Raw genomic sequence first — 57,671 nt, forward strand, 5'->3', positions numbered from 1 at the left:
GCGGTCGGACGACCGCACCCGAAGGACTCGCGCTCGGACACGAGATCACCGGTGAGGTCATCGAGGTCGGCCGCGACGTCGAGTTCGTCGAGGTCGGCGACCTGGTCTCGGTTCCGTTCAACATCGCGTGCGGCCGGTGCCGCAACTGCAAGGAAGGCAAGACAGGTGTCTGCCTGAACGTCAACCCGGACCGGCCCGGGTCGGCCTACGGGTACGTGGACATGGGCGGTTGGGTCGGCGGCCAGGCGGAGTACGCCGTGGTTCCCTACGCCGACTGGAACCTCCTGAAGTTCCCCGACAGGGACCAGGCCATGGACAAGATCCGTGATCTGGCCATGCTCGCGGACATCTTCCCCACCGGGTTCCACGGCGCGGTCACGGCCGGCGTCGGTCCCGGCTCGACGGTCTACATCGCGGGTGCCGGGCCGGTCGGCCTCGCGGCGGCCACCTCGGCGTTCCTGCTGGGCGCGGCCGTCGTCATCGTGGCCGACCTGCAGAAGGAGCGCTTGGAACAGGCCCGCAGCTTCGGCTGCGAGACCATCGACGTCGCACAAGGTGATCCGGCGGACCAGATCGAACAGATCCTCGGCGAGCCGGAAGTCGACTGCGCTGTCGACGCGGTCGGTTTCGAAGCACGAGGACATGGCGGGGAGGCACAGACCGAACGCCCCGCGACGGTCCTCAACACGGTCATGAGCGTCACCCGGGCCGGTGGCGGCGTCGGCATCCCCGGCCTGTACGTAACCGGGGACCCGGGCGCCGTCGACGACGCGGCCAAGGTCGGTTCGCTTTCGATCCGTCTCGGACTGGGCTGGGCCAAGTCGCTCTCGTTCACGACTGGACAGTGCCCCGTCATGCGCTACAACCGGCAGCTCATGAACGCGATCCTGCACGACCGCACCCAGATCGCGAAGAACGTCAACGCGACTGTCCTCCCTCTCGACCGCGCGCCGGAAGGGTACGCGGAGTTCGACAGTGGCGCCGCACGCAAGTACATCCTCGACCCGCACGGTCTGATCCGGTAGCGGAACGCCTCTCTCCACGTAGAGAGGGCCCGGTGGGGTCGGTTCGAACCGGCCCTACCGGTTGCCCGGTGTCAGAATGGAAGGGTCCGCATCGTCGCGGGCGGCTCCATCGCCCTCGCGAAGGTGGTGCTCCGATGAGCTTCGACGAACGCCTGGACCTCGAGTTCGCCTACACCAGCTATCCGGACTCGTGCCGCGACATCTACTCGCCCGCTTACCGTTGCCGGCGCCCTCTTGGCCACCACGGTGCGCACGCTGCCGGCTTCGGCGCCCATCGTGTGCGGTGGGAGCACCACCCGGACCACGGTCCGGACGCCCCGCCGATCTCCTGATCGAGCCGTTCAGCCGACCGTGCGTACATCGTAGGTGAGGTTGGCGACCTGCCCGACCCAGCGAGCCACCGGCGACGAATCCGTCGATGCTGCTGAAGACGTAGTAGGTCGTGGTCGTCATGCCGCTGACACTCCCACACCGAGCCGTTCAGGTCAGCGGATGTCGCCGCCACTGGTCGTCCGGTGGCTCGAACGTCAAGCCGTTCTCGTCCAGCGCGTTGTAGAGCGTCAGCCCGCCACGTTCGAACGCGAAGTGCACGGCGAGCGTGCCGCTCGCCAGGTCGCGTTGGTCGGCCGGGCGCCACTCGAGCAGCTCGACCGTGCGCAGGAGCTGCCCCCGCAGGGCCGCCAGCTCCGGCGGTACGTCGTCCCGCCACGCGAGCTGGAGGCCGGCGTCCGCCGCCCAGGCGATCGGTGCCGCGGGGTCGCCGGTGTTCCAGGTGATGGAGAGCTCGTCGAACTTCTGGTGGTTGAGCTCGACCTGCTCTCCGCCGAAGTCGAGGAAGACGGGGGCGTCCGCGAACCATTCGTCGGCGTCGAGGTCCCACACCACTCCGCTGCGCGTCAACCTCTGCCCGGCCAGCTTTCCCAGCCGAGCCCCACACGCTGCTCGTACCGCGGCGAGTCCTGTCATCCAGCGCGGCCGGTAACCGGCGATCCCGAAGTCGAACGCGTCCATCTCCACCACGACATCATGCGCCCCCGGTGCGGTGTGGTGCGATGACTTTTCACTCGCCGGCCGGTCTGTTGTGCGAACCTCGATCGAACGCTGACCTGAAGGGAACCACCGATGAAGTTTCGTGCGGAGCTGGAGGGCACCGGTAAGAACACGACCGGCATCGAGGTGCCCGAGTCGGTCGTCGAAGGGCTCGGCGGCGGGAAGCACCCCAAGGTGAGCGTCACGATCAAGGGCTTCACGTTCGGTACCTCGATCGCGCGGATGGGCGGGCGGTTCCTGCTCGGCGTCAGTGCGCAGCGGCGGGACGAGGCCGACGTCGCCGCCGGCGATGTGCTGGACGTCGAGGTCGAGCTGGACACCTCGAAGCGGGAGGTGGAGATGCCCGACGACTTCGCCGCCGCGCTGGCCGCCGACCCGGCAGCGAAGGCGTTCTGGGACACGCTCTCCTACAGCAAGCAGTCCTGGCACGTCCTGCAGATCACCGGTGCCAAGAAAGCCGAGACCCGCGCCGGCCGGGTCGCCAAGTCGGTCGGCATGCTGCACGAACACAAGGCGAGATAGTCGCGCCCAGCGTTCGCCGGATCGCACCTGGTAGCGCCCGTCCGTACGGCACGGATTCGTCATCCCGCATTGCCTCGCCAGATGTCCCGGCGCGGTCTCGCCGACACCGGTAGGTTCAAATCTGATCGGCGGGCTGGGATTCTCCGGGGGCGGGAGCCAGCCGATCCTTTTGGGGTTTCTGCGATAGCTAGGGAGGGCTGTCGTGTTCGCAGGCCGGATCGGCCGGGCCGCAGGGCTTGGCGTTGTCGTGGCGAGTGTCGCCGCAGTGGGTTTGACCACCTTGGGAGGTCCGTCGGCGGCTGCGTCGCCGGATGTCGTGATCAGTCAGGTGTACGGCGGAGGCGGCAACAGCGGCGCGACCTACACCAACGACTACATCCAGCTCACCAACCGCGGGTCCGCCGCGGTCGACCTGTCGGCCTGGAGCGTGCAGTACGCCTCGGCGTCCGGCACCACCTGGCTGCGTACAGACCTGACCGGCAGCATCGCCGCCGGTGGCAGCTACCTCATCCAGGAGGCCGCCGGCTCGGGCGGCACCACCGCACTGCCGGCGCCGGACGTCACGGGCACGATCGCGATGTCGGCGAGCTCCGGCAAGGTCGCGCTGGTCACCAGCCAGGCGACGCTGGCCTGCGGCGGCAGCTGCCATGCGGCAGCGGGGGTACGCGACTTCGTCGGCTACGGAGCCGCCAGCGACTTCGAGGGCAGCGGCCCGGCGCCGGGACTGTCGAACACCACGGCCGGGCTGCGCGGCGGCGCGGGCAGCACCGACACCGACGACAACGCGGCCGACTTCACGCCCGGCCAGCCCGACCCGGGCAGCGGGCAGCCGGAACCGCCGGCCGAGGTCGCGATCGCCGGCATCCAGGGCACCGGCGACGTTTCGCCGTACGCCGGCCGGACCGTACGCACCGCCGGCGTGGTGACCGCTGCGTACTCGAGCGGCGGGTTCAACGGCTACTACCTGCAGACCCCGGGCACCGGTGGCGACACCGACCCGGCCGCTCGTACCGCGTCCGACGCGGTGTTCGTCTTCTCGTCGGCGACCGTCGGCCAGGTCCGGATCGGCGATCACGTCGAGGTGACCGGCACGGTGTCGGAGTTCTTCGGCCTCACCGAGATCAGCGTCGGCGCGGGTGCCGCGCGGGTGCTGTCCGACCCGGCCGAAGCCGTCAAGCCGGTGCCGTTCGCGCTGCCGCGCGACACCGCGATGCGGGAGCGGTACGAGGGCATGCTCGTGCAGCCGGCCGGCTCGTACGTCGTCTCCGACACCTTCAACCTCGGCGGTTTCGGCAACAACGCGTTCGGCGAGATCGTGCTGGCATCCGGCGACCAGCCGCTGATCCAGCCGACGGACGTCGCCCGTCCCGGCGCCGCCGCCGACGCGGTGGCCGCCGACAACGCCGCTCGCCGGGTCGTGCTGGACGACGGCCAGTCCATCCGTACGCCGAGCAGCGGCCAGGTGCCGTACCTCACCACGCAGACGCCGGTGCGTACCGGTGCGCGCGTGACGTTCGGCCGGCCGGTGATCTTCGACTTCCGCAACGACAGCTGGAAGTTCCAGCCCACCCAGCAGCTGACGGGTGGCGCGTCGGCGGACGTGTCGTTCCAGGACACCCGGACGGCGGCGCCGCAGGACACCGGAGGCGCCGCGCGGCTCGCGAGCTTCAACGTCCTGAACTACTTCACGACGCTCGGCGTCGACGTGGCCGGCTGCGAGCCCTTCACCGACCGCGAAGGCAACCCGATCTCGGTCAGCGGCGGCTGCGACGCGCGCGGCGCCTGGGACTCGGTCAACCTCGCCCGCCAGCAAGGCAAGATCGTCGCCGCCGTCAACCAGCTGGACGCCGATGTCGTAGCGCTGGAGGAGATCGAGAACTCCGCGAAGTTCGGCAAGAACCGCGACGACGCGCTCAGCAACCTGGTCGGTGCCCTCAACGCGGCCGCCGGCGCGGGCACGTGGGACTACGTTCGCTCGCCGTCCCTGCAGCCCGCGCTGGACGAGCAGGACGTCATCCGTACGGCGTTCATCTACCGCCCGGCCGCCGTCCGTCCGGTCGGCTCCTCGACGATCCTGACCGACTCGCCGGCGTTCGCGAACGCCCGGGAGCCGCTCGCGCAGGAGTTCGCGCTGGCCGACGGTGGCAAGCGGTTCCTCGTCATCGCCAACCACTTCAAGTCCAAGGGCTGCGGTGACAGTCCGGACCCGGGCGACGGCCAGGGCTGCTTCAACCAGGAGCGGCAGGCGCAGGCCTCGGCGCTCGCCGCGTTCGCCGACCGGATGGTCGCCCAGACCGGCACCGCCGCGGTGTTCCTGATCGGAGACTTCAACTCCTACACGCGGGAAGACCCGTTGCAGGTCCTGTACCAGGCGGGATACGCCGACCTGAACGCGACGTTCGCGCACAAGAACACCTACGTGTTCGACGAGACGGTCGGCTCGCTCGACCACATCCTCGCCAGCCCGGCAGCGGTGGCCTCGGTCACCGGCGTCGACGTCTGGAACATCAACTCCGTCGAGTCGGTGCTGGGGGAGTACTCCCGCTACAACTACTTCGCGGGCAACCTCTTCTCGGCCGGTACGCCCTACCGCTCCAGCGACCACGACCCGATCCTCGTCGGCCTGAGCGCCACGCCGTCGTGCAGTCGTACGATCTCCGGCCGCTACACCCAGCCGCTGACCGTCCCGTCCGGGGTCACGTGCCTGACCAACGCCACCGTGCTGGGCCCGATCCGGGTGGAGCGGGGCGCCGAACTGTACGCGTCGGGCTCGCAGGTGGTCGGCGCGGTGACCGCCGTGGGCGCGTCGTCAGTGACCCTTCGCGACTCCACCCTGATCGGCCCGGCGACCATCTCCGCCACGACCCGGCAGGTCTGGCTCGCCGGCTCGACCGTGCTGGGCCCGGTGACCGTACGCCAGACCAGCTCCGCCACGGCACCGGTCATCGCCGGCAACCACATCATCGGATCGCTGGCCTGCACGGGCAACTCGCCGGCCCCCACCAACAACGGTGACCGCAACGTCGTCGTCGGCCCGGCCACCGGACAGTGCGCCAAGCTGTGAGCTGAGCCGGCTCGGAACCAGAAGACGCCGGAGCAGAACCTCGCGTTCTGCTCCGGCGTTTTCGTCGAACCCCTTCACAGCCGCAGCCTGAGAGGTAATATTTTTCACAGAGGTCCCTGGACAGGTGAGTTTTGTCCAGGTTTGATTCGCGATTCCGCATGGCTGTGGCGTTCCATTTGGGGGGTGGGAGATCCCCTGCCCTCCTTCAGGGTTCGTTCAGGGGAGGGAATCCGTCATGTTCTCCGCGCATCGCCGTCGCCCCGCCGGCTTCTGGCCGGCTTTCCGAATCTCCACGACAGCCGTCGCCCTGGCGACCGCGACGGCGATGGTCACCACCCTCTGGGGGCCGGCGGCCGATGCGGCACCGAAGCCGGACGATCCGCTCTGGAAGGCCAAGCAGGAGAAGTCCGTTCCAGGTAAGAACTTCACACCGCTGCCCGAGCCCAAGGATCCTGCCGAGAACAAGGCGATCCGCGAAGCACCCAAGAACCTACGCTGGCCGGCGTCCGGCACGGCCGAAGTGGCAGTGCCGCGCGCCACAGGCGCGTACACCCTCCTGGAACAGGTGCCCACACCGAAAGCCCGCGCCGGCACCCTCCCGATCGCGGTCGGACCGGCGCAGGCGATGTCCGCGCGTGCCGCCGCCCCCACGACCGTGCGGGTCGGCCTGTCAAGACGCGGATCCGACGGCCTGCTCCTCCAGTTGAGCCGCACCGACGGCGTGAACGAACCGGCTCCGGCATCCCTGCGGCTGGACTATCGCGCGTTCCGCGACAGGTACGGCGGCGACTGGGCGCTGCGGCTGCGGCTGCTGAAGCTCCCCGCCTGCGCACTGACCAGGCCCGGTACACCCGAGTGCGCCGGAATCCCTGTGGAGACACAGAACAACGGCAGCGGCACGCTGACCGGCGACGTGACCGCCGGCACCAAGACGGAGCCGGCGCTCTACGCGGTCCAAGCCGCCGCGTCCTCCGGCACCGGTGACTTCGGCGCCTCCAAGCTGTCGCCCACCGCGACCTGGCAGGTGGGTGGCTCCTCCGGCGACTTCAGCTGGAACTACCCGATGGCGGTTCCGCCGAGCAACGGCGGTCCGGCTCCGCAGCTCGCACTCGGCTACACCTCCGGCGGCGTCGACGGCCGTACCTCGTCGACCAACAACCAGCCGAGCTGGGTCGGCCAGGGCTTCGACCTGGAGCCAGGCGGCTCGATCGAACGCCGGTACGCCTCGTGCGCCTCGAAGACGGAGAAGACCGGCAACAACGGCACGCGCATCACCGGCGACCTGTGCTGGGCGACCGACAACGCGATGTTCACGTTGAACGGCAAGGGCGGCGAGCTGGTCAAGGACGACGCGACCGGCAAGTGGCATCCGCGCGCCGACGACGGATCGACGATCGAGCGGCTGTCCGGCGCCGACAACGGCGACGACGGCGGAACGGCAAGCGAGAAAGGCGAGTACTGGGTCCTCACGACCAAGGACGGGACGAAGTACTACTTCGGCCTGAACAAGGTGCCGAGCGCCACCGAGGCGTCCAACTCCAGCTGGACCGTTCCGGTGTTCGGCAACCACTCCGGCGAGCAGTGCCACGCCACCGCGTTCGCCGACTCGTGGTGCCAGCAGACCTACAAGTGGAACCTCGACTACGTCGTCGACCGGCACGGCAACACGATGAGCCTGTACTACGACACCGAGAAGAACTACTACGGCCGCAACGCCACCGCGACCGCCGTCACGCCGTACGTGAGAGCCGGCAACATCAAGCGCATCGAGTACGGCCAGCGGGAGAACGCGCTCGGCACCGGCAGGCTGGGCCGGGTCTCGTTCACCACGAGCGAGCGGTGCATGGAGAGCACCGCCTGTGCCACCGCCGACTATCCCGACGTCCCGATGGACCAGCGGTGCATCAACGCCGACGGCACCGCGCCGGCCAAGTGCGACAACAAGTTCAACCCGACGTTCTTCACCACGAAGAAGCTGAGCAAGGTCACCACCGAGCTGTGGCGGGGCAGCGCGTACGAGCCGGTGAGCTCGTGGACGTTGCGCTACCTGTTCCCGGACAACGGCGACGGCACCAAGCCGGGCCTGTGGCTGGAGGCGGTCACGAACGCCGGGCACGTCGGAAACACCGGTGGGGTGGCGATTCCCGAGGTGAACTTCGACGGCATCCAGCTGGCCAACCGAGTCGACGCCACGGGCGACAACCTGCCGGAGATGAACTGGTGGCGGATGAGCCGGATCGCCTACGGCACCGGCGGCGACCTGGTCGTCGACTACTACCCGAAGGACTGCGGCCCGGGCGACGTGCCCGCGCCCGACACCAACGGCCGGCGCTGCCACCCGATGAAGTGGACGCCACCGGGCGGCACGACCGAACGTACCGACTGGTTCCACAAGTACGTCGTGAAGTCGGTGACGGAGACCGACCGGGTGTCCGGCACCGAGCCGGTCGTCACCAGCCTGGAGTACCCCCGACCGCCGGCCTGGCGGCACGACGACGAGGACGGCCTGGTCGAGATCGGGCAGAAGACCTGGTCGCAGTGGCGCGGCTACGACGTCGTCATCGTCAGGAAGGGCAACGGTTCCGGCCCGCAGATCGTGACCGAGAACCGCTACTTCCGCGGCATGGACGGCGACCAGCTCGCGAGCGGCGGCGTGAAGGACGTCAAGGTCGAGGACTCCACCGGCGGCCAGGTCGATGACGTGTTGCCGCTGGCCGGCCAGCCGCGCGAGGTGCGGACGTTCAACGGCTCAGGCGTGCTGGTCGAGCGGACCATCACCGACCAGTGGGTGTCACAGCCGACCGCGACGCGCGTGCGGTCCTGGGGCACGACGAGCAGCTACGACATCGAGGAGAAGGGCAACCGGCAGGCCGAGACGATCGCCGGCGGCGCCCTGCGCCAGAGCGCCGCGAACAACGTGTACGACGCGAACGGCCTGCTGCTGAAGAGCAACGACCAGAACGACCTCAGCACGACAGCCGACGACACCTGCACGTACTTCGAGTACACCAGGAACGACAGCCTGAAGCTGCAGGAGATGCCCAAGCGGGAGCTGACCGTCTCGGCCGCCTGCGACCAGCCGTACACCAAGGACCAGGTCGTCTCCGACGAGCGCACCTACTACGACAACGCCACCACGCTGGACGCGGCCCCGACCAAGGGCGATGTGACCAAGACCGAGCGCCTGAAGGGATTCGGGACCGACGGCACACCGCAGTACCAGACCGTCAGCACCATCAAGTACGACGCGCTGGGCCGCTCGCTGGAGTTCACCGACGCGCTGAACCACAAGAGCTCGACGGCCTACACGCCGTCCGGGTCCGGCCCGGTCACCAAGCTCGTGTCGACCAAGGCCAACGGGCAGACCACGACCGTCGAGCTCGAGCCCGCCTGGGGCGAGGAGGTGGCGATCACCGACGAGTCCGGCAAGCGCACCGAGGCGACCTACGACCCGCTCGGCCGTACCGACAAGGTGTGGTACCCCGGCCGGTCCGGCGCCGTCGCCGGCGTGCGGGGCGCCAACGTCGCGGGCAGGTCCGCGGCCGGTGACAACGCGGCGATCCCGGACGTCGACTACGACTACGGCATCCTGGCCAACGCGCCGAGCGTGGTGACCACGAAGTCGTTGCAGACCGACGGCAGCATCGAGACGTCGTACGAGTTGTACGACGGCCTGCTGCGCCCGCGGCAGAGCCAGGAGGCCGCGCAGGGTGGCGGCCGGGTCGTGAACGACGTGATCTACGACAGCCGCGGCCTGGAGGTGAAGGAGAACGGGCCGTACTACAACGACGCTCCGCCCGTACCCGACGAGGTGCTGATCCCCAACGAGACCGAGCTGCCGACGCAGAAGGTCACGGAGTACGACCTGGCGGGCCGTCCGGCCAAGGAGATCTTCAAGTCGGAGAACGCCGTGCAGTGGGAGACCACGCACAGCTACGCAGGCGACCGCGAGACGGTCGACCCGCCCCGGGGCGAGACGCCGACCACCCGGATCACCGATGTGCAGGGCCGCCTGCTGGAGCTGCGGCAGTACACCGGGGAGTCCGCGAGCGGCACCTACGACTCGACGAAGTACACCTACGAGCCCGACGGTCAGCTGAAGTCGATGACCGATCCCGCCGGCAACACCTGGAGCTACGACTACGACGAGCGGGGTCGCAAGGTCAGCGAGTCCGATCCGGACAAGGGCACGACGACCTACACCTACGACGATCTCGACCAGCTGCTGACGAAGCGGGACGCCCGGGGCGAGACGCTCGCCTACGTCTACGACAACGTGGGCCGTGCCACCGAGGTCCACGAAGGGTCGCTGCAGGGACGCAAGCTGGCCGAGTGGGTCTTCGACACGATCCTGCCCGGCATGCCCACGTCCTCCACGCGGTACGACGCGAACGGCAACGCGTACACGAACCGCATCACGGGCTACGACGCAGCCGGTCGCGCGACCGCGTCGGAGTACGTCATCCCCGCGTCCGAGGGGGCGCTGGCCGGCACGTACCGGTTCGAGTCGACCTACCGGCCCGACGGTCAGCTCGACACCGAGAAGCTGCCGGGCGTCGGCGGCCTCCCGGTCGAGACCCTGACCTACGGCTACGACGAGAAGGATCAGCCGAGCACGCTGGCCTCCTCCGACACCACGTACGTCCGCGGCACGACGTACACGCCGTTCGGTGAGGTGGAGAAGGTGACACTGGGCGCCACCGGCGGCAAGTGGGTGGAGCTCGGCTACGAGTACGAGACCGGCACGCGCCGGCTCTCCCGGGTCGTCACGCAACGCGAGACGTTGCCGCGCCGGATCTCCGACGTGGCCTACGCCTACGACGACTCCGGCAACATCACCAAGGTCACCGACGCGCCCTCGTCGACCAGCACGGAGCAGACCGACACGCAGTGCTTCGGCTACGACTACCTGCGGCGCATGACGTCGGCCTGGACGCCCAAGCCTGGAACGGGAAACACGGCCGGCGACTGCACGGCGGCACCGACGGCGGCGGGCCTCGGCGGGCCGGCACCGTACTGGAACAGCTGGACGTTCGACAAGACGGGCAACCGCAAGACCGAGACGAAGACCTGGTCCGGCGGCTCGACGACGGCGACCTACACCTACCCGGCCGCGGGTTCGGCGCAGCCGCACAGCCTGCGCAGCGTCGTCACCACGGGCACGGGAATGCCGAGCGGTGGCAGGACCGACAGCTACGCCTACGACGAGACCGGGGACCTCGAGACCCGCAACGTCGCCGGCACCGGCGAGACGTACACCTGGCACCCCGAGGGCGACCTTTCGAAGGTCACCAAGAACGGCCAGGAGACGTCGTACGTCTACGACGCCAACGGTGAGCGGCTGATCCGCCGCGATCCGAGCGGCACCACGTTGTACCTCGGCGGCACCGAGCTGACGTTGAAGAACGGCGCCGTGTCGGGTACCCGCTACTACGAGCACGGAGACCAGACGGTCGCGGTCCGGCTCGCCACTGCCGGCGGCACCGGCGGCGGCACGCTGACCTGGCTCGGCGCCGACCACCACGGCACGGCCACGACGGCGATCGACAACACCGCCGCGCAGAACGTCCAGCGGCGGCGACAGGACCCCTACGGCAACAACCGCGGCACCGAGCCCGTCGCGTGGCCCGGACAGCGCGGCTTCGTCGGCGGGACCAGCGATCCGTCCACGGGGTTGGTGCATCTGGGTGCGCGGGAGTACGACCCGGCGACCGGAAGGTTCATCTCGGTCGATCCGCAGCTGGAGATCGACGATCCACAGACGCTGAACGGCTATTCGTACGGCAACAACAACCCCATCACGTTCAGCGACCCGGACGGCATGTCGTGGTTCACCAGCATCGTCTCCAGCATCAAGAACGTGGCGCAGGTGGTGACCAACCGGGTCGTGGAGACGGTGAAGGAGGCCATCCACGTCGTCACGCCGGTGGTGAACTGGGTCCGCGACCGCGTGACGCACACCATCGAGGCGATCAAATCCGTTGTCCACAAGACGGTCGAGGTCGTCAAGAAGGTCGCGAAGACGGTCAAGAAGGTGATCAAGAAGGCCATCAAGACCGTCCGGAAGGTGGTCAGGAAGGTCGCCCAGGTCGCCAAGAAGGCGGTCGCGAAGGTCAAGCAGGTGGCCAGAGCCGTGGGTAAGGCGGCCAGAGCCGTTGCCCACAAGGTCGCGGCTGTCGCCAAGAAGGCCGCGAGATGGGTGTACGAGCATCGGGCGGCGATCCTGAAGGTGGCGGCGGAGATCGCCCTGACGGTCGCGATCGGCGCGGTCACCGGTGGAGTGGGTGCGCTGGCCGTCCGCGGTCTCATCATGGGCATCCGGGTGGCGGCCGCGGCCAAACGCGCGCAGGCGGTCGCCAGGGTGGCGCAGGTGGCGGTCCGCGCGGAACGGTCGGCCAGTGCCGCGTCGAAGGCGAACTCCGCGGCGGGCAACGCCAGGACGCTGGTCATGAGGGACTCGACCAACGTCTTCAAGGGCGACCTGAAGGGCAACCTCGTCCAGGTCGGCCAGCGCAACGTCGTCGAAGGAAACGTGCGTGGCAACGTGGTCCAGATCGGAACACACAACACCATCAACGGGAACGTCAGCGGCGCCGCGGTTCAGGCCAGATCGGTCAGCGGCGGGATTCGAATCGGGGGAGAACGTGTCCTCTAGGACTCTGGTGCTGGTGGCCGCAGCCGCCCTGACGGTGTTTACGTTGACGGCGGCCGCGGTGCCCGCCTCGCCGGGCCACGTAGGGGCGCAGGTCGAGCGAACGCCTGGCGCCACAGCCGCCGGGCAACTCACTCCGTTCGTGGCGGCAGGCCTGCGAGCCAGGCAGACGGGACGTCGCGTCGAGCTCGCGGCGTTTCGTACCGAGACCTCGGAGGTCTACGTCAATCCCGACGGCACCAAGACGATGGAGCAACACTCCGAGCCCGTCCGCGTACATCAGGGGACCCGCTGGGTCGCGCCGGACCCGGCGCTGCGCGAGCAGCCCGACGGCAGCATCCGTCCGGTCGCGACCGTCACGCCGATCGCCTTGTCCGGTGGAGGATCCGGCAGGCTGCTCACGATCGGCCGGCCGGGCGAGCAGATCAGCGTCGGCTGGCCAGGCACGCTGCCGGCACCGACGCTGCGCGGCTCGACGGCGGTCTACCCCGAGGTGCTGCCCGGTGTCGACCTGCGGATCGACGTCGGCGTCACCGGCTTCAGCCACCTGCTCGTGGTGAAGAACCGGCGAGCGGCGTCGAACCCCGCCCTGCGGACGCTGCGCTATCCCGTGGCCAGCGACTCGCTGCGGCTGAACGTCAGACCTGACGGCACGACCGTCGCGAGCAAGGCCGGCAGGACGGTCTTCACCGCTCCACCGCCGACGATGTGGGACGCCGACGGCAAGCCCGCGCGGCTCGGTATCGCCATGTCCGGCAAGGCGATGACGCTGACACCGGACGCCCGGATGCTGACCGGTCCGAACACCAGGTTCCCGGTCGCCATCGACCCGTCGATCGGCGGCAGCCTGGTCAACTGGTTGCACGTGAACGTTCGGATGGGTGCCCAGAACGCCTGGAACTACGACCGGAACGACGGCGGCGCCAAGGTCGGCCGGGCCTACGGCTCGACCGCGAACCTCTACCGTTCGATGTTCCTGCTGAACACCACCAGCGGGGCGCAGGCCATCGCCGGCAGCACGATCGTGTCCACCACGTTCCGGATCACGATCGACCACACCCCGAGCGGCACCAAGAAGCCCGTTCAGCTGTGGTTGCTGACCGACCTGGCGACCAGCACCTACATCGACTGGGACAACAGCGGCGGCTACTGGCGGCAGAACCTCGCCACGGCGTCCGGCGCTGCGTACCCGCCTCCCACGGACAGCCCGATCGAGTTCTCCAACGACACGTTGAAGGGCATCGTGCAGGGCGTCGCCGACGCGCGGCGCCCGCAGATCTCGCTCGGGCTGCGTGCTCCGGACGAGGGCACCGGCAGCGAGGCCCAGCTGCAGTGGAAGAAGTTCCGCCCGAACACCGCCGTGCTCTCGGTCACCTACAACACCAAGCCGCTGGTGCCCAAAAGCATGAACTTCACCCGGTCGCGTCCTTGCGGTACTGCCACCGCACCGACCGCGATCGCCACCACGCAGCCGCAGTTCTCCGCGATCGCCAACGACCCCGACGCCGGCGACACTGTGACGACGACGTTGCAGATCCTCGACCAGGCAGGGTCTGTCGTCCACACCGCCGACGTCGGCCCGACCGTGAGTGGCGCGGCGTTCGCCTGGCCGGAGGTACCGGCGGGCACGCTCGTCCAGAACACGGTCTACCGCTACCGCTCGTTCACCAAGGACAGCCTGACCTCCGGGCCGGCGACGCCGGACTGCTACTTCGTGATCGACACCGTGAAGCCGTCGGTGCCGCAGGTCCAGTCCGCGGACTATCCCGACGGCGAGCCCACGCTGCCGGCGCGGACGGTGGGCACTGTCACGTTCCGGCCGGGCTCGGCCGCGGACGCCGACGTGGCGGAGTACGCCTACGGCTTCCAGCAGGACAAGGTGACCATGCGGGTGAAGGCCGGCGCCGACGGCAGCGCGACGATCCCTGTCACCGTCTGGCCCGACCCGACCAGCGGCGTGCCGGCCAAACGCCTGTACGTGAAGGCGGTCGACCGCGCCGGCAACGTCAGCTCGACACGAGCGGCCTGGGACCTGCAGGCGCTGGACAATCCCGCGCCGGTGCCGCACGTACGCGGCGACACCAACGGCGACGGCCGGGCCGACGTGACCGCCGTCTTCGACCACGGCTACGGCCGGACCGCGGTCTGGAACGTCGAGTCCGGTGGCGCGAGTGCCTTCTACACGGGCTTCATCGGCTGGGACAGCGGCGAAGCCGGCGGGTTCAACCTCTACCGCACGCGGCCGGTGCAGGGCGACTTGGACGGCGACGGGCGTACCGACCTCGCGCTGTTCCGGGAGGGAGCCGGCCGCCAGGTGTCGCTGTACAAGCTCGTCTCCGACGGCAACCGCTACGACGCCCCACCGGCGTTGTGGACGAGCGGAGCCAACGGCTGGCCGCTGAGCACCGCGCGAGTGATCGGTGGCGACGTCGACGGAGACGGCAGGAGCGACATCGTCGTGCAGAACGCCGGCACCGGCGACAACTGGTCCGCGCTGGTGTTCCGCGCCGCCGACAACTTCGCCGCGCCGACGACGTGGGCGACCGCGGCGAGCGGCAACCCGTGGTCGCGGAGCGCGCCGCTCCTGGCCGACGTCGACGGCGACGGCCGGGCCGACCTGCTCAGCATGCGCAACCTGACCGGCTGCCGGACGGCCGTGGACCTCTACAAGTCGACGGGAACCGGCTTCGCCGCGGCGCAGACGATCTACGACAGTGGCGCCGGGGCGTACTGCTGGGAGAAGAGCCGGCCCGCCGTGACCGACGCCAACGGCGACGGCAAGGACGACATCGTCGCGCTGTACGAGCACGGAGTGGGCGACGCCGGCCTGTACGTCTTCACCGCGACGGGCACCACGGGCACCGCGCTGACCGCCTCGTCGTGGTGGCGCGGCACCTCGCTCGACCTGGCCAAGGCGACGCTCGCGGCGGGCGACTTCGACGGCGACCGGAAGGGCGACGCCGCGATCGTGTACGCCGGCGGCCCGAACAGCGGCGACCGGCAGGTCTACACGTTCCGCTCCAGCGGGACGGCGTTCGGCGACAAGGTGCTCGGCTGGGGTGGCCCGACCGGTGCGGTGACCGGCCCGACGTTCGACATCGAGCAGCGGACGTACGAGCTGGTCAACCGCAACAGCGGCAAATGCCTGAACCTCAAGGGCAACAGCACGGCCAACGAGGCGCTGTTCGTCCAGTACACCTGTGTCACGGCCGCCCTGAACGCGCGCTTCCACATCGATGCCGTGGCGGGCTCGGACCAGTACGCGCTGAAGCCCGTGCACACCGCGACCGGCGCGGGCCCGTTGAAATGCGCCGACCTGAGCGACTGGAGCATGATCGACGGCGGGCAGCTGGTCCAGTGGCCGTGCGGCAACGGCAGTGGCGATCCGACGGCCAACCAGCAGTTCCTGCTGGAGTACGTCGACGGCGCGAGCTACGACACCGTCATCCAGCTGAAGCTCGCGCACAGTGGCAAGTGCCTGAGCATCATCGGCGGCACGCTGAACGACAGCGATCCGGTGCAGCAGGAGACCTGTGGCCAGGGTGCCAACCAGCAATGGATCCTGCGGCCCGCGTACAACGCGACCCAGCTCGGCGAGAACGGGGCCGCGCGCTATCGGACCGAGGCGGCGACCAGCACCACGCAGGTGCTGGACATCACCGACTGCCACACCGAGGACGGCTCGGACGTACGCATGTGGGCGTGGGTGGCCGGAAGCCCCTGCCAGGGCTGGAAGCTCGAGAGCCTCGGCGACGACGTCTACAAGCTCGTCGACCCGCACTCGTCGAAGGTGCTCGACATCGACGGGTGCTCCCAGCTGCCGCTCGGCACGGTCCAGACCTGGACGAGTAACGAGAGCGAGTGCCAGCGCTGGCGGATCGAGCCCAGCCCGGGCGGCAGCTACAGCGTGCTCCAGGTGGGCTCCGGCCTCTCCCTGGACGTCGCCGGCTGCAGTTCGGCGCAGGGCGCCAACGTGATCACGTGGTTCTACCACGGCGGTCCGTGCCAGCGGTGGTTCTTCAAGCGCCTCTGACACTCGAACCTGTGGGGGAGCAGATCAGCTCGCCGCCTCCGGCTCCCTGTTGGGAGAGGACCCGGAAGCCGTGGGCTTCGAGCTCGGCTCGGAGCGCCTCGGGCCGCAGATGCCTGCGATGCGGAACCCCGCCACTGAGGACGATCCCGGTGGCGGGGTCGTACTCGTCGCCGGCCTCGTAGGCTCGGGCGGGATCGTACGTCGCCGTTGTGATCAGGTAGTGGCCGTCGTCGTCGAGCGCGGATCGTACAGCCGCGAAGAGCTTCGCCCGATCGTCGTCGGTGACGATGCTCTGCAGGCAGAAGCCGTCGACGACCAGGGCGTAGGAGGTGTCGAAGGTGGTCCGGCAGATGTCACGCACTTCGAAGTCGATCTCGAACCCACCCTCGGCGGCGAACCGGCGCGCCAGCTCGATCGCCTCCGGGATCAGGTCGACGGCATGCACCCGGAACCCCGCGGCGGCGAGGAACCGGGCGGCCCGGCCGGTGCCACAGCCGTACTCCAGCACGCGCGCACCGGGAGGGACGGCGAGCTTGGCCAGAGCGCTCTCCAGAAACGCCCGCTGCGAAAACCCGGCCTCGCCGAACAACTCGTCCCACTCCGACTTGCCTTCGCGAGCGAGCCGTTCGTACGCGGCATGGTGCTCACCGTAGTAGTAGGCGGGGTGGTAGGTCAGGCGGAAGTCCTGCTCGGACTCGGCGGTCTGCTCGAAACCCAGGCGCTCGTAAAGGCTGCGCGCCCGCAGGTTGTCCCTGTCGACGTCGAGCGTCAACGGCTTGCCGGTGGATCGGCACTCCTCGATCAGCGCGGTGATGAGCTGGGTGCCGATTCCCCTGCCCTGGAAGGCCGGATGGATCTGAATGCCGCCGAGGAAGATGCGGTCCGCGAACCGCACGACCCTGAACCGACCTGCGGCCACCCCGTCGACCTCGATGATCGAGAGGACGCTCTCCGGCTCGTCGCGGCCGAATCCGTCCTCGATCCACGCGGCGATCTCCGTCCGACGCTCCCCGACCTCGATCGCCGGATCATCCTGTGCCTGCACGTTCGCCAGCACATCGGCGAGGACGGGAATGTCGTCCCTGGTAGCGGTGCGGAGTGAGATCATGCCGACCACACTGGCAAGGCCTCCGGCCTGTCACAACCGGTTTGTGGACAGCCGTGCAGTGAGCAGGCGCACGCCGTCCATCAGTCCGGCGTGGGACCGAGGTCGTCGTCGCGGCCGGCGTGAACCCGCGACCACTGAGCAGCCGGTCGTCCGTTCCAGCGGAACTGGCCGCCCCTAGAGCCCCACCGCTGCGGCCAGCCCTCCGGCGAGTCCTCCCACAACTCCTGCCGGCCGTAGACAGTCTGATCCAGCAGGCCGTACGACGGTGCCATGATCTCGTTGCCGCGGGAAGTGTTCCAGTAGGTCTCGAAGACCTGGTCACCGTCTCGGAGATAGCACGCCAGGATGCCGAAGTGCCGGCCTGCGATCAGCCGGTCCACAGAGTCCGGCGGCACGGAGTACCACGGAACGGGATAACCCATGAACTCGCGATACCGCGAGGTCTCCTCGTACGCTCCCTCGGAGAGGACGGCGTAGCTGACATCGCGCGAGTGCAGGTAGCCCAGCTCGGTGACCTGAGACGTGCTGAACGTGCAGCCCTCGCACTGCTCGGCGGCGGGCCGGCCGTGGTGCCACATGTGGAAGTAGGCGATCAGCTGCGACCGGCCCTCGAAGACGTCGATCAGCGGAACCGCCCCGTCCGCTCCGATCAGCGGAGTCTTCGAGTCGACCTCGACCATCGGCAGCCGCCGCCGCGCGGCGGCGATCGCGTCGCCTGCACGCGTGTGAGCCTTCTCCCGGACCCGAAGCTGGTCCAGTTCGGCCTGGAACGCCGCTCGATCCGCGACCGCGGGCTTGGGCACGCCGCGGACAGCTGACACGTCGGGTTCGGTGGTGTGATCTGTCATGGTGGGACTCCTCTTTCTTCAGACCGTGGTCCTGCCGTCAACTCAGCGATCGTCTAGACAACCTCCGGAGGGAGAACTCATCGCTGGACAGTCGCGTCGCGTTCCCTTTCGAGGTCCGGGGCAGCCCGGCCGGAGTCGCTGGGTTCCCGGCGAATCAACAGCAAGGCGGGCAGCATCAGACCCGCCACCAGCAGGAACGCGACCGGATACCCGATCCGCCCGACGAGCAGCCCGACCCCGAGCGCGCCCACCGCCATCCCGACGTCGTACGCCGCGTTCCAGATCGCGCTCACCGGCCCGTAGCCGGCGATCGTCACCCGGGAGTACATCAGCGTCAGCGTCGCGTTCTGCAGCAACCCGAAGCCGAGCCCGAACGTCGTCGCGCCCACCAGCACAGCCACTGGCGACGCCGTCAACGCAAGCAGGGCCATCCCGCCCGCCGACGCGATCAGCCCGGGCGCGAGGAGCCCTACGTGCCCGCGCGCGTCGCCCAGCCGGCCGGCGATCCACTTGCTCGCGGCCGCCGAGTGCGCGAACAACGCCGCCGGCGCCACCCAGGCGGCCGCGCCGCCGACAGCGAGCGGCAGGAACGTCGTCAGCGCGCCCACGGCCACCGTCGAGGCGGCGAACACCAGCGCCGGCCGGTTGAGTTCGGCGGTACGCAGCCAGGTCAGCATCCCGTGCGGCCGCTCGGCGTTGGCCGACAGGCTGGGCAGGAACGGCACGGTCACCAGCGCGAGCACCGGCGCGGCAGCAGTCGCGGCGAAGACCACCCCGAATCCGTACTACCCGGCCAGCCAGACCCCCGCCGGCAGTGCGACCAGCGTCGTGACGCCGTTGACCAGTCCGACCACGGCGAGGCCTTCGCCCCGGCGCTCGGCCGGTACGAGCATCGCGGTCAGCGCCCCGCCGGCGACCACCACGACCGCGAAGCCGGCTCCCCGCAGCACGCTGGCGGCGAGGAGCACCAACGGTGCCGGCGACACCAGGAGCAGCAGCGTCGGCACGCCGAGAAGCAGCAGGCCGCAGCCGAGGGCCCACCGGTGTCCGAAGCGGCGGATGATCCGCGGGCTGAGCAGCTCGCAGGCGACGGTGGTGAGAAGCAGCGCCGCGGTGGCGAGACCGCCCATCGCCGCCGTCCCGGCCTGGGCGGCGTACAGCGGAACCACACCCAGCGGCAGGAAGAACCCGATCGACGCCGCCGCCACGGAGACGAACCGCACGACGAGCGGCCAGGTGAGGATCCGCGGCCGCGCGGGATCCGGCGGAGCCGTCGCGTACGTCACGGCTGATCCACCAGCGTGTAGACGTGCTCGACGGACCCGTCAGGGAAGGTCCGCGATGTGATGAGCTGCAGCGGCTGTCGCCCGCTCTTCTCGGGCGTGAACCGCATCCCGTCGCCCAGCAGGATCGGCATGACGACCACACCGAGCTCGTCGAGCGCGCCGATGTCGCGGAACGCCTGGATGGTGCGCTGCCCGCCGACCAGGTGGACGTCGCCCTCGAAGCCGGCGTCGCGCATCAGCTGCAGCAGCGTCGCCGGATCGCCGGCCGCCACCACGTGGTCGGGCGTCCCCTCCGGGAGCGGCTGGCTGGTGAGGACGAACACCCGCAGGTTCGGCCACGGCCAGTGCGGCGAGCCGACTGCCGGCAGGAACGTGTTGCGCCCCATGACCGCCGCACCGCAGTCCGCGATGAACTCGGGCAGTCCGTGCGAGACACCCGATTCGAAGTCCGGCGCGGTCAGGATGACGGGCCAGCCGTCGGGTGTGGCGATGTAGCCGTCCAGGCTCACTGCGATGTGGGTGCGGATACGCATGTGGATCCTCCGATGCCGGATCGTCGTTGGTCGGTTGTCGTGGGAGGTCACAGCGTCAGTTCCGGAGATCGCTTCTGCGGTAGGTGAGTAGGAGGCAGTCGCCGGAGCGATCGTCACCGATGAGGTCGAAACGCTGCAGCTCACCGGAGTTGTCGAACAGCCGGCGCCCGCGCCCGGCCAGGCTGGGTGAGACGACCAGACGTAGCTCGTCGACGAGTTGCTCACGCAGCAACGACTGCGCCAGGGTCAGGCTGCCGTGGATCCCGATGTCGCCTCCATCCTGGCGCTTCAGGTCGGCGACGTAGGGCGCGGCGGGCCCGGCGACGTGGGCGGTCGCGGGCCAGGCATCGCCGGGACTGCTCGACGAGAACACCGTCGGCACCGACGAACCACTCACCCTCCCCCGGTTCCTCCGCTACGCCATCGAGCGAGATCAGCTCGTACAGCACCACGTTGCGCATCTCATCGTTCCTTCCGGTAGTTGACGCCGGTTTGCTGCCGTGCTCAGCCTGTCCGCTCACACCGCCCGCCCACATCGGGCAGATGCCTTAGGTCCGGTGCGACCACCTCTTCAGATTCGGTACGCGTGCGATCATCTGCTGGTGTCCGGTCGGTTGACGAGTCCTGTGCTGGTGGGGCGGGAGCGCGAACGCGAGGCGCTGGCCGCTGCCCAGGTCGCAGCCGGGTCGGCCGCCACCGTGGCCCTGGTGGGCGGCGAGGCCGGGATGGGCAAGACCCGGCTCGTACGCGAGTTCACCGCCGGCCTCGGTACCTCCGCCCGGGTCGTCACCGGAGGGTGCACCGACCTCGGCATCGACGGGTTGCCGTTCGGCCCGTTCGTCACGGCACTGCGCCGGCTGGTCCGTACCCTCGACGCGCCACCGGCTGCCGACCTGCTGCCCGGCGGCGGCCGCCGCGGCCTCGCGCGCCTGCTGCCGGAGCTGGGCGTGGCCGACGACGAGCCGGAGCCCGACCTCGGCCGCGCCCGGCTGTTCGAGGAAGTGCTGCTCCTCCTCGAGGGCGCGGCGCGGCAGCGGCCGATCGTGCTCGTCCTCGAGGACCTGCACTGGGCGGACCGGTCGACGGGGGAGCTGCTGCTGTTCCTCGCCACCAATCTGGGCGAGCCCGGCGTGCTGGTCGTCGGCACGTACCGGCCGGACGAGATCGGCGGCACGCACCCGTTGCGTCCGCTGGTGTCTCGCGTCGACGGCGTACACGCCATCACTCTCGGTGGGCTGGGTCGGAACGAGGTGGCCGAACAGCTCGGCGAGCTCCTGCCGGAGCCGCCGGACGCGGAGCTCGCCAGGCAGGTGTTCGTCCGCAGCGGTGGAAATCCGCTGTTCGTCGAGGCGCTCGCGACCGCCGGCGGGCCCGGCGCCGGAGCTGGCGCCGTTCCCGCCGCGTCGCTGTCCGACCTGCTGCTGGCCGACGTCGACCGGCTACCTGACCCGAGCCGCCGGGTGCTCCACGCCGCGGCCGTCGCCGCCAGCCCGGTCGGGCACGCGCTGCTGGCGATCCTCGTCGAGCTGGCCGACCTGGCGTTCGAGGACGCGCTCCGGCCGCTGGTCCGCCGGCGGTTTCTCGATGTCGTCGAGGACGGGTACGCGTTCCGGCGTGACCTCATCCGCGAAGCGGTCTACGGCAGCCTGCTGCCCGGCGAGCGGGTACGGCTGCACCGCGCCTGCGCCGAAGCCATCACCGCCGACCCGGCGCTGGTCTCCGGCGATCGGGCCCTCGTCGAGGTGGCGCTGCATTGGCACGCGGCGGGCGCGGACGTTCGCGCCGCGGAGTCCGCGTGGCACGCCGCCCAAGCCGCCCGGCGGTCCTACGCGTACGCCGAGCAGCACCGCATGCTCGACCGGGTGCTGCGGGCGTGGCCTCGCGTACCGGACCTGGCCGCCCGGCTCGGCGTGGACCGCGGGTCCGTGGCCGGGCTGGCCGCCGAGGCGGCGTTGAACGCCGGTGAGCTGGACGCCGGTGTCGCATCGGTGACCGCGGCGCTCGCGGAGCAGCCCGAACCCGAGGTCGCCGCGCTCCTGCTCCGTACCCGCGCGGCGATGCACGACCGGGCCGGGCGGGACCCGCTGCCCGACCTGCACGCGGCCGTCCGGCTGCTCCCGTCCGGCGCTGAGACTTCCCTGCGTGGCGAGATCCTGGCCGACCTGGCGATCGCGCAGCGGCACCACCAGCAGCCCGCGGAGGCGCGGGCGACGGCGGAGGAAGCGTTACGGATCGGCCGGTCCGGCGGCGACCGCGGCGTGCAGGCGCGGGCGCTCATCACGCTCGCCGCGGCCGAGCCGGACTTGCGGGCGGTGGTCGAGCTGCTCGAGCAGGCACGTACGGCCGCGCGGGAGGCCGGCGCCGCCGACACCCAGCTCGCCGTGGCCGTGACCGAATCGGACCGCCTGGAGGCCGCCGGCGAGCACGTCAGGGCGGCCGAAGTCGCGCGGGACGGGATGACCCTGGCCCGCGAGCTGGGGCTGACACGTACGCGCGGCACGCTCCTGGCGCCGAACCTGGCGGAGTCGCTGCTCTCACTCGGGCGCTGGGACGAGTCCGAAGCGGTGTACCGGGAGGCGCTCGCCCAGTCGCCGCCGCCGCTCTACCGCGCGTACCTCGAGATCATCCAGGCGACCGTCGACGTCAGGCGCGGCTTGCTGGACGCCGCGACCGCCGCCGTCGCCGAGGCGCGGACGTTGATGCGCGAACCCAACCGGGGCGAGGAGTCCTGCCTCGAACCCGACCTGCTGGACTGCCGGATCGCGCAGGCCAGGAACGACGCCGGCGCCGTGACGGCGATCCTCGACCACGTACTCGCCGACCATGACCCGGCACGGAGCCCGCGCTACGGCTGGCCGCTGCTGGCGACGGGAGCGCTGGGCCTGGCCGGCCACCACGGGACGGGCGCCGCCGTGCTCGCCCGGATGAGCGAGCGCGCTCGGGCTCTGACTGTCACCGGCGGGCTGCAGGAGGCGTACCGGCTGACCTTCCTCGCCGCTTCCCGCCGCGACGACGCCGAGGCCTGGGCCGCGGCGGTGACGGCCTGGCGTGACCTGGAACAGCCGTACCTGCTGGCCGAAACCCTGCTGCACTCGGCCCGCAGCGCACTGACGGCCCAGCACCGTTCGGCCGCGACCGGCCTGCTGACGGAGGCGGCCTCGATCGCCGACCGCCTCGGCGCCGATCCGCTGCGGCGTTCGCTGCAGGAGCTCGCCGCCCGCGCCCGCATCACGACCGAGGCTCCCGGCCGGCCCGAGAACCCGGCCGGCCTGACCGCCCGTGAGCTGGAGGTGCTCGAGCTGGTGGTGGCCGGCCTGAGCAACCGGCAGATCGGCGAGCACCTGTTCATCTCCGCCAAGACCGCCGGAGTGCACGTCTCGAACATCCTCGCCAAGCTCGGGGTCGCCACCCGGCTCGAGGCCGCGGCCTGGGCGCACCGGAACGAGCTGTTCAGTACCCGCCGCTGAAGAAGCCCAGGAGCCCGCGCGCCGGGTCGGCGGTGTTGGTCGCGTTCGCCAGAGCGAGAACGACCATGGCCAACTCCAGCAATGCCGAGAAGACGGCGTACGACGCCAGTACGCGTCTCGCCCGCCGGTCGGACGGCTCCGTCCTTCTGTACCGCTGCAACAGCATCACCAGGATGCCGATGCAGACGACCGCCAGCGTCGTGGCCAGCACGGCGACGACCAGGTGATAGCGAGCGTTGTCGCCGATCATCAGTTCGAGGGCGGGCGTGGGCAGGTGACCCGCGCTCAGGTGGTCGGCCAGCCGCTGCCTGACCTGATCGAGCGTCGCGGCGAGCTCTCCGTGCGCCGCGCCGACGGGGAGCAGCGTCAACAGGGAGGTGAGCGGTGCGACCGCGCCCTGGACGTTGGCGATCACGATCACCAGCGACAACAGCGCGAGCATCGTGACCAGAACCCCGCCCGACGCGAGGGCGACCCTCCTGCCCGCCTTCGAGTCGCCGGCTCGCAGGCACGCCTTCCAGGCCAGCACGCCGAGCCTGACCAGAACGACCAGCAGGACCGCGGCGATCACGGCCTTGACCACGTGGAACCGGAACCAGTAGTCGACGAGCCTCGCCAGATTCGGGGTGAGCTCCCGGCGGCCTGAGTTCCAGTACTCGACGAACGCCGCACTGACCGCCCCGATCAGGTTGCGCTGATCGGCCAGGCCGCGCTCGGACCCGTTCGCCGCCAGCAAGTGTGGGCCGAAGGCGAGCGCGGGCACGAGAACCGTCGCGAGGGCGATGAGCACAACCGGTCCTCGACCGGAGGCGCCTGCGGATCGGGCTGGAGCTGCGAGACTGGACACGGACCTTCCTTCGGGGTTCGTTCAGCGTTGTCAGGGCAACTCACCATGCCGCGGCAACGGCTGCCCAGTCAGGCATGCAGACGCGAGACCTGGCGGTGGAGCTGGCGACACCCTGGTCGCCGCTGTCTCAGGTCGTGAAGACGAGCACGGACCGGCCGGACGTCAGCCGGCCCGCGGCGCCCAGCCAGTCCAGCCGGGCCGCATAGCTGCCGGACTGCCGATCGCACAGCGCGCGGCACACCCGGGTGGGCCGGACGACACCGGTCCCGTCCAGGGCGAACACGCCCCGGACGACCAGGAAGCGAACGACCCGGGCAACGACGTCGGGGTCGACGCCGAGCCGTTCGTTGACCGCGCCCGTGCACCGGGTCGGCGAGAACTCGCCAATCTGCGAGCGGCTGGATCGGCCGGGGACAATGACCGGATGACCCGCGGACTCGACCAGCCGCCGCACGCCCACGGCCGGATCGGGGTTGACCCCGCGACGGCGCTGGCGGACGCGCTCGACCGGTCGGCGTACCGCACGCGGGTCGGGCTCGCCGCACCGGCGCGGGTCGTCCAGGGCTCGCGCACCTCGCTGTGGGACGTGATCAGCCGGCTGCGACGGCAGGTGCGGAACGAGGTGTTGAGCCTCGACGACACGAACTACCTCCTCGCGCGGGGTGTGCCGGAGGAAATCCAGCAGCGCGGGCCGGCGACTCTGCGCGCCGCCCTCGACCGGGGCGCCGTCGTCCACCAGGTGACCTCACGGGCGGGGCTGCTCGCCGACCACGAGCTCGGCGCGATCGTCTACCGGGCCGGCGGAAAGGCCCGCGTCGTACCCAACGTCCCGTTCAAGATGTCGGTGCTCGACCGCAGGCTGGCCGTGCTGGCGATCGACTCCACCGTCCTGGCCGACGGCTTCCAGGTCGTCCGCGACCCAGGGCTGGTCACGGCGCTGGTCCGGATCCATCGCGACCTGTGGACGGCCGGTGCCGACCCGGACGGTGCCGACGGGCACGGCCTGCCGCCGCAGCTGGCCGCGCTGCTGCCCACGCTCGCCTCCGGCGAACCCGACGACAGCGCGGCCCGCCGGCTCGGCATCTCGCCCCGTACGTACAGCCGCCGGGTCGCGGACCTGCTGACGCTGCTCGGCGTCCGCAGCAGGTTCCAGGCCGGCGCGGAAGCCGCCCGCCGCGGCTGGCTCTGAGCGCATCCCCCATACCTCCGAGGGCCGCGGCGGACGGGGTCAGCCGAGCTACTCGCAGACCGAGGACAGCGAACGGACGAGCGCGTGGGTGTGGAGCCCGTCCAACTGGTCGTGGTGCCGGACATGGACCTCGGCCACGATCCGGAAGCCGGGGCACACGGGGGAGCGGCGGACCTCGCCGGTGCTGCGCAGATCGCCGAGCAGTTGAGTGGTGATGGCGTCCAGCTTCACGCGGATCTCGCCGAGGTCGGGACGCTGCGTGGGCGCGGACTCCGGATGTGCTGTCCAGTAAGCGAACAAGGCGCGCTGGACGTCCTTGCTCGCCTCGATGTGGTCGCGGAACACCTGCACAGCCACGTCCGGGTCGATCCCCAGCGCGATGGCCCGGGCCCGGACGTCGGCAAGGATCTGCTGCTCACGCGCCGGGTCCTCGATCGGCGAGTCGGTGCCGAACTTGGCGGCCGCCACGTCGTCGGCGATCAGCGCGCGCTGCGCGGACACCTCGGCCAACGCGTCCAGCGGCCCACCGTGGGACTGGTGCGCGGGCGCGGAGGTCGGCGTCAGGCCACCAAGCGCGAACAGCGCCGCTGCGGCGCCTGCCGCCAGACTGGTCAGGGGCATGGATTCCTCCCGTTGAGATCCGGACGATTACGACACACCGTACGGCCCGAACCGCGCCGCCGCTGTGCCGCTGGCGACAACTCGCCAGCGGTGCCCACAGCCGCCGCGCAGGTGATGGGGTCGAGGAACAGCGCATGGATGACGAGGGGATTCGGCATGCCGCAACACGACGCGGTTCCGCGACGACTATCTCGACGATCTGGAGAATGCCCTGGAGTATCAGTACCAATACGCAGTCGCCTTGCGAGGGCTGATCGACCTGCAGGCGGGGTTGATCAGGGCCACGCGTGAGGGCATCGTCGAGGTCTGCCGGCAGACTGCCGCACGCATCAACGCTGAGCAGGCCGAGGCTGAGCGACGGGACCGTGACCTGCTCAACTCGGCCGTCAGCGCGGTCTTCGCGACCGTCGCCGGAGCCGTGACGGGGGCGTCCTGGGCATGGTCGCAGGCGCTCTGTCTGAACGAGCGTGAACGCCTCTACTTGTACTTGGCTTCGTAGGCGTCCTGGTAGGCCTTGAGGTAGTTCGCCAGCCCCATCTGGTCGATGGCGTCGGTGTACTTCTTCCAGGCCGCGTCGTCGTTGATGTCGAGCTTGCCGATCGTGAAGTTCGCCAGGTGTTGCGTGACGTGGTTCTCCAAGGCGGTGGCGAGCTCGCCGGTCAGCGCTGCCTGTTCTTCGTTCAGATAGAGGGGCGGCAGCTGCTCCGCCTTGTCCTCCCGATGCTCGTAGTACTTCTTCGACTCCTCGTACAGCGGCTTCTCGAACGTCGGCGCCTTCGGGTCGACGACCTCGCCGAGCCGGAAGTCGTTCGACCGGTAGTTGACGCCCTGCTGGTTCCACCACTTGCCGTTGGCCGGCGGCCAGGTGCCGAGCGTCGTCCACAACGCCTGCTTGCCGTTGATGCCGAGCTCGCCTTGCTTGGCGTAGCGCCAGCCCTTGTCCTTCTCGCCGGAGTACGCGGTCAGCTGCGCCTCCAGCTCGTACTGTCCGTCGGCCCAGGCCACCGCGACCGCGGGGTTCTTGCACGCCTTGGTGACGACGAAGCCGCCGCTGTTGCCGACTGCGCCGTAGTGGTTCCAGTACGAGGTACGGACTCCGCCGGGCCCTTCGAGCGTGGGCACCGTGACGTACCCGCGCCAGCGGGCCTTCGGGTCGTCGTCGTTGATGGTGAGGAAGCCGCCCCAGTCCCAGGCCCGCACGACACCCAGGATGGGCTGGCCCTTCCGGTCGCCGAGCCGGGCCAGCTGGTCACGGGTCTGGGTGAACGACGCCTTGTCCAGCAGGCCCTTGCCGTACAGGCGGTTGAGGTAGCGCAACCCTTCCCGCCAGCCTGGCTTGTTGGCCACGAAGTCCACTCGGCCGTCGTTGAGGACGAGCCACGGGTTGCCCGGGTTGAACAGGAACGACCCCATGATGAAGGTGTCCAGTGAGTTGTCCACGTTCGCGGTCAGACCCACCTCGTCTGCCTTGCCGTTGCCGTTGGGGTCCTTGGTCTTGAACGCCTCGAGCGCAGCCTCGAACTCCTCGAGCGTCTCGGGTACCTTCAGCCCGAGCTTGTCCAGCCAGGGCTTGTAGATCCAGACCCGCTGGATTCCGCAGTTGCAGTGGTAGCAGTCGTTGAGGTACGGCATCGTGTAGATGTTGCCGTCGGTCGCGGTGATGATGTCCTTGACGTGTGGGTAGTCCTTGAACATCCGCTTGGTCTCCACGCCGTAGCCGTCGATGAGCTTGTTCAGCGGGGTGAACAGGCCCTGCTGGCCGTAGAGCATCTGCTGGGCGGGCGTGAAGTTGATGTTCATGAACGCGTCGGGAAGCTCTCCGGAGGACAGCATCGCGTTCACCTTGGTCATCAGCTCCGGAGAGCCGGCGCCACCGGCGACGGCCTGGAACTCCACCTTGACGCCGGTGCGCTTCTCGTACCACGAGGTGAACGCGTTCTTGTTCCAGTCACCCACCAACGGGTCCTGCGGGACGACGATCTTCAGCGTCGCGCTCTTGCCCTGCACCACGACCAGGCCCTTGTCGGACGCGATCGGGCCGACGTAGCCGTCGGGGTAGACAACGTCCTTGCGTGGCGTGGTTTTCGGGCCGCCCTTCACCGCGAGGTCGTCGCTGACGGCGCCGCCTCCGCCCTCGGGGTCGCCGCTGCCGCTGCAGGCCGCCAGCCCGGACATCGACGTGGCTGCCACGCCCAGGCCGAGTGCCCCAGTGACGAAGCCGCGGCGAGTCATCCCTTCACGCATGGCCTTCTCCTTCTCACGCGAGATCGATGGCGACGCAGTTGACGCCTGCAACGGGTTTCCGGTCGGGGAGCCGGGCCACGAGCACGCCCTCGGCCACCTGGTGTGGAATCTCGCCGACGCCGAGCAGCCGGACTGCCCGCACCCGCTCATCCGGTGCGAGGCTGCGGATCACCGTGCGCCCGTCCTCCGGCCAGCGCAGCTGGAACGCGTAGATCGTGTTGTCCTTACGGGTGAAACGCAGGTCGGCGCTGGTCCACTCGACCGGCTTCTCGGTGAACTTGTGGATGACGACCCGGCTGCCGCCTTCGCCGGACACTCGGTACGGCCGGGTGCCGTAGATGCCTTCACCGCAGACCTCGAGCCAGTCGCCGACCTCCTCGAGCAGGTGGACGCATTCCTCGTCGAGCGTGCCGTCGGGCCGCTGCGGAACGTTCAGCAGGAGGTTGCCGTTCTTGGCGGCAATGTCCACGAGCATCTCGATCACGTGCGCCGGTGTCTTGTAGACGTCGCGGACGTTGTAGAACCAGTCGCCGACCGAGGTGTCGGTCTGCCAGGGATACGGCCTGATGTCGGGCTCCTGGCTGCGCTCGATGTCCAGCACGCCGACGGAGAAGATCTCCTGGCTGCGGTCCTTCTGGTTGTAGACCGCGCGGTTGACGCCGCCGTTGTTGGAGGCCGAGACGTTGTAGAGATGGGCCACTGCGAGCAGCCCGGCCTCGTAGCTGCTCCCGCCCCCAGCTCGACCGAACGGCAGTGGGCCGTCGGAGTAGAGCAGGTCCGGCTGGTAGAGATCGATGACTTCCTTGATGACGTCCAGCCAGTGCTGGTGCCACCGCTGGCTGCCGGTGTACCAAGGCTCGAGCGAGCCTGGGTCGGCCGGATCGTGGTGCTCGCGGTTGGGCAGGTAAAGGTCCTCATACGCCGGATCGGTGCCGTCGTAGAGGACGCCGGCGTACGGTCCGTCCCGGTCGCTGCCCTTGTTCACACTCGACCAGCTGAACGTCGCGCCCAGATGCTCGGTCAGCCCGAACGGCAAGCCGCGGGCGGCCGCCGCGTCCCGCCACAGGCCGGTGATGTCCTTGCCCGGGCCGAGCCGGACGCTGTTCCAGCGGTGGATGTGCGAGTCGTAGTTGAAGAAGTTGTCGTGGTGCATCGCCTGACCGACGAAGTACTTCGCGCCCGCCCTGACGAACAGGTCCATCAGGCCCTCGGGGTCGAACTTCTCCGCCCGCCACAGCCGCACCAGATCCTTGTAGCCGACCTGGGACGGGTGCCCGTAGGTCCGCAGGTGGTGGCGGTACTGGTCGGAGCCCTCGATGTACAGGTTGCGGGCGTACCAGTCGCCGTACATCGGAACCGACTGCGCGCCCCAATGCGACCAGATGCCGAACTTGGCGTCTCGGAACCAGTCCGGGCACTCGAAGCCCCGCAACGACTCGAAGCTCGGATCGAACGGGCCGGGCCTGATGTTCGCGCTCACCATGACGACGAAGCACTCCTGTTCCGCACATACGCCGTCCCAGGCACGACGCCGTTGGCTCACGTGCTCATCAAAGATCGGCTTATTAATACTAAAAGGTCGGATGTTTGTTTACGACAAATTAGCACCGCGGCGGGATCTGTCAACCCTCTGAGGCTCAGGCGCTGCCGGTGCTGACCGGCTCGTCGTCGGTCATCGGCTCGGGTGCCTCCGACTCCAGAACCTTCCGGAGCCAGGTCTCGGTCGAGCTCACATGCAGCAGGGCCGCGGCGTGGGCGGAGTGCCCGTCCCGCAACTGCAGTGCCTGGTAGATCCGTTCATGTTCGGCGATCGTGCGCCGCGACACCCCGGCCTCGAGAATGTCGCGCCAGACCCGGGTACGCATCGAACGGCTGGAGATTCCCCGCAGCATCGACGCCAGGGACTCGTTGCCCGACGCCAGGTGCACCAGGTCGTGGAACTCCGCGTCGTACCGGACGAACTCCTCGTGGTCCTTGGCGGTGCGCATCCGGCCGAGGCAGGCGCCGATCGCGTGCAGTTGCTGGGGAGCTGCCCGCTGCGCGGCCAGCTCGGTGGCGGCCGGTTCGAGCAGCCGGCGAATCTCGATCAGTTCCAGGGCCGACTCGTCGCGCATCAGCTCCACCGCGAAGCCGATGCCCTCCAGCAGCAGCTGCGGCCGCAGGCTCGTGACGTACGTTCCGTCGCCACGCCGGACGTCCAGGACTCGCGCGGTCACCAGGCCCCGGATGGCCTCCCGGGCGCTGCTGCGAGACAGGCCGAGCCGCTCGGCCAGGACACTCTCGGGCGGCAGGCGGGAACCCGGCCCGAGCTCTCCGTCGATGATCAGCCGACGGATCTTCTCGATTGCCGCTTCCGTCAAGGGAGCCGCCACGACCCTGCCTCTCCTGCGTGCCAGTGGGCACTCAAACATCAAACAAACCTGACCCTAACACCGACGGCAGCAGCCCGCCGCTCACGCGAGCCGAGACATCCGCGCCGGCCGCCGGGTACTGCGTAAGCTCGTCGGCGACGGATCGCTTGGCCGAGCCTGCGCAGGGGAGGGGTGGACGTGAGCGATCCACCTGAGGACTGGCACCGCCGGGGGACTGTGACGATGACCGACGTCGCCCGGCATGCGGGCGTGTCCACGATGACCGTCTCGAACGTCATCAACCAGCGGACCGATCGGGTCGGTGAGCCGACCAGGCAGCGAGTGCTCGCGGCGATCGCCGAGTTGGGCTACCAGGTCAACGTGACGGCGAGGGGCCTGCGGACGGGGAGAACCGGCGTGGTGGGGTTGGCGGTCCCCACCTTCGAGTCCGGCTACTTCGCCGAGCTCGCCGGGCGGCTGGCCGATCGGTTCGCCGGGCACGGTCTCCGGCTGGTGATGGAACGCACCAGAGGGGAACGGACCGCCGAACTGGCCGCGCTGGCGGCATCGCACCTCCGCCGGTACGACGGCTTCGTGCTCAGCGTGGTCTCCGGGCAGACATCCGATCTGGAACGGCTCGGCATCGGCGCCCCGGTCGTCGTGATCGGTGAGCGGGCCGCGCCGGCCGGATTCGACCACGCGCTGATGGACAACGTGGGCGGTGCGCGGCTCGCGACCGAGCTGCTCCTGGCGACCGGCTCACGCCGGATCGCCTTGCTGGGCGGGCCTCCCGTTCGTTCCGGTGCCCTCGCGGACGGCGAGCCGGGTGCAGCGCAGTCGATGCCGGAGTTGCGCACCCGCGGCTATCACGCGGCGCTCGAGGCCGCTGGTCTGCCACTCATGGACGAGCTGCTCGTGCCCTCGTACCTCGGGACTGCCGATGGTTACCAGTCGACGCTGGGGCTGATCGCCGACGGCGTTGCCTTCGACGCCGTCTTCGCGCTGACGGACTCGGCCGCCATCGGCGCGTTGCGTGCGCTCGCGGAGGCCGGGCTGCGGGTTCCCGCGGACGTGCAGGTGATCGGCTTCGACAACCTCGAGGCAGGCCGCTTCGCCGTGCCCGCGCTGAGCACCATCGAGCCCGACAACGACGCGATGGCCGATGCCATCTGCTCGCTGCTCGTGGAGCGGATGCACCAGGGCGAAGCGCGGGCGCCCGGACAGATCGTGATGCCCGAGGCGAGGCTCGTCGAACGAGCTTCGACCCGCAGCCGTTGAGAGCCGCCCGGCTGGACTCCGGCGACGCCGCCGGAGTTTCCTGCGTTCTGAGGCAGAGCCGGGCAAAGCCTCGTTCCATCGGGTTTCCACGATGTTTCGAAAGGGGCTTCACATCCGAGGTTTGACGTTATAGCTTGGTCGCAACACGGTTTGGGAGCGCTCCCAAACCTACAGTGCCGTTCCTGCTCTGACCAGCCGGCGGGCAGCGGCCGGTGCGTGCCGTGCATGCTTCGACGGCCGCACGCCTGGCCGGCAGGTCGGCTCGACTCTTGAACAGGTGGACGCACCATGCCCACCTGCTGACTCGATCGGCGGCGATCGACAGTCCGCACGAACGTCCGCCTGGACCCGCCCGCATCCCGCGGGAGACTCCGCGGGATGCGTCGGCGGTCAGGCCTGGCGCCGGAGGGCCAACGATGCACACTCGACAACGCACACGGCTCGGTTACCTGTTCGCGGCGGCAACAGTTTCGTTCGCACTGCTGTCCGCGGCGCCCGTCCAGTCGCCGGCCGGCGCCGCGCCCGGAAGCCCGGCCCTGACTCCACCGCTGGGGTGGAACTCCTGGAACAGCTTCGGCTGCAACGTCAACGAGACTGTCGTTCGCCAGGCAGCCGACGCGATGGTGAGCTCGGGGATGCGGGACGCCGGCTACCAGTACGTCGTTGTGGACGACTGCTGGTTCGATCCCCAGCGCGACGCCCAGGGCAACCTGCGGGCCCATCCGGCGAAGTTCCCCAGTGGGATGCAGGCACTCGGCGACTACATCCACGGCCGCGGACTGAAGTTCGGCCTGTACGAGGTTCCCACCGAACGTACGTGTGCGCAGCGGGTCGGCACCCATCCCGGTTCCACCGGAAGCCTGGGGCACGAACAACAGGACGCGCGGACATTTGCCGGCTGGGGCGTGGACTACGTCAAGTACGACTGGTGTTCGCCCAACGGGACCCGTGACGAGCAGGTCGCGAGGTTCACGGTGATGCGGGACGCGCTGCGCGGCACCGGCCGGCCGATCGTCTACAGCATCAACCCCAACAGCTTCCACGCCATCACGGGCGACAAATACAACTGGGGCGAGGTCGCCGACCTGTGGCGTACCACCGAGGACCTGCTGGACATCTGGCAGAACGGCAACGTCAACAGCTACCCGATGGGCGTCGGCAACGTCGTCGACGTCAACGCGCCGCTGGCCGCCCAGGCCGGGCCTGGTCACTGGAACGACCCGGACATGCTGGTGGTCGGCAGGCCTGGGTTGACGCTCACCGAGTCCCGCTCGCACTTCACGTTGTGGGCGTTGATGGCGGCGCCTCTGATGGCGGGCAACGACATCCGCACCATGTCCGCCGACGTCAGCGCGATCCTGCGCAACCCAAGGCTGATCGCCGTCGACCAGGACGGGCTCGGTGCCGGCGGGCGACGGGTGCGCGACGACGGCAGCATCGAGGTGTTCGCCAAACCGCTGTCGGGCGGTTCGGTCGCCGTCGGGCTGTTCAACCGCGGCAACGCCACGGCGTCGGTCACGACGTCTGCCGCTCAGATTGGTTTGACCGGCAGCTCGTTCACGCTGACCGACCTGTGGTCGGGCGCGACGTCCACCACCGGTGGGCAGATCACGGCGAGCGTGCCGCCGCACGGCGTCGTGGCGTACCGGGTTGTCGGCGGAACGCCCTTGGCCGGCACGACCTCCCGCCTGCGTGGCGAGGGTGCGGGCCGCTGCCTGGATGTCGACAACGCCTCGACAGCGGCCGGAACGACCGTGCTGATCTGGGACTGCCACACCGCCGCCAACCAGCTGTGGACCAGTTGGGCGGGCGGCGAGATCCGCGTGTTCGGCGACAAGTGCCTCGACGCGGCGAACCAGGGCACCGCCAACGGCACGCGGGTCGTCATCTGGCCCTGCAACGGCCAGAACAACCAGAAGTGGACGCTCAACGCCGACGGATCCATCACCAACACCGGCTCCGGACGCTGCCTGGACGTCAACCAGGCAGGCACCGCGAACGGATCCGCGGTCATCCTGTGGACCTGCAACAGCCAGTCCAACCAGCGGTGGCAGCGCCTGTAATCCCTGTCCCTGAAGAAGAAACGAGGTATCGCGATGACAAGTCCACCAGTGCGGTCACGGCTGCACCTCCGATCGGTTGTCACGGCCGCGGCGATCGCGGGCCTGACAGCGACCGCGCTCGCAGTGGCGGCCGGCCCGGCGACCGCCGCGAGCACGCTTGGCGCTGCGGCGGCCCAGAGCGGGCGTTACTTCGGTGCGGCGATCGCCCAGGGCCACCTCGGCGATGGGCAGTACGTGAACACCTGGACCACGGAGTTCAACGGCGTCACGCCGGAGAACGAGATGAAGTGGGACGCGACCGAGCCGAACCGCGGTCAGTTCAGCTTCGGTGCGGCCGACCAGATCGTCAGCCAGGCCCGCAGCCGCGGCATGACGATCCGGGGCCACACGCTGGTCTGGCACGCGCAGTATCCCGGTTGGGTCGGCAACCTCTCCGGCAGCGACCTGCGCTCGGCCATGGTCAACCACATCAACGGCGTCGCCGGTCACTGGCGTGGCCAGATCTATGCGTGGGACGTGGTCAACGAGGCGTTCGAGGAGAACGGCAGCCGCCGCCAGTCGATCTTTCAGCAGCGGATCGGCAACAGCTACATCGAGGAGGCGTTCCGCGCTGCCAGGGCAGCCGATCCGAACGCCAAGCTCTGCTACAACGACTACAACACCGACGGCATCAACGCCAAGAGCACCGGGATCTACAACATGGTTGTGGACTTCCGCAACCGCGGCGTGCCGATCGACTGCGTGGGCATGCAGAGCCATCTCGGCTCCAACTCCAACCTCAGCAGCTATCAGGCCAACCTGCAACGCTTCTCCGACCTCGGTGTCGAGGTCCAGATCACCGAGCTCGATGTCGGCGGCTCCGGCTCCGCGCAGGCGAACGTGTACCGGCAGGTCGCCCAGGCCTGCATGAACGTCGCCCGCTGCAAGGGCATCACCACCTGGGGCGTGACCGACAAGTACTCCTGGCGTTCCGGCGACACTCCTTTGCTGTTCGACGGCAACTTCTCCAAGAAGCAGGCCTACACGGCCGTCCTCGACGTCCTGAACGGCGGCGGTGGAGGCGGCGGCGGCACCGGCGGCGCGTTGCGTGCGGCGGGAGCGAACAAGTGCCTCGACGTTCCGAACCAGTCACAGACCAACGGCACCCGGCTGCAGATCTACGACTGCTGGGGCGGGACCAACCAGCAATGGACCTACACCTCCGGCAAACAGCTCACGGTGTACGGCAGCAAGTGCCTGGACGCCTCCGGGCAGGGGACGAGCAACGGCACCGCTGTCGTCATCTGGGACTGCAACGGACAAGCCAACCAGCAATGGAACGTCAACTCCAACGGCACCGTCACCGGAGTCCAGTCCGGACTCTGCCTGGATGTGACCGGCGCCTCCACCGCCAACGGTGCACTGGTGCAGCTGTGGAGCTGCTCCGGCGGATCCAACCAGCGATGGACGCTCGGATGAGACGGAGGTGAGTCGAGCCGCCTTGCCCGGCGGCTCGAACCTCGGCTCCGGCGGGAGCACGACGAATTCGAACGACAGAAGGAGTTGTGTGATGTCGAAGCACAGACACAGCGTTTCGCCACGGGGTTCAGCTACGACGGCGGGATGAGCTACGCACTGGCGTGCGGGCGTGCGAACGTCTTCCGTGCGGTCGCGGTCTTCTCCGGCGCGCAGCTCAGCGGGTGCGGCGGTGGCACGCAACCCATCGCGTACCTCGGAATCCACGGCATCGGAGACTCGGTCCTCAACATCTCGCAGGGACGTTCGCTGCGCGACAGGTTCGTTGCGAACAACGGCTGCACGCCCCAGAACCCTCGCGAACCGGCGTCCGGCAGCCTGACGCACATCACCACCGCCTACTCGGGCTGTCGAGCGGGGTATCCAGTCGTATGGGCCGCGTTCGACGGAGGTCACCTGCCGGGCCCGGTCGACGGATGCGCCTGTGAGAGCGGCGTCCGCACCTGGACCAAGGGCGAGGTGGTTTCGTACAACGCCGAGATCGCGCCCAACGCCTCGGTCAGCATCGGCTTCCAGGCCAACCACACCGGCAACACCGCCGCGCCGGCCGCGTTAGCCCTCAACGGCGCGACCTGCGCCACCACCTGACCGAACCCGAGCACCGGGGGCGGATCCCGTGCGGACTCCGCCCCCGGGCCCTGACCTCGAGGCCTACGTGCGACGGCCCGGGCGAGCGCCTGAACCAGCCGGCTTTAGGGTTCTGGTATGGCAGAGATTGTCCTGCGTATTCGGCTGATTGGCGGAGATCGCCTCGATGTCTCCTATCAGGATCCGGAAGCCGGTGATGTGTCGAGCCTGATCGACGGCGTGGCCGCGATACTGTCCGAGGACGACGGCGTTCTTCGCTGCAAACACGGCGATCGCCTCATCGTGATCTACGGTCGCGGCGTTGCCAGCTTCGAGGTCTCGCCGCGCGGTGCCATCTTGTGAGTGGTGGTGCTCTCCGCGGCACTCGCGGGCCAGCAGGAGGCCGGAACCCGGCCCACCACTGACCCAGCCGAACAGCGGGTCGTTCCCGAAGGACCAGGGCGGCCCAGGTGATCTCCCGCTACCGGCTTCAGCCACGATAGCTCCGCGCATCGCCGGTGCCCGCGCTGTTGCCCGACGAACCCAGCTTTCGCGGCCAATTCGCGTCATCCGCGGGGTACAGTTGGGCTGTTCGGAAATCGACGACATTCCCCAGCAGAGAGCGCCCGCCACGTCGGCTACCGCAAAGGGGAGATGTCAGGTCGAATCTCCATCACGGTAGGCCCTCGGTCATAGCCAACAGAACCGAAAGGGCAACAGCCATGCGCGATACCGTCGAACCCGCGGTGCCGGATCATTCACCACCGGCGGCTCGGCTCCGCCTCCTGCCCACCGATTCGGCTCCTAGCCTGCTCGATGGCGGCTGGTGGCCCTGCTCCTACGACCCGAGCGCCGAACTCCGCCAGCTCATCCTGGCCATCGACGACCGGCATCTTCCCATCGCGCGGGTGATTCTCGGCACGGCCGACTGGGGCAACCTCCGGCCACGGATGCTGCGCATCGACGGGCCGGCGGCCACGCGCGTCATCCGGCTTCGATGGTTCGACGCCATGCCGGCCGGGCTGCTCATCGCGATCTGTTCCGACGGACGGCGCATCAACCTGCTCACCGTCCCGCCCTACACCAACGCCAGTGCCGCCTGGTCTGCGATGGAACGCTCCGCGCGAGCTGACAACCAGCTCGACACCCCCGGCATCCTCTACTCCCTCGCCGAGGCCGGACCGACCGCCCAGATCGCCCAGGCGGTAGCCCTGCCGGTGCCTACACCAGAAGACGAGGGCGGGTTCTAGGCAGCGTTGCGGCGGCGGACCCTTCGCCGGCCGGTCGCGCCGGCGTCGTACGAAGACGGGTGGATCGCGGCCGGCTCATCTGCCTCGGCGGCCAGTGTTCCGGGTGCGAAGGCCGGCTCGCAGAAGAGGTCTCCCGGCGCGGTTTCGTGCCGGGTGACGAGATTGTCCTGCGGCTCTTCTGCGTACGGGTGGCTGAACTGTACGCCTGCCGGCGGATTCTTGATGATGATGAGTGTCCTTCGTGACAGAAGATCGTGGGCTGCTGAGCAGGTGCCGCGCAGCGCGAAAATCGCGAGTGCGCCTCGTGCTGTCTGGTTCGACGGCGATCCGCGGTCCGCGGTCGGCGCGTCGAGGAGTCTCAGCTATCCAGTCAGCGTACACGGCGATTGCGTGTTTTGGATGGCAATCGGACCTGGAGGTGTAGTGTAAAGCTGTCGATGGCACCTCGTATACCGGCACCAGAGCCGGCTTCGTCCTCGGCTCGCCCAGTTCGGTCACGTCACTGGCCGACCGGAGGATCATGACATCGACTCAGCACCGCGACGACATCGGTTCCGTCTTCTTCGAAGCGCGTACACGGGCGGCGCGAGAGTGGTCCGACCAACAACAGCGAGCCATTCGGATGGTCGCCGGCCAGGCCCGTGACGTCACCGACTACGCCAGCCTGCTGTCGATGCTCGATCTGGACGACCCCGCGATCCATCCGACCACGCTCAGCCGCCGGCTGGCCGCCTACATCGGTCAAGTGGCGGTTGCGATCGGCGTCCCGGCCGATGCGACGGAGTACGAAGTCGGCGACACGGCCAAGGCCTACCTCCACCTCGACCAGCGGAGCGCCGTGCGATCCGGCCACGACCTGATACTCGCGTGGGACGAGCGGCTCGGCTGGTACCTCGCCTCGGCAGCCACCCCCACCACCAAGGCACCCGTCGTCATGGCCTACCTCGACGGTGACATCGTGCCCCCGCCCGCCGCCGTCGCGAGGTTCGTCGCCGGCGTGGTCGCCGGCCGAGGTGGGTCGCGGATCCGCCCCGTCCAGCCCTCGACCAAGCGCGACGTCCTGGCCGCGAAGCTGACCGCCGCGTGCCCGAGCCCGTCACCCGACCATGCCAGCGACGCGAGCAGATGATCTGGTCCCGGGCGAGTCGCTGAAGCACCACGACGACAGGTTGCGGCAAAACTGGCCCCTCCGAGCGGGAATTCTGGCGGGCGTTCTATACTTGTAGCCGGTAGTCGTCAGTTATGTGTGTACGTGCTTGAGCCACGCTCACGGATCTCTGAGAAGATACCGTGGGCGTTCTTTTCTGTTCGTACCTGCTCAGGGGAGATCGGTAACGCCTGCCACGAAGACGGCGGCTCGACCCGGCACAGTGCGGGGTCGTACCGGACCATGAGGAGAAATGCATGGCACAGGGAACAGTGAAGTGGTTCAACGCCGACAAGGGTTTCGGCTTCATCGCGGTTGACGGTGGTGGCGACGACGTCTTCGTCCACTTCTCGGAGATCCAGGGCGATGGCTACCGCAGCCTCGAGGACGACCAGCGCGTGGAGTTCGAGATCGTGCAGGGCGCCAAGGGCCCGCAGGCCTCCGCCGTCCGCGTTGCGTGAACCACTCACGAGTCTCTCGCCACTAGGTGGCAGCAGGCCCCCGCACCCTTTCGGGTGCGGGGGCCTGTCGCATGTCTGAGTGAACGACAGCCGGGATCGCCACCGGCATCGCTGATCAACTCCGGCGTCCTGGTGTTCTGCTGTCGCCTCGTCTAATATGTTACTCACATATTAGAGAGGTTGTGAGGGTGCCGAACAAGTCGATCTACATCTCGGATGACGATCTGCCGCTTTACCAGCGTGCTCAGGAGCTCGCCGGCGGCAACCTGTCGCAGGCGATCTCGCGGGCGTTGCGCCAGTTCATCGAGCTGGAGGAGGGCCGTCTGGAGGGGTACGACGAGGTCATCGTCAAGGTCGGGCAGGGGCCTGGTCGCAAGGTGCGGTTCTCCGGCGTCCTGCTCGGCGAGTGGGGCCGCGCCACACCCAGCGGGCGGGTCGACATGTATCGGGTCTACCGCACCCGTACCGGGAAGTTCGCCGTGCACCTGGACCGGTCCGACGAGTGGTCGACGTCCGGCGGCTGGCGGGGCTGGATCGGCTTGGAGGAGACGGGATGGGGTTTTGTGAAGGGCGAGGCGACGCTCGAGGTGGTGGAGTCGCTGGAGGAGTTGCGGGAGAAGGTCCCGGCCGAGCTGTACGACCTGGTCGCCTCGGTGGCCGAGCAGCCCACGGTGGAGGACCTCGACATCTGACCTGACTCCTCCACAACCCGCACACGCACGCCAACCGGCGGTTCCAGCCAAGCGAGCCGGCCGGCCGGAGGAGCTATGCCTGAACCATGGGGACAAGGAGATAAGCATGGAAACGACGAGCGCGGCGATAGAAGTCCGCGGATTGCACAAGTCCTACCAGGACGTGCATGTACTCAAGGGTGTGGACTTCGAGGTGGCCCGCGGCAGCATCTTCGCGTTGCTCGGCTCCAACGGTGCCGGCAAGACCACGATCGTGCGGATCCTGGCCACTCTGCTGAAGCCGGACGACGGCGCGGCCAGCGTTCACGGGTTCGACGTGGGTTCGCAGGCGGCGCAGGTGCGGGGGTCGATCAGCCTGACCGGACAGTTCGCGGCGGTGGACGAGATCCTCACCGGCCGGGAGAACCTGGTCATGATCGCCAGGCTGCGGCAGGTGCACAACCCCCGCCAGGTCGCCGACGATCTGCTCGAACGGTTCGGCCTCGCCGACGCGGCGGGACGCCGGGTGTCGACGTACTCCGGCGGGATGCGCCGCCGCCTCGACATCGCCATGAGCCTGATTGGAGACCCGCCGATCATCTTCCTCGACGAGCCCACCACCGGACTCGACCCGGAGGCTCGGATCGAGGTGTGGAAGGTGATCCAGAACCTCGCCCAGGGTGGCACGACGGTCCTGCTCACGACCTCGAGGAGGCCGAGAAGCTCGCCGACCGGATCGCGATCCTGCATCAGGGCACGATCATCGTGTCCGGCACCTTGGAGGAGCTGAGGAAACTGCTCCCGCCCGCGAAGGTGGAGTACGTCGAACGGCAACCCACGCTGGAAGAAGTCTTCCTCGCCATCGTCGGAAGCGACAACACACCTGAGAACGAGAAGCAGGTGCAGCGATGAGCGCCCATTCCCTCAGCACCAGTTTCAGCAACACCAGTGTGATGCTGGGGCGCTCCATGCGCCACATCACCCGCAGCATGGACACCATCATCACCGTCACGATCATGCCGATCGCGTTCATGCTGATGTTCGTCTACGTGTTCGGCGGCGCCATTGAGGCCGGCACCGACAACTACGTCAACTACCTGATGCCCGGCATCCTGCTCATCGCGATCGCCAGCGGCATCTCCTACACCGCCTTCCGCCTGTTCAACGACCTGCAGGGCGGCATCTTCGAGCGGTTCCACTCGATGCCGATCACGCGTTCGGCCGTGCTGTGGGGACATGTGCTGACGTCGCTGGTGTCCAACGCCATCTCCGTGGTGGTCATCGTTCTGGTCGCACTGCTGATGGGCTTCCGTTCCTCGGCAGGGCTGCTGGCATGGCTGGCCGTGGCCGGGATCCTCGTCCTGTTCACGCTCGCGCTGACCTGGATCGCGGTGATCGCCGGACTGTCGGCATCCTCCACCGACGGAGCGACCGCGTTCTCCTACCCGCTCATCTTCCTGCCGTTCGTGAGCTCAGCGTTCGTGCCCACCGACACGATGCCCGGGCCGGTACGCGCCTTCGCCGAGAACCAGCCGGTGACCTCGATCGTCAACGCGATCAGGGCCCTGTTCGAACAACAGCCGGTCGGCAACGACATCTGGGTCGCCCTCGCCTGGTGCGCCGGCATCCTGATCGTGGCCTACGCGTTCGCCATGGTCGTCTACCGGCGCAAGTTCGCCTGAACCAACCGGCGCTGGCGCTGGCGGCGGTCGTGCTGAGCGCTTGCCGGGCAAAGGCCAAGCAGGATGAGTGTCACGCGATTGGGCTTACTCTTCTCGGCATCGCCGGCCTCGTCCGGGTCGAGCCGTACCCGACCAGGCTCCAGACCCTGACCAAGCCCATCGGATTCGAATTGGTCTGCCTGAGTTACACGTGAATTGTCACGTAGCTGCCCCGATTGTGTTCATGAGTACTTTCCTCCCGGCGCAGGCCGGAGATCCGGCTCCGCCCTCGTAAGGTAAGGCGCTTACAGACTCCTCCGAGTTGGCTGCTCTGCTTTTTCGACGAAGGACAGAGGACCCTCGGTTCGTTAGGACCAACAAGGTCAGGGGTGGGTATTACGAATCTTCCGCGCCCCGATGATCGCGATCATAGTGGTTGAGCAGAGCAGGATTCTCGTGCTCGTTAGGGGAGGAGGCCCTGATGAGGAAGATGAGTGTGTTCGCGCAGAGACCGGCGCGCGAGTCGAACAGGGCAAGCAGATCTGTTCGACGGGCGCTGGTCGCGCTGCTGATTGGGGCGCTGGCTGTGCTGACAGCCCCCGCGGCCGCGCCGGCGTCGCCCGGTGTTGGCAAGCCGGCCGCCTATCCGGCGGGAGCGGAGACAACAGTCACCCTGATAACGGGCGATCAGGTGCGCCTGATCAAGCAAGCCAAGGGCTATCGGGCGGTCGCTTCGGCCGGCCGAGGGCGGACCGGCGTCGTGTTCGGCACACAGCAGCTTGGCGACTCGGTCTGGGTATTCCCCTCGGACACCGTTGCGCTGGTGGCTTCGGGTCGGCTGGACAGGCGCCTGTTCGAGGTCTCGGCACTGACCGAGTACGGATACGGCGACGACCGGCAGGCCACGATTCCACTGATCGTTGAGCACAGCAAGGGCGAGCTCGTCCCGGCTCTACCGCGTGGCGCCGCGAGGACTCGCGAGCTGGACAGCATCAGCTCCTCCCTCGTCAGGCAGGACAAGCGGACCGCCACCGGATTCTGGACATGGCTGACCGGCAGTACCGCAACGATTCCGGGCCGGCGCCTCGTCCTCGATGGCGCGTACACCAACGGAGTTCGGCGCGTTTGGCTGGACGCTCCGACCGATGCCGCGCTCGGCGGCTCCGTGCCGCGGACCGATGTGCCGCCGGTTGGGGTTCGCACGCCGGTCTCAACTGCTCTCGAACCGGAGTTGTACGACGTCAGCGTCGACATCACCGACCGCAACGGTGCCAAGGTCACCAGCTATGAGCAAGGGCAGCTGGTGGGAACCCCGTTCCTCATCGACCTGACCAACGACGGCAACCTGTTCCCGTTGCTTCCCGAGGCCGGCAAATGGATCGCCAGGGTCCCGCGCGGGACCTACACGATCGGTCTGCACGTGCTCACTCCCACCGGGAACGGACCGCCTAGCAGCACGTTGATGTCTGAGCCGAGGCTGGTCGTGACCGGACCTGTCACAGTGAGCTTCGACGCACGTGGTGGCAAGCGTGCAACAGCGACGGGGGATGTCACGGCTGCCCGAACTGAGACGATCGGCACCGCGCTGTACCAGCGGGCCGGCACCCAAGTACACGGGATAAGCGTGACGGTCTCCCATTCGACGATCGAGCCGGAGGCGTACGTCGTGGGCACGCGGACGACCAAGCGTGACTACATGTTCGGCCTCTATCAGCAGCTGAGCGCGTCGGATCGAACGTACGAACTGGTCTTTGACGAGTTCGGCTCGCTGCCGGCGGATCCGGTGTACCCCGTGTACGACGAGGATCTTGCGGACCTGTCGATCGTGTTCGCGACTCCAGGCCCGCGCTCGCGAGCCACATACTCGCGGGGAGTCGGTGTGTCCGGAGCCGATATGGCGTTCGGATTCGGCCGTTCGTACGACATGATGCTGCCCGCGACCAGACGGCATCTCGTCACGCCGAAGTACCCGGGCGGGCCGGGAATCGACTGGAACAGCGGACTGGACGCATACACATCCACTGATGCGGTGGCCTACCGCGAACAACTCCTGGAGGAGGGCGCCTACCAGCCGGGCTCGAGAGTCAGGCTGAAGCTGGGAACGGCGGCGTTCACCCCACACGCACAGGGCTACCACCACACGTCCGGCTGGCTGTACGTCGATGTCGGGCCGTTCAACTCCTCCGGAGGGGGATGGACCTACATCTCTACCGGCACCGTGACGGGTGACGTGGTCCTCAAGCGGAACGGTGTGCGGATCGCGGCGTCGCAGGACCCGTATCTGGTGGAGAGTTTCGAGGAACTTGGTGCGGCTACGTACACCGTGATCATGCATGCCGGCAGACAGGTGCCGTGGTCGGACTACGCGCCGACAGTCTCAGGCACGTGGACGTTCAAGTCTTCCCGGCCCTCGTCCGGCGAGACGAGACTGCCGATCATCTCGACGCGTGTGTCAGGTGACTTCGACTCTTGGGGCCAGGCGCCAGCCGGGCAGGTGTTCCCGTTGGCGCTCGACATCACCGGTACCGCAGGTGAGGTCCGGACTGTCACGGTCCGGGTCTCCTACGACGATGGCAACAGCTGGTTGACAGTTCCGGTCAGCGACGCATCGGGTCAATGGGTGGCCAGGGTGCGGCACCCCAGAGCCACAGGTAGCCCATTTGTCTCGCTCCGCGTCATCGTCACCGACTCCCGAGGCAACAGCGCCGGCTGGACGGCATACCGCTCCTACCGGATTGCCGGCTCCGACTGAGTTCCAGTACGAAGGATGGTGCGATGAAGGTCCTGCCTGCTCGACTCAGGCGGCAGGTTGGTCGACCTGGTGGCCGTCGTCGCCGGTAACGACGGCCACCCGAGCTCGCAGCCTTACGCTGCGTAGGGTCACGTCACCAGGCAGGATTCTCCGGGCCGTCCCCGAAGTCCGGGATCGGCAACCGGGCACCGCCCTGGCGCGCCGAGTCGAGCGCGATCACGCCCGGCAGCGTGAACCGGGCCGCCTTCCACGCGTTCACCGGCGGCTGCGTCTTGGTCGTCACCGCCCGGACGAAGTCGTCGGCCAGGAAGTGGTGGGAGCCCTCGTGCCCGTTGTGCGCACCCTCGAACTCCTTGGGCAGCCGGCTGCGGTCCTGCACCTTGGCGGTGCCGGATGCGAAGCTCTGCATCAGCGCGGGGTCGACATCGCCGAAGTCCGCCGGCACCTGACGCTCGCGGGTGTAGAAGAGGTCGCTGATGTCGAGGGTGTCACCCTTGCGGTAGTCCTCGCCCTCTGTCTTGACGCTCCAGGTCGCGCCGTGACCGGTCTGCTCCATCACCGAGTCGGTGCCGTAGAACCGGAACCGGGACTCATGGCCCCTCCAGTACCCGACCCGGCGGAACTCGTTGGTGCGCATCGCGCCACCGTCGGCGAGATGGAACAGCGCACTCATGTTGGAGAAGTCGTTGCCCCACAGCGACACGTCCTTGTCGAACACGCCGTCGCCGCGATCATCGGGGATGCCGATGCAGCTGACGCTGGTGGCGTACGTCGGCAGCGCGCCGAGGACGCCACCGATCGCGTGCGTCGGGTAGAGCATGGGCGGGTAGCTGGCGGTCTTCTTCCAGTCCTCGCCGCCGCTGTACTTGTAGGCGGCGTAGAAGCCGTTGTCCATGTCGTGGACGTAATCGCCCTCGGAGTAGAACACCCGTCCGAACGCGCCCTCGGCGACCTTGTCGCGGGCCCAGACCACCGCCGGGTTGTAGTAGCTGGTCTCGCCCATCATGTAGATCAGCCCGGTCTCGGTGACCTTGTCGATGATCGCCTTGATCTCGTCGACGGAGATCGCCATCGGCACCGCGGAGTAGACGTTCTTGCCGGCCTCCAGCGCCTGCAGCACCAGCGAACCGTGCGTCCAGCGCTGGGTCATCACCGCCACCGAGTCCACCTCGGACGCCAACATCTCCTCGACGTCGGCGAACGTGCCGGCCAGGTTGTACTTCTCCTGGTGCTCCTTGGCCCGCTCGGGAACGATGTCACAGGCGTAGACCGCCTCGACGTCGGGATGCATCTGCCACAACGAGATGAAACTGCGGGCGAACTGCCCAGTACCGATGACGCCAATCTTCATATCGATCATCCTTGCCAATGGTCTTGATCATGTTCGACCGGTGATCGCCCTCCCGGGCACCCACCGACGGCCTTCGCGAGTCCGGTCAATTCTGTCCAATCTGTATCCAGATCGGGCCCCACGCCCCCGACCAACACTGGACGCTGACGGCTGCATGACTCAGCGAGGTGTGTTGGATGCACACTGTCGATCGACCTGCCCGGCCTGGTGACCTGCTGCTGCCCACCGGCATGCATACGCATCGCCACCTTGTGCAGTCAAACCATGGCATAGAGCGGTCATTGGTTGTGATGGGCTTCGCCAACGAAACGCGATGGCGGTCGCACGAACGACAAGTCCGTGATCCCTGCCTGGATCGAGGCCGCGCAGTGGTGGCCCGCTGTTCGAGCCACCCGGGCCCCTCTCCGTCGCCGGATGAGCCTGGGCGGGCATCCGAACGGCTCTCACCGGTACTGCAAGATCGGCGCAAGGTGTGCGAGCAGGGTGCGGGCGGATCCTGATCTCGCCGGTCCGATCGGTCCGGCGACAACGGAAGCCAATGAGGGGGAAGATATGCGCGTTTTCGCGTATGCAACTCTGGTCGTCGCCGCTCTCGGCGTGGCTACGGTCACTGCGCCGGCGCAAGCGCAGGCAGCGGAGAAGCCGCAGCACTGCGTGGTCGACGTGTCGACCGCCGGCCAGAAGATGAGCTGTTACGACAGCTTCACCACCGCGATCGCCAAGGCCACCAAGGGTCGCGTGACAGACGCTCCGGCCGACGTCCGCACGGCGATGCGTGACCCGAAGCTGACCGCGGAGCTGAACGACACGTCGTTCGCGCCCGCGGGGGGCTTCGTCCTCAGCACTGAGTACGACGGCAGCAACTTCGCCAGTGACTCGATCAGCTATACCGGCTCCACTGGTTGCGACGAGTTCGATGACGTCGACTTCGAGTTGGCCTATGTGGGCGACCGCTGGAACGACGACATCAGCTCGTACAGGGCCTTCTCGAACTGCTTGGTGATCCACTGGGAGCACAGGGACTTCATGGGCCGCCCGATCGGTCCTGACGGTGGTCGTGCCGACATGGGATTCATGGACGACGAGGCCAGCTCGATCCAATGGATCTGACCGAGCCTGAACCAACGTGGGTCTAGGGGGACGGCGCCGCGTCCGGCAACGGGCGCGGCGCTCACCGCCCGTCTGAAACCAGGCGGATCGGCCTGCGCAGCGGCAGCAGGACGGACAGGTCGTCGACCGGCGTTTCGCGTTTGGGCACGATGGTCCCACCTTCGAGCGTGAGCGTTGTGGTGATGACGCATTCGCCGGAACGCAACGCCATGAGGTGGCCGTTCCGCACCACCGCGACCAGCCCGTTGATCTCGAACTCCACGGTCAGGACGAATTCCAGGCTGTTCACCTTGCGGCCGTTGACCAGCATGTCGACCTTGGGCTTGTAAATCCAGGTGACCGTGTGCGTGGCCAGCTCGACAACCTCTTCCTGCCCGGAGTTTTCGACGGTACGCCTGGCTGCCGACCGCAACTGGGAGTAAGCCTTCCAACCCCGCACCAGAAGGTCGCCGACGTCATACTCCAGCAGGTTGTGAACCATCCCGGCGACTTGCTCGTCGACGACCCCGAGCGCCTCGGTGCCGAGCCGGCTGATTCCGTACATCGCGGTTCGTGCCGGCCCACGCTCGTGCAGGGAACGGGAAATCGTCTCGATGCTGTCGCCTCTTTCGCCGGCGGACTCGCCAAAGAGGTAGGTTCGAAGTGCGCCACCGTGCGCTGCTTCACTCATCGCTGATCTCCCTCACCACACACGTCCCCTCGTCTCGCCGTGGTGCGATGCCGACGGCGACCGTGAGCGGGTGACGCTCGTCGTCCTTGTTGTGCAGCCGCATCGTGGTGTCTGGTTGCTGCTTGCTCGGCTCGACCGTCACGTGGTTGTGCGCCATCGTGGTCCGCGCCTGCCGACCAGACGCAAGAGCAGCAGGCCGGCCGCGACCAGCGCGAGCACGCCCAACCCGAACCGCGTCGTCCGTTCGACCAGTGAGAGCGATTCCGTCGCCAAGACGGCTGTGATCGCGCTGCCAGGCGGCACCAGCGTCCCTGTGACGGGAGACTGGCTGACGATCGTTCCCTCGCCGCCAGGGTCGTCCTCGAGCACGAGCCGGGCAGTCGGCACCACCGAACGTGCGTCAGCGAGCGACTTGTTCACCAAGTCCGGTACGGCCACGAGATCCTGCGCTGGAAGCGTCGTCAGGCTCACATTGACGGCACTTCCGACGCGGACCATCGTGCCCGCGGCTGGATTCTGTCGTTGGATCAGGTCACCCGTGCCGGTCACCCTTCCGAGCACGAGGTCGCCCCCAAGCAGGGCTGACGCGGCACTAATAGTCTTGCCGGCCAGGGAAGGCACTCCGACCAGCCCGGGCTGAGACCGAGACTTCCGGCGTGACGATGTGGCCGTAGCTTGCGACGGGGTCGTGGGCGCGTCGGTGGTCGGATTGTCCGGCAGGGTCACCGTGAATTCCGAGCTCGCCTCTATTTTGTCGCACACAGCCGTTACCGAGTAGACATTCGGGATCGCGTCCGTTGGTACGACGAACGTCGTGACGTATTCGTACGTCTGGCCATTGACTCTCGTCCCGGCCACTTCCCGATCGCCACCCCAGTAGATCTTCACATCGTGCTCGACAACCTCATCCGTGCTTCCCGTGGCCTTTCTCAGCTCTACGCACGAGCCGCTTGCCGTTACCGTCGTACCGATCCGTCCGTCGACCGGCGACAGTGTCAACGTAACGGGCTGCAGCACCGAGCTCCTGGCAGCCGGCGCCCAGATCAACACAGCAACAACAGCGACCAGCACGAGTGCCCCACCGATGGACCGCCTTTCCGCGTCCATCCAGCCTCCCCCAGACGCAGTCAGTTCCTATCACCAAGAGTGAGGCGCCGTTACCGAACCGTCAACCGATTTCGGGGATCAGCCATGGGGAGAGCCGAATACCACGACGTGTGCGATTTTGCCGCCAAACCCCACCCCCGGATACCATCACGCGCAGCGCGCGGATCGTGCAGAGACCAGCCCGCCCGGGCCCGATCTGCACAGGCTCATTTATGGATTATTATCAGGATCCGTCGGTCGAGCTGGGGCAGCTGTTCGGCGATCCCGGGGTCGGGCCGTTTGCGGTGTCCACGCTCGAAAGCCCTACAGCCCAGGACATGCGGCTGGCGTTGGAAGACTTGTTCGTCGACGCCACACCCGAAGACCAGGTGGTGCTCTACCTGTCGGCGCGTTCGCGCGATCGGCATTAGCCCCGGCGGCGACCGAACCAACGGTGTGAGCGAACCCGACCTGGACGCATTGTCGGGCCTGCCTGTCAGGGTTTGAGCGGCTGCGTGAAGTGGCCACCTACCGCGACGGCACCGGCGAGGCGTACCAAACCTATGAGGAGCGCGCCGAGCCACTCATGACCAGGTTCGGCTACCGCGTCGAGTACATCCTGGAACCGAAGACGGCTCCTGCCGGCCGTCCCGTCCGGACCTGATCAAGATCTCCTCGTTCCCCGACGAGGTGGCCTGATCGGCATTCGGGGCCGACCCGAGCCACACCGAAGTCGAGCAGAGCTGTACCCGTCCGCTGCGGACCACGTGATCTGGTTGACCGGCCAGACCATCAGCTGACCGAAGAAGCTGCGCTGAACGCCGAAAGGCAGTCAGCACGTGGGTTCCGCGGACTTGTCGATGATCACGACGCCGGCGTCGCGCAGGTCGGCGAGCGCGGCCGCGTCGCCGTCGGGGTGGGCGTGGACGAACGCGGTGGCCCCCAGCGGGACGGTGACGGCGTAGCCGAGCCGGCGGGCGTCGCGGGCGGTGGCGGAGACGCAGACGTCGGCGGCGAGACCGACAACGACGACCGTATCCACGCCGGCGTCCCGCAGTAACCCGGCAAGCGGGCTCAACCCGCCAGTGCCCGGTCCGGCCACGGAGTCCAGGACGAAGGCCGAGAAGCCCCCGTTCTTGCCCGGACCCTTGGGGACGACCGGGCCGCGCACGTCGACCTCGGCGTGGAGGTCGAGCTGATGATCTGGATCGCCGGGCGGCAGGTCGGTGGGCGCGACGTCCTGCGTGTAGAAGATCGGCCACCCACGCTCGGCCACGTCGGCGACCCAGGAGTTGACCGCACCGACGACATCGGAGGCGCCGTCGACGGGTGGGCCGTTCGACGGTGCGATGAAGGCGTTCTGCATGTCGACCACGATCAACGCGGTGAGGACGACCATGAGGGGCTCCTTCAGCGACGGATCAAGCAGATCAGGGCCGAGATCGGTGTCAAGCCGCCGTACGGACGGCGGTGCCGATCCGCACGAGCCGGCCGCCCTGGTAGCGGGCGGCGGCCAGCACGGCGTCGGCTGGCGCTCCCTGGCCGGAGGGATGCGCGGTGCCGTAGGGTTGCCGCCCGCAGGACTGATGGCGGGGTCGGTGTAGCCGGTCGGGACGATGATCGCGCCCCAGTGGTACATCGTGTTGTAGAGCGCCAGCAGCGTCGACTCGTTGCCGCCGTGGGTGTTGATGGCCGAGGTGAACGCGGTGACGGCCTTGTCGGACAGGTCACCGGCCTTCCACAGCGACGCGGTGGTGTCGAGGAACTGCTTCAGCTGCGCGGCCACGTTGCCGAACCTGGTTGGCGTGCCGAAGGCGTACGCGTCGGCCCAGCGCAGGTCGTCGTGGGTGGCCACGGGCAGGTCGGCGGTGGCGTCGGCGTGTGCACGCCAGGCCGGGTTGGAGTCGATCGCCTCGGCGGGTGCGAGCTCGGGTACCCGGCGCAGGCGGACCTCCGCGCCCGCCTTCTCCGCGCCCTCGGCCACCGCCTCGGCCAGGGCGTGGACGTTGCCGGTGGCGGAGTAGTAGATGACCGCGACCTTCAGGCCATTCGCGACATTAGCGGCGCTGGCGGCCATACCAGACCCTCCTCGATTCGATTCGAGAACTAGACAGCTTGTATAGTTTCCTCCAGGCTATACACGGTGTCTAGTTCTTGCCACACTGGAGGCTCGGAGGCGATATGAAGTCGATCGAGGTGCCCGGCAACAGCCGCAGCCGGCGCACCCGGCAGGCGCTGCTGGCCGCGACCCGCGCGATCCTGGAGGAGTCCGGGTTCGAGGCGCTGACGATGCAGGCTGTGGCCGAACGAGCCGGCGTCACCCGGGCCGCGATCTACCTGCACTTCGCCTCCCGCGCCCACCTGGTCGGGGCACTGTTCGACTACATGGCCGAGGCCGAACACCTCACCGAGTCCCTGGACCGGGTGTGGTCCGCGCCCGACGCCGTGTCCGCCCTGCAGGAGTGGGCCCGGCACCTCGCCCGCTACCACGTACGTCTGCTGGCCGTCGACCGTGCCGTCGGACGCGTCCGCCGCGTCGACGCTGACGCGGCCGCCCACCGCGAACGGGTCAGCGCGGCCAAGTACGCCAACTGCCGCCGCCTGACCGACCGGCTGGCCACCGAAGGACACCTGGCCGCCGGCTGGACCCCGGAGCGCGCCGCCGACCTGATCTACGCCCTCTCCACCTCCGACGTCGTGGAGGGCCTCACCCACGACCGCGGCTGGACGGCGGACGAGCTCGCAGACCACCTCGGCGCCCTTCTCCGCGCCGCTTTCGTCCAGCAGTGACCACCGGGTTCCTCGGTACAGGAGATCCAGCGAGCCGATGATTTCGGGTCCGTACCAGGTCAATGTTCTCGACAGCACGACTACGAGAGGGCGGTACCGATGCACGACCTGAGTGGCCTCCTGACGGCGTTCGTCGACGGCAAGCTGATGCCCGGAGCCGTCGGCCTGGTGTCTCATGGCGATCGGCTCGAGGTCGCGGCCGTCGGCTCGATGGACGTCGAGGGAACGGCACCGATGCGTCGCGACTCGATCTTCCGGATCGCCTCCATCACCAAGCCGATCGTGGCAGCCGCGGTGATGCTGCTGGTCGAGGAGGGCAGCATTGCGCTGGCCGATCCGGTTGACCGCTGGCTGCCCGAGCTGGCCGCACCGAAGGTGGTCCGCACGCCGGACGCCGCGCTCGATGACGTTGTTCCCGCCGTACGGCCGATCACCGTGCTCGACGTGCTGACCTCCCGTACCGGCTGGGGATTCCCGTCCGACTTCTCCCACCCGCAGGCCCAGGCGCTGTTCGACGTACAGAAGGACGGCCGCCACCCGCGTACGTTCCCGCCCGCCGACGAGTGGCTGGCCGCGCTGGCGCGCATCCCGCTGCTGTACCAGCCGGGCGAGGCCTGGTTGTACGACACCAGCTCCACGATCCAGGGGATCCTGATCTCGCGGGTCAGCGGCCAGGAGCTACCGGAGTTCCTGGCGGAGCGGCTGTTCGAGCCGCTGGGCATGGTGGACACGGCCTTCGAGGTGCCGGAGGCCAAGCGCGACCGGTTCACCAGCTATTACGAGCCCAACGACGCCGGCGACCTCGTGCTCGTCGACGGGCCGGACGGGCAGTGGAGCAGCCGGCCGCCGCTCGCGCTCGGCAACGGTGGACTGGCCGGCACGGTCGACGACTGGTTCACGTTCGCCCGCATGCTGCTCGGCGAAGGCACCGTGGACGGACGTCGCGTGCTGTCGCCGGACTCTGTGAGGCTGATGACCACCAACCACCTCACGCCCGCCCAACGCGCGAGTGGCGAACTGTTCCTCGAGGGCCAGGGCTGGGGCTTCGGCGGCTCGGTCGACCTCACGACGGCCAATCCCTGGAACGTACCCGGACGCTACGGCTGGGACGGCGGCACCGGCACCAGCGCCCATCTCACGCCGGCCACGGGAAGCATCGCCATCCTGTTCACCCAACGCGGCGCCACCAGCCCGATCCCAGCCACCTGGCGCCACGACTTCTGGCGATACGCCGCTTCGACCACCAACCTCTGACAGGCGCCACAGGTCGCATGTCCAGAACCCATCGATACTCGGCGGCCGGGACGCTGTTCCGCGAGGCCCGCCGCCACCAGCATGGGTGGATGTTCACTTGCGTAAGCCCACAAGGAGATCAACTGTGCGCAGGATCGTCAACTCCACCTATGTGACTCTCGACGGCGTTATCCAGGACCTGCAGAAGTGGCCGTCGATGGGCGGCTTCAGCGGTGAGGGAAACCGGGTTCAGACCGAGTTGCTGGAACGCTCCGACGCGGTGCTGATGGGCCGCCACACGTACGACAGTTTCGCTCCGGTGTGGTCGGCCCGCAGCGGCGACCCGCTCAGCGACCGCATGAACGCGCTCCCGAAGTACGTCGTCTCGACAACCCTCACCGACCCGCAGTGGCACAACACGACCGTCATCGACCACGACCCCATCCGGGCCATCGGTGACCTCAAGCAGCAGCCCGGTGCCGACATCGTGCAATACGGTTTCGGCCAGCTGGCCCACGCCCTCATGGCCGCGAGCCTGCTCGACGAGCTACGCCTGTGGGTGCACCCGTTCTTCGTCGGCACGGGCACGGCCGGCGACCTGCTCTACCGCACCGGTTCAGCCGGCACGTTCGACCTCGCCGACTCCACCAGCCTCGACAGCGGCATCGTCATCCTCACCTACCGGGCAACGACCCGCTGACCAAGCACACCGTGCGATTCAGCCTCGCCTGGGAGATCGTCGGCTTCGAGGATCACTCGGGCGCCCAACCCCACCAACGCCTGATCGAGCAGGCCGAAGGGCAGCGACGTCTCCATCGGATCCGCCGTACCCCGGCCGACGCGGAACCCCGGCTCGGCGCGATCCGGAACGGAGTCCAGCAAGCTGGTCTTACCCAGCCCCGGCGCACCGACGACGAACAAAGCATCCCCCACCCCGCGTCTCGCCGAATCGATGACCGACTCTGCCGCGTGCGCGTACATAACACCCCCGGGGAGAGACCAGCGGGGCCGCGGGCGAGGTCCGCGGCCCCGAGGTGTCAGACGTTGCCGACCAGCCCGGGTGGGCACCGGCCGAGCCCGGGGGGCGGACCGTTGGTGCCGGTGTAGACGTAGGTGTCTGATACGTAGCCCTGGTGGTCGTAGCCGTATTGGCTGCTCCAGCTGATGAAGTCCCAGATGTTGGAGGTTCCCCATGGGCCGGTGATCGTTTGCCCGGTCTGCCAGCAGTTGATGAAGAGGCCGTTCCCGTAGTTGAGGAACAACGCGTTGCCTGACGCGTTGGGTGTGTTCCGGATGTTCACGCCGCTGCCCCAGGGGTTGCAGATGCTGGATGGGGTGCAGCTTTGCGGTGTCACGACCGAGGTGGCCTGGCGATGCCCAGTGTCCGCGGACGCGGTCAGCGGAACCGAGACCGCCGCACAGGACAGCAAGAGCAGCGTGCTCATCACGATGGCGACACGTCGCAGCTTGATCTTCATGGCATGTCTCCCCACTCGTTCCGTGGTCCGGATCCGGCACCCGTCGGCCGGATCCACCACCAGCCAGCCTGGCTGTGCACGACGATTCCTGGGGAGGTTGTTGCGGCCGGAACAACGGTTCGCAACAACACTTGCGCCTGACAGACGATCAGCACAGACGATCAACGCATGGCGCTGGTGACGATGTGCGCCGGGAGGTTGAGCCACCACGCCGCAGCCTCCCGGGCCGATCCCGGCATCCGGGGATTGGTTCGGATCTCGCGTAGAAGATCGTCGTTGTGCTCGACGCCGAGCCCGTAGACCAGACCACGCAATGCCGTCAGGCTGGCCGGATCATGTACGCGCCGCCAGGTGCGCGCATGTGTCTCCACGGCGGTCTGCCAGAACCGTTGATCGCTGCTGCCGGGCGTGTGCCCCAGCTTCCATGCCGCGGCCTCCACGATTGGCGCGGGCGCCTCCACGGCCATCGCGAATCGTTCGATCGAAGCCCGGTCACCTGATCCGCCAACCCATGGCGTAGCCGAAATGATCGCGGTCGCCAGCGGGATCTCGCGCGCGAGGTGCGTGGCGGAGAGCTCGGCGGCCAGAGCAGCGCCGACCGGTTCCCGGTACGGCGTGGCGGCGATCTGGAACCCGGCGACCAGGCGCTCGTTCTGGTTCGGGTCGAACAGCAGTTGACCAACCAGATGAGGGAGCACCGGATCGTCATCGACACCTGGTCGCGGAAGCCGGGCCGTGGCCGCCGCGCAAACCCGTTCGACGACCTGGCGCATGGATTGCGGAAACGCGGTCCGGCCGTACCGCAGAATGGGCGCGGTCATCGGTTCGCCGGCTGCGACCAGCCGTTTGTACCTGGCTCCGAGCAGGTTCGCCGGTATCTGACGCAGCAGCGCAGCGGCCAGGCCACGAGCATCGGCGGATGTCCCCGGGTCGGCGGAGAGCAGCTCAAGGGCGATCTGCGTCAGTTGTCGCAGCTGCGTGGGGCGGAAGTGCCGGCGGGAGACCTTGTCGACAGCCGCCAGCAACGCGCCGCGCAGCGTGCGTTCGCTGGTCGGTCGTACGAGTTGGGCCAGCACATGGCGACTGGCGGTGGCGGCAGGGGTCAGATCAAGGATGGTCAACGGCTCGACCACGATCAGGCTGGACGGGTCAGCGGCCAGCGAACCGCACGCGGCGACAACCGCTGGTCCGGCGCGGGGGTGGGTCATCAGCCGAGCCAGTGCTTCACTGCGGGACATCCAGCGCAGACCGTCGGAGATCAGCAGCTCGGAGAGCAGCCGTTCAGCCAGGTCGGACCATGCCGTACGGGGATACAACAGCACCGAGGGCAACACCGCCAGATGTGCGGTCAGCTCGTCCCACCAGCCACCGGTCATCACCTCACTCGACAACGCCTGCTCCAAGAGCTCCTCGGTGCGTTGAAGTGTTCGCAGCGCATTCGGGGACAGGCGGCGATCGAGGATCGGCGGACCGGCGTGGCCAACGGCGTCGCGGTAGGTCCAGTCGGCCACTGTCGTCAGGCTGGCCGGCCGTAGCCCCAGCAGTTCCTCGTAACGACGTAGTACTGCGAACCCCGCCCGGCTGGCCGCGGTCTCCCACCGGCTGATCTGGCTCGTGCTCGCCGTGCTGCCGCCAGGCCAGCTGCCGCCTGTGAACCCCGCCGCGAACCGCTTCGCGTTCGCCAGCCGCTCGTCATCGCCGTACAGCCGATTGGCCCGCAACAACCAGGCGACCCGATCCTCACACCCGTACCACCCCGGCCGGCGCGACGTCGGACGGACTCCACGGGGCGGTCTTCCTCCAGCGGGATACCCACCCACGGTCACGACAACAGAATAGCCAGATCTGTACGTGACAGAAGGAAAGGCCCACCCCTGGAAACGAATGACCAAGACGCGCTCGTTGGGGGACGATTACCGGCAAAGTCCGTGAATCGTCTGGTTCGGCGATCCATCGAATGTGGAACAGCATTGACCGCGCAGGGCGAGGCTGGTGCCGACCAGCTCTCAACCTGCGGAGATGGCAGATGCGCTGGAATTCCTGATCGCGCGACGACCGCTCCTGCTCATGGCAGGGCTAGCCGTGTAAGCCCCTCAAGCCAAGTCGGGAGGTAGTCGGCGAGGAACTGTCGCCCGCCCTTGAGGTCGCGTTCTGCGGCGACGCCGCGCTGGAGGCATCGGCCGAGGGACTTGGAGAGACCGGTTTCGGCTTCTGTCCGGGTGGCAAATCCACCCCGGACTACTCGCGGGCGCTTCGGCGTGCCGGGAAGTCGCGGCAGGTCATGGGCGAAGGATCACGATCCGGCGCATGCTCGACAGCTATGTCCCGGAAGCAGTCGGCCGGCTAAGGATCCGCGAGTTCCGAACGGTTCCTCAAGTTCATCTACGACAGCCTCGGACCGAACAACACCAAGACCGTACGCACCATCCTGTCCGGCATGCTCGGACTGGCCGCCCGCCACGACGCCATCGAAGCCAACCCGATCCGGGACACCTCCCGGATCACGATCAAGCACAAGAAGGCCCGCGCGCTGACCATGACGCAGGCCCGCGAGCTGCGTACCAAGGTCCACGCCGACCCACGCGCGACCTGCCCGACCTGCTGCTGGCCACCGGCATGCGCATCGGCGAGGCGCTCGCGGTCACCTGGAACTGCCTCCTGCAATGGACCAACCCGTGCGACTGCGAAAGCACCTGCGTCGCCCCGGCGTCTCACGAGTGCTGGGGTGTGGAGATCCGCGGCACCGTCATCCGGATCAAAGGCAAAGGCCTGGTAATCAAGCCCGAGCCCAAAAGCGAGGCCGGGTTCCGCACCCTCAAACTCACGACCTGGGCCGCCGCCGCTCTGCGCGCGCGCAAGCCCGCCGACGCGCTCCCCACCGACCCGTGTACCCGGCCATCCGCTCCGAACGCGGCTCAACTGGATGTGTGCTCATCGATCCATTCCACGCCGCTCGGGCGTTGCCCGGTGCGTAACACGAAGGGCTTGGACTTCTCCAGCCTGAGCACTCGGTGCTGGATGCGATGATCGAGGGATGGGAGCGCCAGCAACGGGTGCGGTTCTTGAAGGCGGACATGCTGACCCTCCTGTCCGCATGAGGCGAGCAGCGCGTACTCGCCGTAGATCCGTTTGACGTCCGCGGCCGCTTCAGCGTTGACGGGTCTTGCCATAACGGTTGGCGTAGATGTCGCGCACCATACAGATCTGCGTGCCGTGGTGGCTCACCTCGTTGAGCATCGCCGCGAGGGCGTGGTCGCCGCGCCGCCAGGGATGTCCCGGGTAGTCCCGCTCGAGCATCTCGTCGGTCGTGTTCTTGAGCGCTTCCTTGAGCGCGGCCCAGCCGTCGTTGAATCGCGCCAAGCCCTCGTCGACGGTGGGGATGATCGTGTGGCCCCACATCCGGTCGTAGATCTCGCGTGTCGGGGTGCTTGGGCCGCCGACGATCTCAAGCTCGGCGAACAGCCCGGGCGCGGCTCCGAAGTGGTTGAACAGCCAGTTGATGGTTGTCATGGGCATCACGACCGGCCTGCCCTCGAACTCGTCGGTCGCAAGGTCCCAGTCGCACTCGACGACCCACTCGCCGTTGTCTTCGGACCATATGTGCTTCGTGCGTTGCTCGCCCCGCGGGCGGATGCCCCACGCACCCGGGTGCGGCTCGAAGTCGAGCTCGTCTTGGGTGAGGTCCTTCCGCGCTCGGTCGAGCGTGTAACTGTCGATGAGCCCCATCCAAGTGAGGAACAGGTCGGCG

51 protein-coding genes (2 of these 51 cut by a window edge) are annotated in these 57,671 nt (G+C 68.3%); 29 read left to right on the forward strand and 22 right to left on the reverse strand.

All coding sequences use genetic code 11. The annotated features are described in order from the left end of the window. Both fdhA and ACYVF6_RS08635 read left to right on the forward strand, forming a co-directional pair. Positions 1 to 1,025 carry the 3' portion of a formaldehyde dehydrogenase, glutathione-independent gene (fdhA, locus tag ACYVF6_RS08630; protein ID WP_460518244.1) on the forward strand. 190 nt of this gene lie to the left of the window's left edge, so 1,025 of the gene's 1,215 nt are visible here — the last part of the coding sequence; its start codon lies beyond the left edge, outside the window; it ends in the stop codon at positions 1,023 to 1,025. A gap of 134 nt (positions 1,026 to 1,159) precedes the next feature. Beyond that, positions 1,160 to 1,357, forward strand: coding sequence for a hypothetical protein (locus tag ACYVF6_RS08635; RefSeq protein ID WP_460518247.1), 198 nt, complete (start codon positions 1,160 to 1,162; stop codon positions 1,355 to 1,357). Positions 1,358 to 1,505: 148 nt separating this feature from the next. Here ACYVF6_RS08635 and ACYVF6_RS08640 read toward each other — a convergent pair whose 3' ends face one another. Next, positions 1,506 to 2,036, reverse strand: coding sequence for a hypothetical protein (locus tag ACYVF6_RS08640; RefSeq protein WP_460519417.1), 531 nt, complete (start codon positions 2,034 to 2,036; stop codon positions 1,506 to 1,508). Between the two features lie 111 nt (positions 2,037 to 2,147). Here ACYVF6_RS08640 and ACYVF6_RS08645 point away from each other — a divergent pair, with 111 nt between their 5' ends. From ACYVF6_RS08645 to ACYVF6_RS08660, 4 genes are all read left to right on the forward strand, one after another. After that, positions 2,148 to 2,597 carry a YdeI/OmpD-associated family protein gene (locus ACYVF6_RS08645; RefSeq protein ID WP_460518250.1) on the forward strand — a complete coding sequence of 150 codons (450 nt, stop codon included), beginning with the start codon at positions 2,148 to 2,150 and terminating at the stop codon, positions 2,595 to 2,597. A gap of 202 nt (positions 2,598 to 2,799) precedes the next feature. Continuing rightward, entirely contained in the window at positions 2,800 to 5,661 is a 2,862-nt protein-coding gene (locus ACYVF6_RS08650) for an ExeM/NucH family extracellular endonuclease (RefSeq protein ID WP_460518253.1), read from the forward strand. Between the two features lie 235 nt (positions 5,662 to 5,896). Continuing rightward, positions 5,897 to 12,316: an RHS repeat domain-containing protein gene (locus ACYVF6_RS08655; RefSeq protein WP_460518256.1), complete on the forward strand. Its 6,420-nt coding sequence runs from the start codon at positions 5,897 to 5,899 to the stop codon at positions 12,314 to 12,316. Further along, on the forward strand, positions 12,306 to 16,346 hold the full coding sequence (locus ACYVF6_RS08660; RefSeq protein ID WP_460518259.1) for an RICIN domain-containing protein: 4,041 nt from the start codon (positions 12,306 to 12,308) through the stop codon (positions 16,344 to 16,346). Before ACYVF6_RS08655 ends, ACYVF6_RS08660 begins: the two co-directional genes overlap by 11 nt. On the opposite strand, the gene ACYVF6_RS08665 is transcribed toward ACYVF6_RS08660, so the two are convergent. The 6 genes from ACYVF6_RS08665 to ACYVF6_RS08690 all read right to left on the reverse strand — a co-directional run bounded on the left by ACYVF6_RS08665 (position 16,333) and on the right by ACYVF6_RS08690 (position 20,518). Then, positions 16,333 to 17,454, reverse strand: a complete 1,122-nt coding sequence (locus ACYVF6_RS08665) for a GNAT family N-acetyltransferase (protein WP_460518261.1) — start codon at positions 17,452 to 17,454, stop codon at positions 16,333 to 16,335. The genes ACYVF6_RS08660 and ACYVF6_RS08665 overlap by 14 nt on opposite strands. A gap of 80 nt (positions 17,455 to 17,534) precedes the next feature. Further along, entirely contained in the window at positions 17,535 to 18,302 is a 768-nt protein-coding gene (locus ACYVF6_RS08670; RefSeq protein ID WP_460518264.1) for a thioredoxin domain-containing protein, read from the reverse strand. Between the two features lie 77 nt (positions 18,303 to 18,379). Then, on the reverse strand, positions 18,380 to 19,075 hold the full coding sequence (locus tag ACYVF6_RS08675; protein ID WP_460518266.1) for an MFS transporter: 696 nt from the start codon (positions 19,073 to 19,075) through the stop codon (positions 18,380 to 18,382). Positions 19,076 to 19,087: 12 nt separating this feature from the next. Beyond that, complete coding sequence (locus ACYVF6_RS08680) at positions 19,088 to 19,588, reverse strand: MFS transporter (RefSeq protein ID WP_460518269.1); 501 nt, start codon at positions 19,586 to 19,588, stop codon at positions 19,088 to 19,090. Next, positions 19,585 to 20,121 carry a dihydrofolate reductase family protein gene (locus tag ACYVF6_RS08685; protein WP_460518272.1) on the reverse strand — a complete coding sequence of 179 codons (537 nt, stop codon included), beginning with the start codon at positions 20,119 to 20,121 and terminating at the stop codon, positions 19,585 to 19,587. Before ACYVF6_RS08685 ends, ACYVF6_RS08680 begins: the two co-directional genes overlap by 4 nt. 55 nt (positions 20,122 to 20,176) lie before the next feature. Continuing rightward, positions 20,177 to 20,518 carry a dihydrofolate reductase family protein gene (locus ACYVF6_RS08690; RefSeq protein WP_460518275.1) on the reverse strand — a complete coding sequence of 114 codons (342 nt, stop codon included), beginning with the start codon at positions 20,516 to 20,518 and terminating at the stop codon, positions 20,177 to 20,179. 205 nt (positions 20,519 to 20,723) lie between these two features. Between ACYVF6_RS08690 and ACYVF6_RS08695 the strand changes: the two genes are divergently transcribed. Then, complete coding sequence (locus tag ACYVF6_RS08695; RefSeq protein ID WP_460518278.1) at positions 20,724 to 23,588, forward strand: helix-turn-helix transcriptional regulator; 2,865 nt, start codon at positions 20,724 to 20,726, stop codon at positions 23,586 to 23,588. On the opposite strand, the gene ACYVF6_RS08700 is transcribed toward ACYVF6_RS08695, so the two are convergent. Beyond that, on the reverse strand, positions 23,572 to 24,378 hold the full coding sequence (locus tag ACYVF6_RS08700) for a hypothetical protein (protein ID WP_460518281.1): 807 nt from the start codon (positions 24,376 to 24,378) through the stop codon (positions 23,572 to 23,574). The two genes, ACYVF6_RS08695 and ACYVF6_RS08700, sit on opposite strands and share 17 nt — an antisense overlap. A gap of 184 nt (positions 24,379 to 24,562) precedes the next feature. Beyond that, complete coding sequence (locus tag ACYVF6_RS08705; RefSeq protein WP_460518284.1) at positions 24,563 to 24,895, reverse strand: hypothetical protein; 333 nt, start codon at positions 24,893 to 24,895, stop codon at positions 24,563 to 24,565. Here ACYVF6_RS08705 and ACYVF6_RS08710 point away from each other — a divergent pair. Beyond that, a complete protein-coding gene (locus ACYVF6_RS08710) occupies positions 24,860 to 25,624 on the forward strand; it encodes a helix-turn-helix transcriptional regulator (RefSeq protein ID WP_460518287.1) in 765 nt (254 codons plus the stop codon). The genes ACYVF6_RS08705 and ACYVF6_RS08710 overlap by 36 nt on opposite strands. 48 nt (positions 25,625 to 25,672) lie before the next feature. Here ACYVF6_RS08710 and ACYVF6_RS08715 read toward each other — a convergent pair whose 3' ends face one another. After that, positions 25,673 to 26,245, reverse strand: coding sequence for a chorismate mutase family protein (locus tag ACYVF6_RS08715; RefSeq protein ID WP_460518290.1), 573 nt, complete (start codon positions 26,243 to 26,245; stop codon positions 25,673 to 25,675). 241 nt (positions 26,246 to 26,486) lie between these two features. Between ACYVF6_RS08715 and ACYVF6_RS08720 the strand changes: the two genes are divergently transcribed. After that, positions 26,487 to 26,744, forward strand: coding sequence for a hypothetical protein (locus ACYVF6_RS08720; RefSeq protein ID WP_460518293.1), 258 nt, complete (start codon positions 26,487 to 26,489; stop codon positions 26,742 to 26,744). Here ACYVF6_RS08720 and ACYVF6_RS08725 read toward each other — a convergent pair. The 3 genes from ACYVF6_RS08725 to ACYVF6_RS08735 form a co-directional block, all read right to left on the reverse strand. Continuing rightward, positions 26,723 to 28,489 carry a type 2 periplasmic-binding domain-containing protein gene (locus ACYVF6_RS08725; RefSeq protein ID WP_460518295.1) on the reverse strand — a complete coding sequence of 589 codons (1,767 nt, stop codon included), beginning with the start codon at positions 28,487 to 28,489 and terminating at the stop codon, positions 26,723 to 26,725. The two genes, ACYVF6_RS08720 and ACYVF6_RS08725, sit on opposite strands and share 22 nt — an antisense overlap. A 13-nt stretch (positions 28,490 to 28,502) precedes the next feature. After that, positions 28,503 to 30,032: an alpha-L-fucosidase gene (locus ACYVF6_RS08730; protein WP_460518298.1), complete on the reverse strand. Its 1,530-nt coding sequence runs from the start codon at positions 30,030 to 30,032 to the stop codon at positions 28,503 to 28,505. 94 nt (positions 30,033 to 30,126) lie between these two features. Beyond that, positions 30,127 to 30,849, reverse strand: coding sequence for a FadR/GntR family transcriptional regulator (locus ACYVF6_RS08735; RefSeq protein WP_460518301.1), 723 nt, complete (start codon positions 30,847 to 30,849; stop codon positions 30,127 to 30,129). Positions 30,850 to 31,038: 189 nt separating this feature from the next. Here ACYVF6_RS08735 and ACYVF6_RS08740 point away from each other — a divergent pair, with 189 nt between their 5' ends. The 13 genes from ACYVF6_RS08740 to ACYVF6_RS08800 all read left to right on the forward strand — a co-directional run bounded on the left by ACYVF6_RS08740 (position 31,039) and on the right by ACYVF6_RS08800 (position 44,205). Further along, entirely contained in the window at positions 31,039 to 32,118 is a 1,080-nt protein-coding gene (locus tag ACYVF6_RS08740; protein WP_460518304.1) for a LacI family DNA-binding transcriptional regulator, read from the forward strand. A 416-nt stretch (positions 32,119 to 32,534) separates the two neighbouring features. Next, the gene (locus ACYVF6_RS08745) at positions 32,535 to 34,181 is read left to right on the forward strand and encodes a glycoside hydrolase family 27 protein (RefSeq protein WP_460518307.1); all 1,647 of its coding nucleotides are present in this window, start codon (positions 32,535 to 32,537) and stop codon (positions 34,179 to 34,181) included. Between the two features lie 33 nt (positions 34,182 to 34,214). Further along, positions 34,215 to 35,639 (forward strand): endo-1,4-beta-xylanase, encoded by a 1,425-nt coding sequence (locus ACYVF6_RS08750; RefSeq protein ID WP_460518310.1) that lies wholly within the window; start codon positions 34,215 to 34,217, stop codon positions 35,637 to 35,639. 144 nt (positions 35,640 to 35,783) lie between these two features. Continuing rightward, positions 35,784 to 36,284, forward strand: a complete 501-nt coding sequence (locus tag ACYVF6_RS08755) for a cellulose binding domain-containing protein (protein WP_460518312.1) — start codon at positions 35,784 to 35,786, stop codon at positions 36,282 to 36,284. Between the two features lie 117 nt (positions 36,285 to 36,401). Beyond that, positions 36,402 to 36,626, forward strand: coding sequence for a hypothetical protein (locus ACYVF6_RS08760; protein WP_460518315.1), 225 nt, complete (start codon positions 36,402 to 36,404; stop codon positions 36,624 to 36,626). Between the two features lie 359 nt (positions 36,627 to 36,985). After that, positions 36,986 to 37,513 (forward strand): DUF5994 family protein, encoded by a 528-nt coding sequence (locus tag ACYVF6_RS08765; protein WP_460518318.1) that lies wholly within the window; start codon positions 36,986 to 36,988, stop codon positions 37,511 to 37,513. Between the two features lie 520 nt (positions 37,514 to 38,033). Further along, positions 38,034 to 38,642, forward strand: a complete 609-nt coding sequence (locus ACYVF6_RS08770) for a DUF6292 family protein (protein ID WP_460518321.1) — start codon at positions 38,034 to 38,036, stop codon at positions 38,640 to 38,642. 275 nt (positions 38,643 to 38,917) lie between these two features. Beyond that, on the forward strand, positions 38,918 to 39,121 hold the full coding sequence (locus ACYVF6_RS08775; RefSeq protein ID WP_460518324.1) for a cold-shock protein: 204 nt from the start codon (positions 38,918 to 38,920) through the stop codon (positions 39,119 to 39,121). Positions 39,122 to 39,309: 188 nt separating this feature from the next. After that, positions 39,310 to 39,813 (forward strand): EXLDI protein, encoded by a 504-nt coding sequence (locus ACYVF6_RS08780; protein WP_460518327.1) that lies wholly within the window; start codon positions 39,310 to 39,312, stop codon positions 39,811 to 39,813. A 106-nt stretch (positions 39,814 to 39,919) separates the two neighbouring features. Then, complete coding sequence (locus ACYVF6_RS08785; RefSeq protein ID WP_460518330.1) at positions 39,920 to 40,582, forward strand: ABC transporter ATP-binding protein; 663 nt, start codon at positions 39,920 to 39,922, stop codon at positions 40,580 to 40,582. Continuing rightward, positions 40,558 to 40,704, forward strand: a complete 147-nt coding sequence (locus ACYVF6_RS08790; protein WP_460518333.1) for a hypothetical protein — start codon at positions 40,558 to 40,560, stop codon at positions 40,702 to 40,704. Before ACYVF6_RS08785 ends, ACYVF6_RS08790 begins: the two co-directional genes overlap by 25 nt. Next, positions 40,701 to 41,474, forward strand: a complete 774-nt coding sequence (locus tag ACYVF6_RS08795) for an ABC transporter permease (protein ID WP_460518336.1) — start codon at positions 40,701 to 40,703, stop codon at positions 41,472 to 41,474. The genes ACYVF6_RS08790 and ACYVF6_RS08795 overlap by 4 nt, the downstream gene beginning before the upstream one ends. A 460-nt stretch (positions 41,475 to 41,934) precedes the next feature. Further along, the gene (locus ACYVF6_RS08800) at positions 41,935 to 44,205 is read left to right on the forward strand and encodes a hypothetical protein (protein ID WP_460518339.1); all 2,271 of its coding nucleotides are present in this window, start codon (positions 41,935 to 41,937) and stop codon (positions 44,203 to 44,205) included. A 133-nt stretch (positions 44,206 to 44,338) separates the two neighbouring features. Here ACYVF6_RS08800 and ACYVF6_RS08805 read toward each other — a convergent pair whose 3' ends face one another. Next, positions 44,339 to 45,556, reverse strand: coding sequence for a Gfo/Idh/MocA family protein (locus ACYVF6_RS08805; protein ID WP_460518342.1), 1,218 nt, complete (start codon positions 45,554 to 45,556; stop codon positions 44,339 to 44,341). Between the two features lie 483 nt (positions 45,557 to 46,039). Between ACYVF6_RS08805 and ACYVF6_RS08810 the strand changes: the two genes are divergently transcribed. Further along, positions 46,040 to 46,666 carry a hypothetical protein gene (locus tag ACYVF6_RS08810; protein ID WP_460518344.1) on the forward strand — a complete coding sequence of 209 codons (627 nt, stop codon included), beginning with the start codon at positions 46,040 to 46,042 and terminating at the stop codon, positions 46,664 to 46,666. A gap of 61 nt (positions 46,667 to 46,727) precedes the next feature. Here ACYVF6_RS08810 and ACYVF6_RS08815 read toward each other — a convergent pair whose 3' ends face one another. The 3 genes from ACYVF6_RS08815 to ACYVF6_RS08825 are packed head-to-tail and all read right to left on the reverse strand — an operon-like array spanning position 46,728 to position 48,443. After that, positions 46,728 to 47,336, reverse strand: a complete 609-nt coding sequence (locus ACYVF6_RS08815) for a hypothetical protein (RefSeq protein WP_460518347.1) — start codon at positions 47,334 to 47,336, stop codon at positions 46,728 to 46,730. Further along, the gene (locus ACYVF6_RS08820; protein ID WP_460518350.1) at positions 47,329 to 47,493 is read right to left on the reverse strand and encodes a hypothetical protein; all 165 of its coding nucleotides are present in this window, start codon (positions 47,491 to 47,493) and stop codon (positions 47,329 to 47,331) included. The genes ACYVF6_RS08815 and ACYVF6_RS08820 overlap by 8 nt, the downstream gene beginning before the upstream one ends. Then, entirely contained in the window at positions 47,475 to 48,443 is a 969-nt protein-coding gene (locus tag ACYVF6_RS08825) for a PASTA domain-containing protein (RefSeq protein ID WP_460518353.1), read from the reverse strand. The genes ACYVF6_RS08820 and ACYVF6_RS08825 overlap by 19 nt, the downstream gene beginning before the upstream one ends. A 212-nt stretch (positions 48,444 to 48,655) precedes the next feature. Here ACYVF6_RS08825 and ACYVF6_RS08830 point away from each other — a divergent pair, with 212 nt between their 5' ends. Continuing rightward, positions 48,656 to 48,853, forward strand: a complete 198-nt coding sequence (locus ACYVF6_RS08830) for a hypothetical protein (protein WP_460518356.1) — start codon at positions 48,656 to 48,658, stop codon at positions 48,851 to 48,853. Between the two features lie 89 nt (positions 48,854 to 48,942). Next, positions 48,943 to 49,086, forward strand: a complete 144-nt coding sequence (locus tag ACYVF6_RS08835) for a hypothetical protein (RefSeq protein WP_460518358.1) — start codon at positions 48,943 to 48,945, stop codon at positions 49,084 to 49,086. Between the two features lie 168 nt (positions 49,087 to 49,254). Here the strand turns inward: ACYVF6_RS08835 and wrbA are convergent, their stop codons facing one another. After that, entirely contained in the window at positions 49,255 to 50,499 is a 1,245-nt protein-coding gene (wrbA, locus tag ACYVF6_RS08840) for an NAD(P)H:quinone oxidoreductase (protein ID WP_460518361.1), read from the reverse strand. Positions 50,500 to 50,603: 104 nt separating this feature from the next. On the opposite strand from wrbA, the gene ACYVF6_RS08845 reads away from it, so the two are divergent. The 3 genes from ACYVF6_RS08845 to ACYVF6_RS08855 all read left to right on the forward strand — a co-directional run bounded on the left by ACYVF6_RS08845 (position 50,604) and on the right by ACYVF6_RS08855 (position 53,145). Next, positions 50,604 to 51,212 (forward strand): TetR/AcrR family transcriptional regulator, encoded by a 609-nt coding sequence (locus ACYVF6_RS08845; RefSeq protein ID WP_460518364.1) that lies wholly within the window; start codon positions 50,604 to 50,606, stop codon positions 51,210 to 51,212. A gap of 99 nt (positions 51,213 to 51,311) precedes the next feature. Next, positions 51,312 to 52,466, forward strand: a complete 1,155-nt coding sequence (locus ACYVF6_RS08850; RefSeq protein WP_460518367.1) for a serine hydrolase domain-containing protein — start codon at positions 51,312 to 51,314, stop codon at positions 52,464 to 52,466. Between the two features lie 124 nt (positions 52,467 to 52,590). After that, on the forward strand, positions 52,591 to 53,145 hold the full coding sequence (locus ACYVF6_RS08855; RefSeq protein WP_460518370.1) for a dihydrofolate reductase family protein: 555 nt from the start codon (positions 52,591 to 52,593) through the stop codon (positions 53,143 to 53,145). Here the strand turns inward: ACYVF6_RS08855 and ACYVF6_RS08860 are convergent. From ACYVF6_RS08860 to ACYVF6_RS08870, 3 genes are all read right to left on the reverse strand, one after another. Then, the gene (locus ACYVF6_RS08860) at positions 53,124 to 53,426 is read right to left on the reverse strand and encodes a hypothetical protein (RefSeq protein WP_460518373.1); all 303 of its coding nucleotides are present in this window, start codon (positions 53,424 to 53,426) and stop codon (positions 53,124 to 53,126) included. The genes ACYVF6_RS08855 and ACYVF6_RS08860 overlap by 22 nt on opposite strands. Positions 53,427 to 53,482: 56 nt before the next feature. Then, positions 53,483 to 53,923, reverse strand: a complete 441-nt coding sequence (locus tag ACYVF6_RS08865) for a hypothetical protein (RefSeq protein ID WP_460518376.1) — start codon at positions 53,921 to 53,923, stop codon at positions 53,483 to 53,485. Between the two features lie 161 nt (positions 53,924 to 54,084). After that, positions 54,085 to 55,647: a hypothetical protein gene (locus tag ACYVF6_RS08870; RefSeq protein ID WP_460518379.1), complete on the reverse strand. Its 1,563-nt coding sequence runs from the start codon at positions 55,645 to 55,647 to the stop codon at positions 54,085 to 54,087. An 892-nt stretch (positions 55,648 to 56,539) separates the two neighbouring features. Between ACYVF6_RS08870 and ACYVF6_RS08875 the strand changes: the two genes are divergently transcribed. Continuing rightward, the gene (locus ACYVF6_RS08875; RefSeq protein WP_460518382.1) at positions 56,540 to 56,950 is read left to right on the forward strand and encodes a site-specific integrase; all 411 of its coding nucleotides are present in this window, start codon (positions 56,540 to 56,542) and stop codon (positions 56,948 to 56,950) included. Positions 56,951 to 57,070: 120 nt separating this feature from the next. Here ACYVF6_RS08875 and ACYVF6_RS08880 read toward each other — a convergent pair whose 3' ends face one another. Then, positions 57,071 to 57,671, reverse strand: partial view of a DinB family protein gene (locus tag ACYVF6_RS08880; RefSeq protein ID WP_460518385.1) — the 3' portion only. The gene runs 14 nt beyond the window's last position; 601 of the gene's 615 nt are visible here — the last part of the coding sequence; the start codon falls outside the window, past its right edge; it ends in the stop codon at positions 57,071 to 57,073.

Source organism: Flindersiella endophytica (genome assembly GCF_054779015.1).

Excerpts from the sequence above, each read along its gene's own strand:
- wrbA (WP_460518361.1), bottom strand. The coding sequence starts at position 50,499 with ATGGCCGCCAGCGCCGCTAATGTCGCGAATGGCCTGAAGGTCGCGGTC.
- ACYVF6_RS08710 (WP_460518287.1), top strand. The coding sequence starts at position 24,860 with ATGACCCGCGGACTCGACCAGCCGCCGCACGCCCACGGCCGGATCGGG.
- ACYVF6_RS08845 (WP_460518364.1), top strand. The coding sequence starts at position 50,604 with ATGAAGTCGATCGAGGTGCCCGGCAACAGCCGCAGCCGGCGCACCCGG.
- ACYVF6_RS08820 (WP_460518350.1), bottom strand. The coding sequence starts at position 47,493 with ATGGCGCACAACCACGTGACGGTCGAGCCGAGCAAGCAGCAACCAGAC.
- ACYVF6_RS08775 (WP_460518324.1), top strand. The coding sequence starts at position 38,918 with ATGGCACAGGGAACAGTGAAGTGGTTCAACGCCGACAAGGGTTTCGGC.
- ACYVF6_RS08665 (WP_460518261.1), bottom strand. The coding sequence starts at position 17,454 with ATGATCTCACTCCGCACCGCTACCAGGGACGACATTCCCGTCCTCGCC.
- ACYVF6_RS08860 (WP_460518373.1), bottom strand. The coding sequence starts at position 53,426 with ATGTACGCGCACGCGGCAGAGTCGGTCATCGATTCGGCGAGACGCGGG.
- ACYVF6_RS08750 (WP_460518310.1), top strand. The coding sequence starts at position 34,215 with ATGACAAGTCCACCAGTGCGGTCACGGCTGCACCTCCGATCGGTTGTC.
- ACYVF6_RS08785 (WP_460518330.1), top strand. The coding sequence starts at position 39,920 with ATGGAAACGACGAGCGCGGCGATAGAAGTCCGCGGATTGCACAAGTCC.
- ACYVF6_RS08755 (WP_460518312.1), top strand. The coding sequence starts at position 35,784 with ATGAGCTACGCACTGGCGTGCGGGCGTGCGAACGTCTTCCGTGCGGTC.
- ACYVF6_RS08800 (WP_460518339.1), top strand. The coding sequence starts at position 41,935 with ATGAGGAAGATGAGTGTGTTCGCGCAGAGACCGGCGCGCGAGTCGAAC.
- ACYVF6_RS08830 (WP_460518356.1), top strand. The coding sequence starts at position 48,656 with ATGGATTATTATCAGGATCCGTCGGTCGAGCTGGGGCAGCTGTTCGGC.
- ACYVF6_RS08640 (WP_460519417.1), bottom strand. The coding sequence starts at position 2,036 with ATGGACGCGTTCGACTTCGGGATCGCCGGTTACCGGCCGCGCTGGATG.
- ACYVF6_RS08770 (WP_460518321.1), top strand. The coding sequence starts at position 38,034 with ATGACATCGACTCAGCACCGCGACGACATCGGTTCCGTCTTCTTCGAA.
- ACYVF6_RS08765 (WP_460518318.1), top strand. The coding sequence starts at position 36,986 with ATGCGCGATACCGTCGAACCCGCGGTGCCGGATCATTCACCACCGGCG.
- ACYVF6_RS08715 (WP_460518290.1), bottom strand. The coding sequence starts at position 26,245 with ATGCCCCTGACCAGTCTGGCGGCAGGCGCCGCAGCGGCGCTGTTCGCG.
- ACYVF6_RS08760 (WP_460518315.1), top strand. The coding sequence starts at position 36,402 with ATGGCAGAGATTGTCCTGCGTATTCGGCTGATTGGCGGAGATCGCCTC.
- ACYVF6_RS08875 (WP_460518382.1), top strand. The coding sequence starts at position 56,540 with ATGCGCATCGGCGAGGCGCTCGCGGTCACCTGGAACTGCCTCCTGCAA.
- ACYVF6_RS08670 (WP_460518264.1), bottom strand. The coding sequence starts at position 18,302 with ATGACAGATCACACCACCGAACCCGACGTGTCAGCTGTCCGCGGCGTG.
- ACYVF6_RS08645 (WP_460518250.1), top strand. The coding sequence starts at position 2,148 with ATGAAGTTTCGTGCGGAGCTGGAGGGCACCGGTAAGAACACGACCGGC.
- ACYVF6_RS08725 (WP_460518295.1), bottom strand. The coding sequence starts at position 28,489 with ATGCGTGAAGGGATGACTCGCCGCGGCTTCGTCACTGGGGCACTCGGC.
- ACYVF6_RS08815 (WP_460518347.1), bottom strand. The coding sequence starts at position 47,336 with ATGAGTGAAGCAGCGCACGGTGGCGCACTTCGAACCTACCTCTTTGGC.
- ACYVF6_RS08850 (WP_460518367.1), top strand. The coding sequence starts at position 51,312 with ATGCACGACCTGAGTGGCCTCCTGACGGCGTTCGTCGACGGCAAGCTG.
- ACYVF6_RS08655 (WP_460518256.1), top strand. The coding sequence starts at position 5,897 with ATGTTCTCCGCGCATCGCCGTCGCCCCGCCGGCTTCTGGCCGGCTTTC.
- ACYVF6_RS08635 (WP_460518247.1), top strand. The coding sequence starts at position 1,160 with ATGAGCTTCGACGAACGCCTGGACCTCGAGTTCGCCTACACCAGCTAT.
- ACYVF6_RS08745 (WP_460518307.1), top strand. The coding sequence starts at position 32,535 with ATGCACACTCGACAACGCACACGGCTCGGTTACCTGTTCGCGGCGGCA.
- ACYVF6_RS08865 (WP_460518376.1), bottom strand. The coding sequence starts at position 53,923 with ATGAAGATCAAGCTGCGACGTGTCGCCATCGTGATGAGCACGCTGCTC.
- ACYVF6_RS08685 (WP_460518272.1), bottom strand. The coding sequence starts at position 20,121 with ATGCGTATCCGCACCCACATCGCAGTGAGCCTGGACGGCTACATCGCC.
- ACYVF6_RS08795 (WP_460518336.1), top strand. The coding sequence starts at position 40,701 with ATGAGCGCCCATTCCCTCAGCACCAGTTTCAGCAACACCAGTGTGATG.
- ACYVF6_RS08805 (WP_460518342.1), bottom strand. The coding sequence starts at position 45,556 with ATGAAGATTGGCGTCATCGGTACTGGGCAGTTCGCCCGCAGTTTCATC.
- ACYVF6_RS08825 (WP_460518353.1), bottom strand. The coding sequence starts at position 48,443 with ATGGACGCGGAAAGGCGGTCCATCGGTGGGGCACTCGTGCTGGTCGCT.